Raw genomic sequence first — 57,671 nt, 5'->3', positions numbered from 1 at the left:
GAGCCGGACGCGGTGAAGCGGCCAAGGTAGTTGAAGAGGATCTGCGGCTGCGGAAGCTTCTCCAGGGCGGGTGCGGTGTCGGGGTTGAGGTGGCGCAGGAGACCGTATCCGAGGCCGTGGTCCGGTACGGCGCGCAGCTGCTCCTTGACGCGCTTGAGCGCCGTGCCCGCGGCGGGTCCGCCGGAGAGCGCCTCGTCGATGTCGAGCGGGCCGGGGTCGACGGCGGCCGGGTGGAAGGTGGTGAACCAGCCGACCGTGGCCGACAGATCGACGCCCTCGGCGATGTCCTCCTCCCGTCCGTGCCCCTCCAGGCCGACCAGCAGCGACCGCCCGGTCAGGGAGCCGCGCCGCTCCCGCCAAGCCGCCGCGGCGAGCGCGAGGGCGGTGAGCAGGACGTCGGGGGCGGCGGCGTGATAGGCGGCGGGGACGGCTGTGAGCAGGGCCGCGGTGACATCGTCCGGGAGGACAAGGGTGTCCTCGCGCAGGCTCGCCGCACTGCCGAGGTGGCGCTCCAGGAAGGGACGCGCCCCTTCCAACTCGCCGGTCCACCGGGCAAGTTCGCGCAAGCGGTGGGGCTTGCCGGCCTCCTCGCCGAGGAGCCTGCTCCAGGTGCGGAAGGAGGTGCCGCTGCGGGGGAGGCCACGCCCCGACTGCCACGCCTGTGCCAGGTCGGAGGTGATGATCCGCCAGGACACCCCGTCGACGACCAGGTGGTGCGCGACGAGGAGCAGCCGGCCGGAGTCGGTGAACCAGACGGCTTGGAGCATGCGCCCGGCCGCCGGGTCGAGCCGGGCCACGGCGGCGGCCAGCTGATCGTCCAACGCCGCGTCCCGCACCTGGCTCAGCAGGTCGCCCGCACGCACCGTTCCTTCGGCGGGCACCTCCAACCGGCCCGTCAGTCGAGCACGGAGCATGTCGTGGCGGTCCACCACCGCTTGGATCGCGGCGACGGCGGTGTCGTACGTGAGGCCCGGCGGGGTCACCAGCAGAACCGCCTGGGCGAGGCCGTGGTAGGAACCGTCGGGGCCGGCCGTCCAGCGCATGATCGGGGTCAGCTCCGCCGCTCCGGTCGGCTCGTCGACGAGAGCGGTGTCGGACGTTTCGGCGGAGGCGGCCGCCAGGCCGGCCGGGGTGGGCGTCTGGAAGACGTTCCGGGGGCTGAGGGCGATACCGGCCTTGCGGGCCAGGGTCACCAGGCGGATGGAGACGATGCTGTCGCCGCCGAGCTCGAAGAAGTTGTCGTCGACGCCGACGCGCCCGAGCCCGAGGACGGAGGCGAACAACTCGCAGAGCAGTCGCTCGCGTTCACCCGCGGGCTCCCGTGTCGGTGCTCCGGAGGTCGTGGTCTCGGGCGCGGGCAGGGCGCCCCGGTCGACCTTGCCGGAGGGCAGCAGCGGGAATGCGCCCAGGGGGGTGAGGGTGCGCGGCACCATGTGTTCGGGCAGCCGTTCCCGGAGCCAGTCGTGCAGGTCGCCGAGGGCGTCGGCGGCGAGGTAGTACCCGGCGAGCTGCTTGACGCCCGGGGCGTCCTCCCGGATCACCACGACGCCGCGCCGCACGCCCGGATGCTGTTCGAGGATCGCCTCGATCTCCTCCAGTTCGACCCGCATGCCGCGGATCTTCACCTGGTTGTCGGCCCGGCCGAGGAACTCAAGGGTGCCGTCGCGCTGCCACCGCACCAGGTCGCCGGTGCGGTAGAGCCGCTCGCCGGGCGGGCCGAACGGGTCGGCCACCCAGTGGTCGGCGGTGCGGCGGGGGTCGTTCACATAGCCGCGGCCGAGATAGATGCCGCCGGCGTACAACTCCCCCGGCACGCCGACCGGCACCGGCTGCAGCCGGTCGTCGAGAACGTAGAGCCGGGTGTTGCCGTTGGGCCGCCCGATGGAGACGGCGCTGCGGATCGCGCCGGTGCGGTAGACGACGTGGCTGACCCCGATGGTGGCCTCGGCCGGCCCGTACCCGTGGTACATCACCGCGGGGCTCGCGGCGCGGAAGCGGGCGAACAGCTCGGGGGTGAGCACCTCGCCACCGCACCACACGTGCTTGAGGGAGCGGGCCCGCCGGGCGAAGCCGTCCAGTTCCAGCAGCAGGTCGAGCATCGACGAGACGAGGTAGGTGAAGGTGACCCGGTGCCGTTCGACCGTGTCGAGGAGATAGTCGACGTCGCGTTCGCCGCCCGGCTCGGCGATCACCACCCTGCCGCCGTGCACCAGCGGCAGGAAGATCTCGTTGATGGAGATGTCGAAGCCGAGGGGCGCCTTGAACAGGGCCGCGTCCTCGGTGCCGAAGCGGAGCAACTCGCGCTGCCACAGCAGCCGGTGGGCGATGGCCCGGTGACGGATCATGGCGCCCTTGGGGACGCCGGTGGATCCGGAGGTGTAGATGACGTACGCGAGGCCCTCGGGGTCGACGGGGACGGCGGGGTTGTCCGGCTCCTGGGGACCGTCCAAGCGCACCTCCACGAACGGTGGCGCGTCGTCCCCAAGGACCGATCCGTCACCGGGCCTGCCCAGCACCACCGTCAACGCAGCGCTCCGGCACACCTCGGCGACCCGGAGCGCCGGCCAGGACGGCTCCAGCGGCACGAAGGCCCCGCCCGCCTTCAGCACGGCGAGCAGTCCTACGACCATCTCCACCGAGCGCTCCAGATGGATGCCGACGCGGCGCTCCGGCCCGACGCCCAGTGAAGTCAGCTCCCGGGCCAGGGCGTTGGCGCGGGCGTTCAGCTCGGCGTACGTCAGTCGCGTACCGCCCTCGATGCCGTACTCCACGGCGGTCAGGTCAGGGGTCTTCGCCACCTGTTCCTCGACCAATGCGGTCAGGGTGGTGGCGGGCATTGGGTGGGCGGTGTCGTTCCACTCCCCCAGCAGCCGGGCCCGCTCACGCGGGATGAGGACGTCGGCCAGGCCGACCGGCAGATCGGGCCGCCGGGCCAGGTCGCCGACCAGTCGCACGAACCGCTCGACCATGTCCCGGGCGGATTCGGGGTCGTACAGGTCGCGGCTGTGAACGAGCGCGCCGGTGATGCCGCCGCCCTCCGGCCGTTCGAAGACGTGGAAGGCCAGGTCGGTCTTCGCCGTGTAGAAGTCGACGCGCAGCTCACTGAGCGTCAGGCCCGCGAAGTCCCGTGTCTCGTCAGGGGCTTGCTGGTGGGCGAGCATCACCTGGAACAGCGGGTGCCGGCCCATCGAGCGGGTCGGCGCGAGCGCGTCCACGAGCCGCTCGAACGGCAGGTCCTGGTGGGCGTACGCGTCCACGTCGGTCTCGCGGACCCGGGCGAGCAGGGTACGGAACGTGGGGTCGCCGGAAACGTCGGTGCGCAGCACCAGGGTGTTGACGAAGAGGCCCACGAGGTCGTCGAGGGCCGCGTCGCCCCGTCCGGCGACCGGGGTGCCGAGGGGGATGTCGTCCCCGGCGCCGAGGCGGCCGAGCAGGACCGCGAGGGCGGCCTGGAGCGCCATGAAGACGGTGCCGCCCGCTTCCGCGGCCAGGTCCCGGAGCCTGCCGTACACCTCCGCGTCGAGGGAGAAGTCGACGGCACCGGCCCGGTATCCGGCGACGGCCGGGCGAGGTCGGTCGACGGGCAGCTGGAGTTCCTCCGGCACGCCCTCCAACTGCCGTGTCCAGAAGTCCAGTTCGGCGCCTGCCACCCCACCCTCTTCGAGCGACTGCCGTTGCCACAGCGTGTAGTCGGCGTACTGCACGGCGAGCGGGGGCCATGTGGGCCAGTCGCCCCGCACCCTGGCCGTGTAGGCCGTCTCCAGGTCCCGCAGCAGCGGCTCCGCGGACCAGCCGTCGGTGGCGATGTGGTGGACGAGGAGGAGCAGGACGTGCTCGTCGGGGGCGAGACGGTACAGCGTTGTGCGTACGGGGATCTCGGCATCCAGCGCGAACGAGTACGCGGCGGCTTCCCGCAGCAGCCCGTCGAGTTCTCCGGCGCCGGCCGGCACGATCTCGAAGGGCACAGCCGCCTCCGCCAGGACCTGTTGGAAGGGCGTGCCGTCGTCGTCCGGGTAGACCGTGCGCAGCGCCTCGTGCCGGGCCACGAGGTCATGGAGGGCGGCTCGCAGCGCGTCCGGGTCGAGCCCGCCGGTGAGACGTAGGGCGGTGTGGATGTTGTACGTCGGACTCGGCCCCTCCAGCCGGTACAGGAACCACAGCCTGGCCTGCGCGGAGGACAACGGCACCGCGTCCGGACGCCGGGTCGGCCGCAGCGCGGGGCGCCGCTCGGTGGCCGGTTCCTCCAGGAGCGGGGCGATCGCGGCCACGGTCGGTGTGTCGAAGACCGCCCGCAGCGGGACGACGGCCCCGAGCTCGGCCCGGATGCGGGCGATCAGGCGGGTGGCCAGGACGGAATGGCCGCCGAGGGCGAAGAACTCGTCGTGGATGCCGACGGAGGGCAGCCCGAGCAGGTCGGCGAACAGGGCGCACAGGGCCGCCTCCGCCTCGGAGCGGTGGGCGGTGGCGGTGGTGAGGTCGGAGAGGTCGGGGGCGGGCAGGGCCGAACGGTCGAGTTTGCCGTTGGGGGTCAGCGGCAGCTCGCCGAGGACCACGACGGCGGCGGGCAGGAGATGCTCCGGGAGCGTCGCCTTGAGGTCCTGCCTGATCTGCAACGGTTCCAGGGCTCCAGCACCGGGGTGGGGCACGGCGTACGCCACCAACCTCGGCTCGCCCTGCTGGTCCTGACGTACCGTCACCGCTGCCTGGGACACTCCGGGCAGGGCTGCCACGGCGGCCTCGGTCTCGCCCGGCTCGACGCGGAAGCCGCGGATCTTGACCTGGTCGTCGGACCGGCCGAGGAACTCCAGTGCCCCGTGCGCGCTCCAGCGCACCAGGTCGCCGCTGCGGTAGAGGCGGGCGCCGGGCGGGCCGTACGGGTCGGCGACGAAGCGGTCGGCGGTCAGGCCGGGGCGGCGGAGGTAGCCGCGGGCGAGCTGGGTGCCGCCCAGGTAGAGCTCGCCGGGGACGCCCGGCGGCACCGGGCGCAGGGACGCGTCCAGCACGAGGGTGCGGGTGTTCCACACCGGGCGGCCGATCGGTACGGAACCGGCGGCGGACGTGGTCCCCTCGGCACACGGCCAGGCGGTGACGTCCACGGCGGCCTCGGTGGGGCCGTACAGGTTGCGCAGCTCGGTTCCGGGCAGTGACTCGGCGCAGCGCTCGGCGAGTTCGGTGGGCAGGGCCTCGCCGCTGCACACGATCCGGCGCAGGACGCCGCGCGCCTGCTCGGCGGCGGGGTCGTGGAGGAAGACGCGCAGCATCGAGGGCACGAAGTGCGCGGTCGTGACCCGCCGGTCGCGGATCAGTTCGGCGAGGTAGCCGGGGTCACGGTGGCCGCCGGGCCGGGCGAGGACGAGCACCGCCCCGGTGATCAGCGGCCAGAAGAACTCCCAGACGGAGACGTCGAAGCTGGCCGGTGTTTTCTGCAACACACGGTCGTCGGCGTCGAGTTCGTACGTCTCCTGCATCCACAGCAGCCGGTTGACGATCCCGGCGTGCGGAATCACGGCCCCCTTGGGACGGCCCGTGGAACCGGAGGTGTAGATGACGTACGCGGGGTGCTCGGGGCGGAGGGGCTGCAGCCGGTCGGCGTCGGTGAGTTCGGCGGCATCGAAGGCGGTGGCCTCAGCGGCGGTGGTCTCCGTGTCGAGCAGGAGCAGCGGCACCCCGGGCGGCAGTACCCGGGCGGTGTCCGTGGCGGTCAGCACCAGCGTCGGCGCGGCGTCCTCCACCATGAACTGCAGCCGCTCGGCCGGGTAGCCGGTGTCCAGCGGGACGTATGCGGCGCCCGCCTTGAGCACCGCCAGCAGCGCCACCACCAGGTCGGTCCCGCGGTCCAGGGCCACGCCCACCAGATGCTCGGGGCCCACGCCGTGCGAGATCAGCAGCCGGGCGAGTCGGTTGGCTCGGGCGTGCAGGTCGGCGTAGTCCAGGGCGTGCGAGCCGTCGTCGGCGATGAGGGCGGGCGCGTCGGGGGTGCCTGCGGCCTGCCGGGCGAGGAGGTCGGTGAGGTGGGTGACGGGGACGGGGTGGTCGGTGGCGTTCCAGTCCTCCAGGACCCGGCGTTCCTCGGCCTCGGCCATCAACGGCAGCCGAGGGAGGGCGAGTTCGGGGTCGGCGAGGGCTGCGGCGAGGAGTGTCTCCAGGTGCCGGAGGAGCCGGTCGACGGTGTCCGGGGTGAAGAGGCCGCCGCGGTACGTCGCCTCGATCCGCAGGCGCCCACCGGTGAGGAAGGCCTCCAGGGAGAGGTCGAACTGCGTGGTGTCGTTGTGGACGGTCTCCCATTCGGCGGTCACGCCCGGGAGTCGCGGTCCTTCGAGTCCCTGGGTGAGGAAGAGCAGCATGACGTCGAAGTAGACGGAGCGGCCCGGCTGCCGCTCCGGCTTCAGCCGCTCCACCAGTTTGTCGAAGGGCATGTCCTGGTGGGCGTATCCGTCCGTGCACACCTGCTTGACGCGCTCGACGAGTTCGGCGAAGCCGGGGTCGCCGTCGAGGTCGGCGCGCAGGGCGAGGGTGTTGCCGAAGTTGCCGATCAGCTCTTCGAGGCCGGGGAGGTCTCGGCTCATCACGGCCGAGCCGATCGGGATGTCCGTGGCGCCGGTGGTGCGGTGGAGCAGGGCGGCCAGACCCGCGAACAGCACCATGAAGGGCGTCGCGCCCGCGCCCCGCGCGAAGGCGGTGAGCCGGTCGGTGACGTCGGGGGCGAAGGTGTGGAAGCGGCGGTCGCCGTGCGGGGTGGGGCGGGCGGTGCGCGGGGCGTCTGTGGGCAGGGCGAGGGGACGGGGTGCGGGGACCAGGGTGGAGCGCCAGTGGTCGAGATGCTCGGCGAGTCGCTCGTCGGTCCAGGTGGTGCGCTGCCAGAGCGCGAAATCGCCGTACTGGAGGGGAAGTTGTTCGAGGCCGGAAGACGACGACGTCCCGTCGGTCGCCGCACGGTAAAGGGCACTCAGGTCACGAGAGAGCGCGTTGAACGTACCGCCGTCCCAAGCGATGTGATGAACCGTCAGAACAAGGGTGTGGTCCTGCGCGGCGCGCTCGATCAGCAGGGTGCGCAGGGGATGGTCGTGGGCGAGGTCGAAGGGGGTCGCCGAGGCGGTCCTGGCCAGTTCCGTCGTACGGCGGTCCCGCTCGTCCTCCGGCAGGTCGCGCAGGTCGGCGGTGGCGAACTCGACCTCCGCCTCGGCGTCGACGATCTGCTCCGGGGTGCCGTCCTCGGCAGCCGGGTAACGGGTGCGCAGTACCTCGTGCCGGTCGATCAGCCCCTGCAAGGCCGTGCGCAGAGCCGCCGGGTCGAGCGGGCCGCGCAGACGGATGGCGAGGCAGACGTTGTAGGCGGGGCTGGCCGGGTCGAGTTGCTGGAGCAGCCACATGCGGGACTGGGCGTACGACAGCGGCAGCCGGGGCGTGTCCGCGGGCCGGCGCGGGATCCGTTCGGAGCGGGCGGCCGCGTCGGCCAGACCGGCGCTCTCCAGCCTGCGGCGGAGCAGTTCGCGCTTGCGCGCCGCGAGGTCGGCGGTGGGGGTCTGCGTCACTGGTCTCCGCCTTTCGGGAGCGGTTCGCCCTTCAGCAGCAGGTGGAGGGAGGTGGTCCAGAGCTCGGCCAGCCGTTGGATCTCGGTCTCCGTGAAGAGCCGTTCCGGCCACTGCCAGCACACCGACAGTTCCGTCCCGGTGATCACCGCGTCGATGACGAGGGCGTACGGGGCGGGCATGTCGGGGTCGGCGCCGCTGCCCATGGCGCCGGTCTCCGGTGCGCTCGTGAACACTGCGGACTCGCGCCGCTCCCCCATGCCCATCCGGCCCAGGTAGTTGAACTGGATCTGTGGTTCGGGGAGTGGGGAGAGCTGCCCGGCCGTCTCCGGGTTGAGGTGGCGGAGCAGTCCGTAGCCGATCCCCTTGTCGGGCAGGGCGGCCAGCTGGTCGCGGATCCGCCGTACCTGGTCCGCAGCGGGGCGGGCGCCGGGATCCAGCCGGACCGGGAAGACGCTGGTGAACCAGCCGAGGGTGCTGGAGAGGTCGGCGCCGGGGAGGAGGTGCTCCTCGCGGCCGTGGCCCTCCAGGGCGATCAGGACCGAGGGCCCGGGACCAGGACCGGGAGTGGGAACGGGAGCGGAGGCGCCTCGCCAGGAGGGCACGGTGAGTGCCAGCGCGGTCAGCAGCACTTCCTGGGCGGAAGCGGTGGTGAGGGGTGCGGTGATGTCCGGGCCCAGCGTGGTCCAGTGCCTGCGGATCGTCGACCTGGTGTCCACGGCGGGGTCCAGCGGTCCGGCACCCAGGGGTGGTTCCTGCAGGTCCAACATCCCCTTCCAGAGGGCGAGTTCGGATGATCGCTCCTGGGCCAGGCCCCGCAGCGTCTGCGCCCACTCGCGGAAGGACGTGCCTCGCGGCGACAGCTCCCCGCCCTCCCACGCGGCGGCCAGGTCGGCGACCAGCACGCCCCAGGACGCCGCGTCGGTCACCAGGTGGTGCAGCACGACCAGGAGCCGCCCCTCGCGCCCGCTGCCGCCGTCGAACCACAGGAACCGCGCCATCGCCCCGGTCGCCGGGTCGAGCTCGGCCACCAGCTCGTCGAACGCCTCCGGCACCAGCGTGCCGATCGCCGTGTGGTCCAGCCGCTCGGCGTCGATACGCCGTACGCAGTCGGCGGCGCTGGCCGAGCCCACGGGTGCGGCCTCGAAGCGCCAGGACCCGTCCGCGGCCCGGGCGAAGGTGGAGCGCAGCAGGTCGTGCCGGTCCAGTACGGCCTGGACGGTGCGGTGCAGCCCGTCGAGGTCCATGGCGGCCGGGGTCCGCAGGAAGCGTGCCTGGCTGAGGGCGCGGAAAGGGCCGTCCTGCTCGGTGAGCCAGGTCAGTATCGGGGTGAGCGGTATGTCGCCGGTTCCCGCGTCCGGTTCGGTCACGCGGGGTGCGGCACCGCCCGCGAGGTCTGCCGCGTCGACCCGTTCGGCGAGTTCCGCGATCGTGGGCCGCTCGAACACATCGCGCGGCGAGATCGCGAGCCCGGCCGCCCGCGCCTGGCTGACCAGCCGCATCGACACGATGCTGTCGCCGCCGAGCGCGAAGAAGCTGTCGTGCACGCCGATCGTGTCCAGCCCGAGCACCTCGGCGAACAGCGTCGCGAGCCGCTCCTCGACCGGGTTCCGGGGCGGCTGCGTGGCCGGCCCGGCGGACCGGGACGGCGCCGGAAGGGCCGCGGTGTCCAGCTTGCCGTTCAGGGTGAGCGGGAAGCCGTCCACCGGGACGAACGCCGAGGGCACCATGTAGTCGGGCAGTACGGCGGACACGGCGCGGCGCAGCGGCTCTGCCGTCTCCGCCGTCTCTTCGATCTCCTCGGTCTCCTCGGTCTCCTCGGTCTCTTCGGTCTCTTCGGTCCTCGGCGCGGAGAGGATGACGTACGCGACGAGGCGCCGTACGCCTGGCGTGTCCTCGCGGACGACGACCGCCGCCCGCTCGACCTGCTCCTGCTCCAGCAGCACCGCCTCGATCTCGCCGGGTTCGATCCGGTAACCCCTGATCTTGACCTGGTCGTCGACCCGGCCCAGGCATTCCACCAGGCCGTCCTCGGTCCAGCGGGCGATGTCGCCGGTGCGGTACATGCGTGCGCCGGGATCGCCGGAGAACGGGTCGGCGATGAAACGGGCCGCTGTCGCGGCAGGTTGGCCGAGGTAGCCGCGGGCCAGGCCGGCGCCGGCCACGTACAGCTCGCCCTCCACGCCGACGGGGACGGGGTTGAGGTGGCCGTCCAGGATGTACAGGGTGCCGCCTGCGACGGGGCGGCCGATCACGGGACGCTCACTGAGCGCGACGTCGCAGTCCGCGGAGTCGACGGTGCATTCGGTGGGGCCGTAGAGGTTGTGCGCGGCCAGCCCGTCCGTCTCCCGCAGGGTGCGCCACAGGTCCGGCGGCACGGCCTCGCCACCGACGCCCAGCACCTTCAACTCGGCCTGCCAGTCGCCACCTTGGGCGACCAGTTCGCCGAGCAGGGACGGGGACAGTTCGATGAACTCGATGCCGTTGCGGGCGAGGAAGTCGCGCAGGGCGGCAGGGTCGCGGCGGATGTCCTCCGGGACCATGTGCAGCTCGTGTCCGGCGAACATCCACAGCATGGGTTGCCAAGAGGCGTCGAAGGCGATGGGCCAGGCGTGGCCTATGCGGAGAGGGCTGCCGCCGGCTGCTGTGGAGGCCGGGTTGTGCAGGGCCTTGTTGTGGGCGGTGTAGAGGTTGACGATGGCTCGCTGTGGGATGACCACGGCCTTGGGGCGGCCGGTGGAGCCGGAGGTGTAGATGACGTAGGCGGGGTGTTCGGGGAGGAGGGGGGTTGGGCGGTCGGGGTCGGTGAGGTTGGAGGCGGGTGCCTGAGCGAGGCGCTGATGAGTGTCGGGGTCGTCCAGGAATACGAAGCAGTGGGGTGGCAACGCCGGTTGGCGACCAACGGTTGTGTGTGGCTGGTCGCGCCCACGCGGCGGAGCCGCATATGTCACAGCCCCGCGCCCCTTTAGGGGCTTTGCAGTTGCCGTCGTGACAAGAGCCACCGGACGCGCATCCGCCAACATCCCCGTGATCCGTTCCTCTGGCCATGCCGGATCCAACGGCAGATAGGCCGCGCCCGCCTTCTGGATCGCCAGCAGAGCGGTCATGACGTCCGGGGTCGGCGGTAGCGCGAACGCGACGATCCGTTCCGGTCCGGCGCCCAACTCGACCAGATGTCGGGCCAGTTGGTTCGCGGCAGTGTTCAACTCCGCGAACGTCAGAGTCCGGCCGTCTCCGACCACCGCCACCGCGTCCGGCGTACGAGCCACCTGCGCCTCGAACACCTCGGGCATCGTGCCGTACGGCACCGGAAGCCGCTCCCCCACCCCGCCCGTCAGCAGCGCCGTCCGCTCCTCGGGCGCGAGGACGTCCAGCGCGGCGAGGGGGGCGTCCGGGGCGGCCAGAACCGAATGGACTAGGCGCTCGAAGCGGTCGGCGAGCTGCTCCACCGTCGTGCGGTCGTAGCAGTCGGGGCGGAACTCGAAGACGATCCCGAGCTGTTGCTCGGCCAGTACGGCCAGGGTCAGCGGGTAGTGGGTGGCGCCCGAGCCCTTGACCTCGACGATCCGCAGGCCGGCGCTCGCCTCGGCCTCGGCGACCGCCGACTCGTCGATCGGGTAGTTCTCGAAGACGAGCAGGGTGTCGAAGAGGTCGCCCGCGCCGGCTGTGCGCTGGATCTCGGTGAGGCCCAGGTGCTGATGGTCCATCAGCCGGGACTGCTCGTCCTGCACTCGGCGGAGGAAGGCACCCGCGGCCTCGCCGGGCGGTACGGTCACCCGGACCGGCACCGTGTTGATGAACAGGCCGATCATGGACTCCACACCGGCCAGTTCGGCGGGCCGGCCGGCCACCGTTGCCCCGAAGACCACGTCGCCCCGGCCCGTCAGCCGCGCCAGCAGCAGGGCCCACAGCCCCTGAACGACCGTGTTGACGGTGATGCCCCGACGGCGCGCGAACTCCTGTACCCGGCCGGTCAGTTCCTCGGTCAGCCGCAGGGTGTGCAGCTCCGGGGGCACCGGGACCAGACCGGCGGCCGAGGGTGCCAGCACGGTCGGCGTCGCCCCGGCCAGTGCCTCGCGCCAGGCGTGGGCGGAGGCCTCGCGGTCACGGGAGGCGAGCCAGGCGAGGAAGTCGCGGTACGGCCGTACGGCGGGCAGCGGGGCCGTGGAACCGGGGGCGAGCTGGGCGGCGTACAGCTGGAGCAGTTCGCGGACCAGGAGGGGGATGGACCAACCGTCCAGCAGGAGGTGGTGGTTGGTAAGGATCAGCAGCCATCGGTCGGCCGCTCGGCGGACGAGCGTCAGGCGCAGCAGGGGCGGGTCGGTCAGGTCGAAGCGGGCGGTCGCGTCCTCGGCGATCAGGCGGGCCAGGTCGCCTTCCCCGGTGACTTCCGCCTCGGCCCAGTTCACCGGCACCTGCTTGAGGACCACCTGCACCGGTTCGTCCAGGTCCTCGTGGAGGAAGGCGCTGCGCAGGTTGGCGTGCCGGGCGAAGAGTTCCTCGGCGGAGGTGCGCAGCAGGGCGGGGCGCAGCGGGCCCTCGATCTCCACCAGGGACTGCATGGTGTAGACGTCCTGGGCGCCCTCGTCGAACAGGGCGTGGAACAGCAGTCCCTGCTGCAGCGGGGAGAGCGGCAGCACGTCCTCGACCAGGGAACCGTCGTCCCCGGGTGCCTTGCTCATCGAGTCCTCCACCTCGCCTTGACGTTGTCGAGCTGCGACTGGCTGAGTGACACCAGCGGGGCGCCGGTCGGGGTGAACTCCTCGGGCGCGGGGCCGGTTTCGTCGGGCAGGGCCTGGGCGAGCCCGGCCGGTGTGCGATGGGTGAACACATCGCGCGGGGACAGGGTGAGTCCGGCTCTGCGGGCCCGGTCGGCCAGCCGGACCGAGACGATGCTGTCGCCGCCGTGCTCGAAGAAGTCGTCGTGGACGCCGACCCGTTCGAGACCGAGCACCTCCGCGAACAGGCCGCACAGCACCTTCTCCGGTTCGGTGCGGGGGGCTTCGAAGGTGCTCGTGCCGGTGAAGTCGGGGGCGGGCAGGGCGCGTCGGTCGAGTTTGCCGCTGGGGGTGAGGGGCAGCGCGTCGAGGACGACGACTGCGGACGGTACGAGGTGGGCGGGGAGGCGTTCGGCGAGGGTTCGGCGCAGGGTTACGGGGTCGAGGGTGGGTGATGGCGACGCCGACCGCGCCTCCTGCTGCCCGCCAGCCGCTTCCCTTGCTTCCGCCGCTCCCGTCGCTTCCCTTGCTTCCCTTGCTTCCCTTGCTTCCCTTGCTTCCCTTGCTTCCCTTGCTTCCGCCACGACATACGCCACCAACCTCCGCGGCCCCGCCCCGTCCTCCCGCACCACGACCGCCGCCCGCCCCACCCCCGGCAACGCACGCGCCGCCGCCTGGATCTCCCCCGGCTCGACACGGAAGCCCCTGATCTTGACCTGGTCGTCGGCCCGGCCGAGGAACTCCACCGTGCCGTCGGCCCGGAGTCTGGCGAGGTCGCCGGTGCGGTAGAGACGGCTGCCCGGTGGGCCGAAGGGGTCGGCGACGAAGCGTTCGGCGGTACGGCCCGGCTGGTTGAGGTAGCCGCGGGCCAGCCCTGCCCCGGCCACGTACAGCTCGCCGACCGCGCCGACGGGGGACGGACGCAGGAACGGGTCGAGGACGTGGACCCGCGTGTTCGCGATCGGCCGTCCGAGCGGGACCGGGCCGTCGCCGCCGTCGTGGACGTGAACGAGGCTGTCGCCGGCCGCCTCGGAGCAGCCGTAGAGATTGACCAGGCGCGCCTGCGGCCAGCGCCGGGTGATCGCCTCGGCCAGTTCGCCGGAGAGGGGTTCGCCGCTGGAGATCCAGGTGCGGACGGAGGAGAAGGCGTCCGGCGGGGCGGATTCGACGAGGGTGGTGTAGAGGCTGGGGACGGCGGTGAGGAGCGTGGCCCGGTGGCGATCGGCCAGAGCGGCCAGTGCCGTGGGGTCGCCGGTCGCCTCGTCGTCGGCGAGCGCCACCGCCTCGCCCGCGACCAGGGCGCCGAGCAGTTCGGTGAGTCCGTCGATGAAGCTCAGCGGGCTCTTGGAGACACGGACGCCGCCCGGACCGGTTCCCAGCTCCCGGCCCCAGGCGAGGCGGTTGGCCAGGGCCCGCTGGGTTCCGATCACACCCTTGGGGCGGCCGGTGGAGCCCGAGGTGAAGATGACGTACGCGGGGTGCTCGGGCGACAGCGGCGGTCGCTGCCCCTGCCCCTGCCGTACGGCGGCCTCCGCGTCCGGCGGGCATGTCAACGCCCCGTTGATGCCGAGCGGTTGGGCCGTCGACTCATCGCAGATCACGAGCCGGGGCTCAGCATCGTCGAGCATGAGCGTGATGCGGTCGGCCGGGTAGCCGGGGTCGATCGGCATACAGGCGGCTCCGGCCTTCAGTACCGCGAGGAGCGCGGTGACCAGGTCGGGGCTGCGGGGCAGGGCGACGGCGACGACGGACTCCGGCCCCGCGCCACGCTCGGTCAGGGCCGACGCCAACCGGCCGGCTCGGGCGTCGAGTTCGGCGAAGGTCAGGGTGGTGTCGCCGTGGAGGACGGCGGGGGTGTCGGGGGTGCGGGACGCCTGGGCCTCGAAGAGGGCGCGGACTGTGGAGTGCGGGAGGGGACGCTCGTTCAAGGTGCTCGGCTCGCCCTCCGCCGGGGGCAGGCCGAGCCTCGCGACAGGGGTTGCCGGGCGCTCGATGAAGTCCCGGAGCAGCACGTCGAGTTGGGAGGCGACGCGGTTCACCGCCGCGCCATCCAGCACCGTCGGCCGGTAGCCGAAGGTCAGCGTCAGGCGCGGGCCCGGCAGCGCGGTGAGGTTCAGCGGATAGTGGGTGGCGTCGTGGACCGAGACCCCCGTCATACGGAGGCCCTCGGGGTCGAGGGCACGGGCGATGCCGTCGTCGTCGATGGGATAGCTCTCGAAGACCAGCAGGGTGTCGAACAGGACCGTGTGCCCAGCGGCGCGCTGGATGTCGGCGAGGCCGAGGTGGCGGTGGTCGAGCAGTGCGGACTGCTCGGACTGGAGTCGGACGAGCAGGTCCGCGAGCGGCTCCTCGGGACGCAACCGCGCCCGCACCGGCAGGGTGTTGATGAAGAGGCCGACCATGGACTCGATGCCGGGGACGTCGGCGTCGCGGCCGGAGACCGTGGCGCCGAGGACGACGTCGGTGCGGCCGGTCAGTCTGCCGAGCAGAACGGCCCACAGCCCCTGGAGCACGGTGCTGACGGTGAGGCCGTGGGCCCGTGCGGTGGCGGTGAGGGCCTCGGTGTCCTGCTCGGAGAGTTCCCGAACCAAACGCTCGGGCTCCTCGGCGGGGACGTCCCGGGCATCCGGCGCCATCAGTGACGGTTCGTCAAGTCCCGCCAGTGCGGATTGCCATGACCGTTCGGCTGCCGCGCGGTCCTGACGGGCCAGCCAGGCCAGGTAGTCGCGGTAGGGCCGCACACGGGGCAGGGCGTCGAGGTCGCCGTCCGAGGCGTACAGCTGGAAGAGTTCGCGTACCAGGACCGGGGCGGACCAGCCGTCCCAGAGCAGGTGGTGCGAGGAGATCACCAGGCGGTGGCTCAGCGCGTCGAAGGTGACCAGCCGGCAGCGCAGCAGTGGTGGCCGGGCCAGGTCGAACCGCTCGGTGCGGTCCTCCGCCAGAAGTCGTTCGAAGGCCGGTTCGCGTTCGGGGGCGGGCAGGGACGACAGGTCGGTGACCTGCCACGGGGTCCTGACCTCGCTCCTGATCACCTGGACCGGCCGCCCTGAACGCTGGGTACGGAACGCGGCCCGCAGGTTGGCGTGCCGGGCGAGCAGCTTCCCGACCGCCCCGCTCATCCGCTCCGCGTCCAGCGGCCCTTCGAGGCGGAGGGTCATCTGGCCGGTGTAGACGTCGTGGCCCTGTTCGTCGTACAGCGCGTGGAAGACCATCCCCTCCTGCATGGGTGACAGGGGGAGGACGTCCGCCACGGCCGGGCGGCCGGCCATCAGCCCTCGGCCTTGCGCATGGCCTCGGCCAGGCTGCGCGGGCGCATGTCCGTCCAGTTCCGCTCGATGTACTCCAGACAGGCGGCCCGGTCGGCGGGGCCGTGCACCGAGGACCAGCCGCCGGGTACGGGCGCGAAGTCAGGCCACAGGGAGTGCTGGCCCTCGTCGTTGACCAGGACGCGGAAGACGCCGCTGTCGTCGTCGAAGGGGTTGGCCATGGCTCAGTTCCTCTCCTGCTCGCCGTCCTGGGGTGGCGCGTGGTAGGTGAAGGTGCCGGACACCTGGTCGGCCGCGTCGGGCACGGGCTCGGCGGGATCGGCGCCGAGCGCGACGATCCGGTTGGCCTTGTCGACGTGGACGACCCGCGGCCGATGGGCTGCGCGCTCGGTCTCGTCGAGCGCGGCGAAGGACATGATGATCACCAGGTGACCGGGGTGGACGAGATGGGCGGCGGCGCCGTTGATCCCGATGACCCCGCTGCCGCGTTCGCCGGTGATGGCGTAGGTGGTGAGTCGGGCGCCGTTGTCGATGTCGACGATCTGGACCGCTTCGCCCTCGACGATGTCGGCGGCCTCCATGAGGTCCTGATCGATCGTCAGCGATCCCACGTAGTGCAGATCTGCCTGGGTGACGGTGGCTCGGTGGATCTTGCCGTTCAGCAAGGTGCGGTGCACCATGACCCCCTGAGGAGATTACTTAGGTGAGGCTAACCTAAATCACTGGCGCCGGGTGCGGGAAGACGGGTGGAAGGAGGTAGGGAAGTACGCGCGGATGGACGGTCGCCGAAGAACTCCAGGAGCACCCGGTTCACTTCGTCCGGGCGCTCCAAGTAGCCGTAGTGGCCGCAGCCCTTGATCTCCTGGTAGACGGCGCCGGGGATGGCGTCGGCGACCTCGCGCCCCAGGTGCGGCGGGAGGACGACGTCGTCCGCGAAGCCGATGACCAGGCAGGGCGCGTCGATGGCCCGGTAGGCGTCCAGTCGGCCCTCCGGGACGTCCAGGTCCAACTGGGCCCGCGTTCCGGGCCCTTGGGGCTGCGGTGAGAACTCGAAGAGCTCCAGCCAGTCCCGGATCTGCTGGTCGTCGTCAAGGGTGGCCGGGGACAGGTTCTGCAGGGCGCGGATCCAGGTGGTGTAGGCGGTCGGGAGCTCCAATCCGCTGTCGTACAGGGCGCGTTCGGCCCTCGTCATCGCCGCGCGCAGGACGTCGTTGCGGCCACGGGTGGCCATCAGGACGCCCTGTTGGACGAGCCCGGGCCGGGCCAGCATCAGCTCCTGGACGACGTACGCCCCCAGGGAGACGCCGACGAACCGGCACGGCGCGAGTCCGAGGTGTTCGGCCAGGCCCGCCGTATCGGCCACCAGGTCGTCGATGGTGAAGCCTTCCGGGCTCTCGTCCGTCGGGGGGATGCCCCGGTTGTGGAAGGTGACGGCGCGGTATCCGGCGTCGACCAGCGCCGGCACCTGGTGGAGGTGCCAGGCCCGGCCTCCGGCGCTCTGGCCCATCACCAGGACAACCGGCTCGCCCTCGCCGGTGTCCTCGTAGTGGAGCCGGATTCCGTTGATCCGCGCGCTCGGCATGGTGCACCGCCCTGTCGTCCGAGTCGTCCGAGGCTGTGTCAGTCGGCTGCCGGGGAGGTCTCGGCGGGCGCGGCCCTGTCGTCCCCTTCCCCATCCCCGTCGGCGTCCGCGGGCCGGCTGAGCGTGGCCTTCCGCAGCCCCGGCATGGCCAGGGCCAGGGCGCCCACGCCCGCCAGACAGACCAGTCCGCCGACCACCACGGCCCCGCTGGACGACCCGATCGCCCTGGCCACCAGGCCCGCCTCGACGTTGCCGACGGAGGGCCCGGCGGTGGCCTGGGCCAGCCACAGGCTGCCGACCCGGCCCTGGAGCCGGTCCGGTGTGTAGTGCTGGAGCAGGGCCCGGCGCAGGATCTCCGAGGCGGTGTCGCCGAGGCCGGCCAGGGCCAGGAAGGTCAGCGCCAGCCACAGGTTGGGGCTCAGGCCGAAGCAGGTGATCGCCACGCCCCACACCGCGACCGCGCCGATCAGTGCCCGGCCGGTGTGGTGCACCCGGCCGGTCCAGCCGCTGGTCAGCGCGCCGAAGAAGGAGCCGACCGCGGGGGCGGTGTAGAGGAGTCCGACGGTGGACGGGCCGCCGCCGAAGTGTTCGGTGCCGAGTTCGGGGAAGAGGGCGTAGGGCATCGCGAAGACCACCGCGCACACGTCGATCAGCAGCAGTCCGGCCACGACCTGGTTGCCGCGCAGGAAGCGCAGCCCCTCCCCCATCGCCTTCAGAGGATGCTGTGCCTCGGCGTTCCCCTCGGGAGGGAGCTTCGGCAGTGGGGCGAGCAGGGCGAGTCCGACGACGTATATGGCCGCGTCGATCGCGAAGCACATCGCGACACCCGGCCCGGCCGCGATCACGCCCGCGAGCGACGGCCCGACCATGCCGCCCAGTTGGGCGGTCAGGGTGGTCAGCGCGCCCGCCGCGGCCAGCTGTCCGGGCGCCACCAGGGCCGGAGTCGCGGCCATCAGGGCCGGACCGCCCAACCCTGCGGTGAAGCCCGCCAGCACGGCCGCCACGAAGACGAACCACACCTGCGGGTCGGGCAGCGCCGCGTTCACGGCGAGCCCCGCGATCACCACCGCGGTCACGGCCCGGGTGACCAGCATGACCTTGCGCCGGTCGACCCGGTCGGCGAGCAGACCGCCCGTGACCAGACCGACCAGCAACGACAGGCCCAACACCAGGTTCATCAGGCCGACTTGGACCGACGAGCCGGTGAGGTGGTAGATCTGCAGGCTGGCCGCCACCGAGGTGAGGTGGGTGCCCACCATGGAGATCGCCTGGGTGGCGAACATCAGCCTGAAGTTTCTGCTGGAGCGCAACGGCGCTACGTCGACGACCATTTCTCCCAGTCGCACGCGCGCCCCTAACCCTGTGCCGGGATGACGTAGGGGGCGACGCTGCGCAGTTTCTCGCAGGTCTCCTCCAGCTCCCGGGCGGGGGTCGACCCGGCGAGGATGCCGGCGCCGGCCCGCAGCCAGGTGCGGCCGCCCTCCTCGAAGATGCTGCGCAGCACGAGGGCCGCGTCGAGCGATCCGTCGCCGCCGGCCCGCAGGACGGCGCCGCTGTAGATGCCGCGCGGTTCCTTCTCCAGCCGGGCGATGCAGTCGTACGCAGGTGTCTTGGGGATGCCGGAGGCGGTCACCGCGGGGAACACCGCGCGCAGGGCGTCCCAGGCGGTGGCGGAGTCGGCCAGCAGGCCGTGCACGCTGGAGCCGAGGTGCTGCACGCTGCCGCGCCGGCGGACGCTGAGCAGGTCGCGCACCGAGACCGTGCCCGGACGGCAGACGGTGGCCATCTCCTCCTCGGCGAGTTTGACCGACAGCACGTGTTCGGAGATCTCCTTGGGATCGGCGAGGAGTTCGGCGCGCAGCCGCTCGTCCTCCTGGTCGCCGAAGCCACGGGCGCGGGTGCCGGCGAGCGGCTGGGTGACGACCTCGCCGTCGGCGCTGACCTCGGCGACGGTCTCGGGACTGAATCCGGCGACCCGGCGCCCGCCGAGGTTCAACAGGAAGGAGCGGGCGGGGGTGTTGTGCGAGCGGCCGTGGACGTAGGTGGCGACGAAGTCGACCGGGAAGGGCACGTCGACGGACCGGGAGAGGATGACCTTCTGGAGGTCCGAGGTCCGTATCTCCTCGATGGCCTGGGCGACCATGTCCGGGTAACGGCCCTCGGCGTCCGATACGTCGATGGGGCGGGGTACGGCGGTGGGGTGCGCGTCGGCGCGGTCGAGTAACCCGGTCAGCGCGTCCAGCGTCTCCTGGTCGGCACTGCGGATCAGGGCGCCTTTCTGACTGAGCCTCACTTCGCTGTGCGGGACGACCAGATGGAGCAGGTCGTCGTCGCCCGCCCGGTCGGGGCGGCCGGCGTGCAGATGGGAGAACTCGAAGGCCATCCAGCCGTAGGCGTTCCAGCCCGCTATGGCCATCCGGTCGAGTTCCGCGTGGACTTGGCGCAGTGGATGCGGCCCCAGCGAAGTCGTGGTCTCCTCGCTGAGCCAGCGGCGGCGGATCTCGGAGCGGCCGACCAGGATCTCGCCGAGCGCCCCTCCGGCGAACCAGACGTCGCCGTTCTGTTCGTAGATCACGTACTGGTCGAACAAGCCCGACTCCGCCAGTCCTGCCGCCAACTGGACGGGGTCTCCCGGCAGTTCCGTCTCCGCGCTCCGATAACGCAGCAAGGACCTACCTCCCTGGACTTAGGTTAACCTAACCTAATTCACTAAGACCCTAGCCTCCGCAGCGCGGTGACGTCCAGATCACACCGCCAGGCTTGACCGCGCCGATTCATTAGGCAAGCCTTTCCTAAACAGCAGGCGGGAGTTGAGGATGCTCGACGGTTGGGTGCCCTGGCCGGACCCGTTGGCCGAGAAGTACCGCGCAGAGGGCTACTGGGAAGGGCGGCCGCTCGACCGGCTGCTGAGAGACAGCGCCGAACGGACACCGAGCCGGACCGCGCTCGTCGACGCCGAAGGAAACCGCTGGACGTACGCCGAACTCGATCTCCGCGCCGACCGCATGGCGGCGGGACTGCGCCGGCTCGGCATCGGCGAGGGCGACCGTGTGGTGGTCCAACTGCCCAATACCGACGCCTTCGTGGTGCTCTTCTTCGCGCTGCTGAGGGCGGGCGCGATACCCGTGCTCACGCTGCCCGCGCACCGCGAGAGCGAGATCGTGCATGTCGCCGAGGTGTCCGGGGCGACGGCGTACGCGATCCCGGACCTGCACGACGGCTTCGACCACCGGGCGCTCGCCCGCGCCGCGCGCAAGGCGGTGCCCGGCATCGAGCACGTCCTGGTGGCGGGCGACGCCGCGGAGTTCACCGCGCTCGCCGACCTCGACGCCGACCCGGTCCCGCTGCCCGTGCCCGACCCCGGCGACGTGGCCGTACTGCTGCTGTCCGGCGGCACGACCGGCAAGCCGAAGCTCATCCCGCGCACCCACGACGACTACACCTACAACGTCCGCGCGAGCGCCGAGGTGTGCGGCTTCGACGGCGACACCGTCTATCTGGTGGTGCTGCCGACCGCGCACAACTTCGCCCTGGCCTGCCCCGGACTGCTCGGCACACTGATGATGGGCGGCACCGTCGTGCTCTCCCCCACGCCGAGCCCCGAGGACGCGTTCGCGCTGGTCGAGCGGGAGCACGTCACCGCCACCGCCGTGGTCCCGCCGATCGCGCTGCTGTGGCTGGACGCGGTCGAGTGGGAGGAGGCCGACCTCTCCTCGCTGAGCCTGCTCCAGGTCGGCGGCTCCAAGCTGGGCGCCGAGCCCGCCGCCCGGGTCGAGCCGGCCCTCGGCTGCACGCTCCAGCAGGTGTTCGGCATGGCCGAGGGCCTGCTCAACTACACCCGGCTCGACGATCCGCCCGAGCTGGTGATCGGCACCCAGGGCCGCCCGATGTCCCCCGCCGACGAAGTGCGCGTGGTCGACGAGGACGACCATGACGTACCGCCCGGCGAGAGCGGCGAGTTGCTCACCCGCGGCCCCTACACCCTGCGCGGCTACTACCGCGCCGCCGACCACAACGCCCGCGCCTTCACCACCGACGGCTACTACCGCACCGGCGACCTGGTCCGGATCCTGCCCTCCGGGCATCTGGTCGTCGAGGGCCGGGCCAAGGACCAGATCAACCGGGGCGGCGACAAGATCTCCGCCGAGGAACTGGAGAACCACATCCTCGCCCATCCGGCCGTGCACGACGCGGCGGTGGTCGGCATGCCCGACGAGACGATGGGCGAGCGCACCTGCGCCTACCTCGTCCCGCGCGGACAGGCCCCGGGCCAGCGGGAGTTGGCCGCATTTCTCACCGAGCGTGGGGTCGCCGCGTATAAGCTCCCCGACCGGGTGGAGGTCATCGAGGCCTTTCCCCGGACCTCGGTAGGCAAGATCGACAAGAAGACGCTCGGCCGACTGATCGCCGATCGCCTGCGCGCGGAGGGCATTGGTGGCAACTGAGGCCGTTACGGCCCCTCCCGTACCGACCGACAAGCGCTCCCCCAAGCGCCGGAACTCCACCCGCACGCTCGCCCTGGCCTGCGCCCTGCTCCTGCTGGTCGTCGCCGCCACGCTCAGCCTCGCGATCGGCTCGCGCGCCCTGTCGCCGGGCGTCGTACTGGACGCGCTGCTCCACGACGACGGGTCGACCGCGGCCTCGGTGATCTGGGACGTGCGTGTCCCGCGCACTCTGGCGGGCATCGCGGCCGGTGCCGCGCTCGGCGTCGCGGGCGCGCTCATCCAGGCGCTCACCCGAAATCCGCTGGCCGATCCGGGGCTGCTCGGCATCAACGCGGGCGCTGCCACCGGAGTGGTGCTGTCCATCACGGTTCTCGGCATCACGAGCCTGTGGGCGTCGGTGTGGTTCGCCATGGTCGGTGCGGTGGTGGCCGGTCTGCTGGTGTACTCGCTGGCCTCGGGCGGTCGCGGCGGCGCCACCCCGGAGCGGCTCGCCCTCGGCGGTGCGGTGATCGCCGCCGTGTTCACCGGCATCAGCCAGACGCTGATGCTGCTCGACGCCCAGGCGCTGGACCAGCTGCGGTTCTGGAGCGTGGGGTCGCTCGCCCGGGCCGACGACGAGACGCTGACGACGATCACGCCGTTCGTCGTGGTGGGCCTGGCCCTCGCCCTCGCGCTGGTCCGGCCGCTGAACGCGCTCGCGCTGGGGGACGACGGCGCCCGGGCGCTGGGCGCGCATGTGGACCGGACGCGCTTCCTGGGCCTCGCGGCCATGACGGTGCTGTGCGGCGCGGCGACGTCGGCGGTCGGGCCGCTCGTCTTCGTCGGCCTCGCCGTACCGCACATCGCCCGCATGATCGTCGGAGCCGACCAGCGCTGGACTCTGCCGCTCTCCCTGCTCCTCGCACCCGCCCTGCTGCTGTTCGCTGACGTCCTCGGCCGGGTCGTCGTACGCCCCGACGAGCTGGACGCGGGCGTGGTCACCGCGGTGGTCGGCGCCCCGGTGTTCATCGCCCTCGTCCGCTACCGCAGGGCGGTGACCGGATGACGGCCCAGGCACCGGCCCGTACCGGTGCGCGCGGCCGTTCGCATGTCGTACGGAGCCGCTCGCACCGTTTCTCCCTGCGGGTGGACGTGCGCGCGGTGACGGTCTGCGTGCTGGTGCTCGCCGCCACCGCCGGAGTCGGCGTCCTCGCGCTGGGCACCGGCGAGTACTCGATCTCCCCGGCGGACGTGGTCCGCACCCTGCTGGGCAACGGCAGCCCGCGCACCGACTTCGTGATCAACGACCTCCGGCTGCCCCGCCTGCTGACCGGCATCCTGGTCGGCGCGGCGCTCGGCCTGAGCGGCGCGCTCTTCCAGAGCCTCACGCGCAATCCGCTGGGCAGCCCCGACATCGTGGGCTTCACCTACGGCTCGGCCACGGGGGGCCTGCTGGTCGTCCTGCTCGTCGGCGGCACCGGCGGGCAGATCGCCGTGGGCGCGGTGGGCGGAGGGCTCGCCACCGCCTTCCTCGTGTATGTGCTGGCGTGGCGACAGGGCGTTCACGGCTACCGGCTGGTGCTGGTCGGCATCGGGGTGAGCGCGCTGCTCCAGGGGGTGAACGCCTACCTCCTGGCCAAGGCCCGGTTCACCCAGGCCGCGCAAGCGATGGTGTGGCTCAACGGCAGTCTCAACGGCCGGAGTTGGGCCGACGTCCGCCCGGCCGCTCTCGGTCTGCTGATCGTGCTGCCCCTGGTGGCGCTCATCGCGAGCAGGCTGAAGATCATGGAGATGGGAGACGACGTGGCGGGCGGCCTCGGGGTGCCCGTCCAGCGCTCCCGGCTGGTGCTGCTGGTGCTGGCCACGGCGGCCTGTGCGGTTGCCACCGCGGCGGCCGGCCCCATCCCGTTCGTGGCCCTCATCGCCCCGCAGCTGGCCCGCCGGCTCACCCGGGCCCCCGGCCCGGGCCTCCTGGCGGCCACCTGCACCGGCGCCCTCCTCGTGGTGACGGCGGACTTCGCGTCCCAGCGCATCCATGAGACGGCCCAGCTGCCGGTCGGTGTGGTTACCGCGGTCGTCGGCGGGGTGTATCTGGGGCTGCTGCTGCGTCGGCAGCGCCGGGCGGGGCGGATCTGAGCGCCTCAGTGTCTGTGCACGTCAGCGCCTGTACTCCTCGGCGCCCCTAGCGCCCCTGCCCTCAGTGCCCGTGCTGCTCGGCCCCGTCCTCGTGCGTGGGCGCCTCCGAGGTGGGCGCCGCCGACGCACCGGTCCGGACGGTGAACGCCGCGGTGTGCACCTCGCCCTCGTGCTTGAAGTCGAGGAACAGCCGGTAGGCGCCGTTGCTCGGCGCCGTGGCCGTGAACGAGATCTGCGGGCCGGGCTTGGTCGTACCGTCGCCGGGTTCCCCGCCCGGGTGGACGTGGAGGTACGCGAGGTCGCCGGAGCGCAGGGCGACCAGGTGGCCGTAGGCGCCGAGGTAGGGCTGGAGGTTGGTCACCGGGCGGCCGTCGCGCGAGACCTTCAGCTTCAGTTCGCTCGCCTTGCCCGGACGCAGGGCGCCGTCCAGCCGGACCTCGTAGCCGTTGATCTTCGCCGTGGTGTTGGGCGCGGGCAGCTGCTGCGGCCGGTAGGAGCCCGAGGCCGCCAGGTCCGCGCCGAGGGTGAGGTTCTCGGCGCCCTTCTTCGCCGGGGTGAAGTCGGCGAAGACGCGGTAGCCGCCGGCACGGGGCAGTTCGACGGGGATGGTCCAGGTGCCGTCGGCGGCGCGGGTGGGGTGCAGATGGCGGTAGGTGCCCAGATCGCGTGAGGCCACGATGAGGTGCAGTTCCTTCTCGTGGTCGCGCTCGTAGGCGGTGACGGCGCGACCGGCGCTGTCGCGGATGACGAAGCGCAGGTCGGAGCGGGTCCCGGCGGTGACGCTCGGGGTCCGCAGGTCGAGGGTGTAGCCGCCCTCGGACATCTGCAGCCCGCCGACCGGCTGCGTCTCGTGCCCGCCGCCTCCCTCCGCGGCCGGTGACGACTCGCTGTGGCTGTCGTGGGCGGCGGGCGCGGGCTCGTCGACAACGGGGTCGAGGCCCTGGCCCATGCCGTAGGCGGTGCCGAAGGTCGCGGCCAGTGCGGCGGCGAACGCGGTGATCCTCAGTCCGGCATTCATGGCGGTCTCCTGCGGGTCGGATGCCTCGGTGGGGTCCTTCGATGCACTTCACCATACCCCCAGGGGGTATCAAGTCAACCCGGTTCGACACTTGCCTTGCCTACCCCCTGGGGGTATACATGGAACACCGAACAAGGATACCCCCACCCCGTACCCAAGGAGGAACCCGTGTCCACCACCACCTACGCCGTCTCCGGTATGAGCTGCGCCCACTGCAAGGCCACGCTCACCAAGGTCATCGGCGAGCTGGACGGCGTCACCGAGGTCGGCGTCGATCTCGCGACCGGCCGGGTCACCGTCAGCAGCACCACCGAGCCCGACGACGCCCTGATCGCCGAGGTCGTCGACGAGGCCGGCTACGAGCTCACCGGCCGCGCGGCCTGACTCGCACCCCCGACCGCCGGGGCCCGGCCGCACCGGACTCCACCCGCACCCCGCCACAGGAGCAGCGATGACCACCACCGCGTCCCACCCCGCCACCGAGACAGAGCTCGTCATCGGCGGCATGACCTGCGCCTCGTGCGCGGCGCGCATCGAGAAGAAGCTGAACCGCCTGGACGGGGTGACCGCCACGGTCAACTACGCCACCGAGAAGGCGAAGGTCAGCTACGTCGGCGAGGTCTCCGTCCGGGACCTGATCGCCACCGTCGAGGCGACGGGGTACACCGCGCAGGAGCCCGCGCCACCCGCGCCCGACGCGACCGGGAGCGGCGACGAGCGCGGTGTACCCCATCGCCTCGACCACGATGAACTACGGCCGCTGCGGGAGCGGTTGGTCACCGCCGTGACGCTGGCCGTGCCCGTCATCGCGATGGCCATGATCCCGGCCCTGCAGTTCGAGTACTGGCAGTGGCTGTCCCTGACCCTGGCGGCGCCCGTCGTGACGTATGCCGCGTGGCCCTTCCACAAGGCGGCGTTCACCAATCTGCGGCACGGCGCGGCCACCATGGACACCCTGATCTCGGTCGGTACGTCGGCCGCGTTCCTGTGGTCCCTGTGGGCGCTGTTCCTCGGCACCGCGGGCGAGCCGGGCATGACGCACCCCTTCGAGCTGACCATCGCCCGCAGCGACGGCGCCGGCAACATATACCTGGAGGCGGCGGCCGGGGTCACCGCCTTCATCCTGGCCGGCCGCTACTTCGAGGCCCGCTCCAAGCGCAAGGCGGGCGCGGCGCTCAAGGCGCTGCTGGAGCTGGGCGCCAAGGACGTCACCGTCCTGCGCACCGACGGCACCGAACAGACCGTCCCTGTCACGGAGTTGAAGGTCGGCGACCGATTCCTCGTGCGTCCCGGCGAGAAGATCGCCACCGACGGCACGGTCGTCGAGGGCTCGTCGGCCGTGGACGCCTCGATGCTCACCGGCGAGTCCGTGCCGGTCGAGGTCGCCGAGGGCGACCCGGTCACCGGTGCCACGATCAACGCGGGCGGCCGTCTCGTCGTCGAGGCCACCCGGGTGGGCGCCGACACCCAACTCGCCCGGATGGCCAAGCTGGTGGAGGACGCGCAGAACGGCAAGGCAGCGGCACAGCGGCTCGCGGACCGGATCTCCGCCGTCTTCGTGCCGATCGTCATCGCCCTCGCGCTCGCCACCCTCGGCTTCTGGCTCGGCAACGGCGCCGGACCGGCCGCCGCCTTCACCGCTGCGGTCGCCGTCCTGATCATCGCCTGCCCCTGCGCCCTGGGCCTGGCCACGCCGACCGCGCTGATGGTGGGCACCGGGCGGGGCGCCCAGCTCGGCATCCTGATCAAGGGGCCGGAGGTCCTGGAGTCCACGCGCAAGGTCGACACGATCGTCCTCGACAAGACGGGCACCGTGACCACCGGCCGGATGACCCTGCTGGCGGTACACACCGCCGACAACACCGACGAGGCCGAAGTCCTGCGACTCGCCGGCGCGTTGGAGCACGCCTCCGAGCATCCGATCGCCCGCGCCGTGGCCGAGGGCGCGCTGGAGAAGCTGGGATCGCTGCCGACGCCGGAGGACTTCGCGAACGTGCCCGGGCTCGGAGTGCAGGGCATCATCGAGGGCCACGCGGTGCTGGTGGGCCGGGAGCGGCTCCTCGCAGAGTGGGCCATGGAGCTGCCGGAAGACCTGCGGCGCGCCAAGTCCGAGGCCGAGGAGTCCGGTCGTACCGCCATCGCGGTCGCCTGGGACGGAGAGGTACGGGCGGTGCTGGAGGTCGCCGACGCGGTGAAGGAGACCAGTCCCGAGGCGATCCGGCGACTGCGCGCCCTCGGCCTCACCCCGATCCTGCTGACCGGCGACAACCAGACCGTCGCCCACGCCGTCGCCCGCGAGGTCGGTATCGCGCCCGAGGACGTCATCGCCGAGGTGCTGCCACAGGACAAGGCCGACGTCGTCAAGCGGCTGCAGGGCGAGGGCCGTTCGGTCGCGATGGTCGGCGACGGGGTCAACGACGCGGCGGCCCTGGCGCAGGCCGACCTGGGGCTGGCGATGGGCACCGGCACGGACGCCGCGATCGAGGCCGGCGACCTCACCCTGGTCCGTGGCGATCTGCGCGCCGCCGCCGACGCGATCCGGCTCTCCCGCAGGACGCTCGGCACCATCCGGTCCAACCTGTTCTGGGCCTTCGCCTACAACGTCGCCGCTCTGCCGATCGCCGCGGCCGGGCTGCTCAACCCGATGATCGCCGGGGCGGCCATGGCCTTCTCCTCTGTGTTCGTGGTGGCCAACTCGCTGCGGCTGCGGTCGTTCCGGGCCGCGAACTGATCCTTGGCGAAAGCCAGGAGGCGCCGCCGGAAGCCAGGTGACCGCCGAAAGCCAAGAGGGCACCGAAAGCCAGAAGGGCGCCGCTCATGCGGCGCCCTTCTGCCCGTGACGACGTGTCAGCCGAAGGCCTTCACGGCCTGGTAGTACGTCCAGGCCGTGCTGTTGCAGGCGGACTTCGTCGCACCGCCGTAGCCCGCGCACACACGCTTGAGGTCCTCGTAGAAGGCGCTGTCGATGCGCGCCTTGTTGGCGTCGAACGCGCCCAGGGCCTTGTAGTTGCGGTAGCCGAAGTCGTGCCGGGCGCAGGACTTGGAGAAGGGGAAGCCGAAGGGGTTGTCCGGGGACGAGGAGCAGTAGTCGGTGGACCAGTCGAACCCGTAGGCGGACCAGGCGGACTGGTTGCCGCGGGCGGCGGCCCAGGCGTTGTAGCTGGACGCGCTGGTCTGGGTCCAACTGGCCAGGACCTGGGGCTTGTCGGCGGGGGCGGCGTCGGCGGTCGAGGCGGTGGCGAAGACGGTCACGAGGGAGAGGGCTGAGGCGGCGAGACCGGTGGTGAGTGTGCGGCGCATTCCACACCTCCATGAGGCTGCGGCCCGCCCGTCGGGCCGCAGGTTCATGACAAGATGATTGACACTCCAACGGTCCCTTTACACCGCATGCCGCCTAATGGCCCGTTAACTCATGGACATGCAAGGAGATCCGGGGATGAATTCGACGTCATCCTCCCCTGCGTACGTCCACCGCGGTGACCGCCAGCGCCAACGGCCCCGGGGCGAGGAACGCCAGCGGCACCAGCATCCACGCGCACAGGGCGGCGGTGGCCACCGCGAGCAGCACGAGGCCGCTGCCGCCCACGTCCCGCACGGAGTCCCGGGCGGCCTCGCGCACCGCCGTACGCCAGTCGGTGAGCGACTCACGGCGGGCGCAGGCCCGGAGGCCAACCACCATGGCACAGGCGCCGATCGCGGCGGCGACCACGGCGAACAGCGGCGCACCCGGCAGCCCCGCCCGCGCGAGGGCCAGATCGGCGGCCAGCAGCAGCACTCCCGCCACCGCGAGGGCGCCCGCCGCCAGGTCGCCGGTGCGCAGCCGACGCCGTAGCAGCGCGAAGTACCGCCCGGCGGTGGCGGGTTGGTCCTCCCGGGTACCCCGCAGCACCGCGCAGGCCGTAGACAGCGCGGCCGGGGCGGTCAGCAGCGGCAGACTGGCCACGGCCGTGGCGAGGCCGACGCTCAGGACGTCGGCGAAGAGGGTCATCCGCGGGCCGAACACCTCGCCCGCCTCACGTGCCGGCACCTCGCTCACCCCTTGATTCCGGAGCTGGCCATGCCCTCCACCAGCAGCCGCTGGAAGGCGAGGAAGAACAGCACGATCGGCAGCAGCGCGATCACGGACATCGCGAACATGGGGCCGAACGCCGAGGTGCTGGAGGCGTCCACGAACGACCGCAGGGCGAGCGTGAGCGTGAACTTGTCCGGGTCGAAGAGGTAGATGAGCTGGGTGAAGAAGTCGTTCCACGTCCAGATGAAGGTGAAGATCGCCGTGGTGATCAGGGCGGGGCGGGTGAGCGGCAGCACGACCTGGAAGAAGCTGCGGAAGGGGCCGCAGCCGTCGATGCGGGCCGCCTCCTCCAGCTCGCGCGGCAGTCCACGCATGAACTGCACGATGAGGAAGACGAAGAACGCCTCGGTGGCGAGGAACTTCGGCAGGATCAGCGGCCAGTAGGTGTTCACCAGGCCGAGCTGGTTGAAGATGATGTACTGCGGGATCAGCACCGCGTGGTGCGGCAGCATGATCGTGGCGATCATGAACGCGAACAGCGGTCCGCGGAACCGGAACCTCAGGCGCGCGAACGCGTAGGCGGCCAGCGAGCAGCTGATGACGTTGCCGAGGACCGCGCCGCCCGCGATCAGCAGTGAGTTGGCGAGCAGCCGCCAGATGGACACGTCGTTGATGCCGTCCAGGGCCGTGGAGTAGTTCGACCACTCCAGGTGGCTGGGCAGCAGGTCGAGGCTCGCGATGACCTCGTCGGCGGGCTTCAGCGAGGTGGCCAGCAGCCAGGCCAACGGGTACAGCATGACGAGCAGAGCGGCCAGGCAGCCGAGGTGCAGGGCGATCCGGCCCCAGGCAACGGGCTTGCGGACGACCGGAGTTGTGGTTGTTGTCATCGGTCCCCCTCGGAGGCGTAGAAGACCCAGGAGCGCGAGGTGCGGAACAGCACCGCGGTGACGGCGCCGATGACGATCAGCAGCACCCAGGCCATGGCGGAGGCGTAGCCCATGTGGGAGGCGACGAAGCCGCGGTCGTAGAGGTAGAGGGTGTAGACGAGGGTCGAGTCGGCGGGGCCGCCCTTGCCGGCACTGAGCGCGAAGGCGGGCGTGAAGACCTGGAAGGCCTGGATGGTCTGCAGGACCAGGTTGAAGAACAGGACCGGGGACAGCATGGGCACGGTGACGGACAGGAACTGCCGCCATTTCCCGGCCCCGTCGACGGCCGCCGCCTCGTACAGCTCGCTCGGGATCTGCTGGAGTCCCGCGAGGAAGATGACCATCGGCGCCCCGAACTGCCACACCGTCAGCAGTGCCACGGCGAGCAGCGCCCAGCCGGGCTTGTTGACCCAGCCGCCGGTGCCGAACAGGTGGTCCACCGTGCCGCCGTCGTTGAAGACCGCGCGCCAGACGAGGGCGATGGACATCGACGCACCCAGCAGTGAAGGGGCGTAGAAGGCCGACCGGTAGAAGCCCTTGCCGCGTTTCATGGACTTCAGGGCGAGCGCGACGACGAGGGCGAGCGCCAGTTGCAGCGGCACGGCGATGACGACGTACGTCAGCGTGGTCACGACCGATCGCCAGTAGCGCGGGTCCTCGGTGAACATCTGGACGTAGTTGCGCAGGCCCACCCAGCGCGGCGGGTTGAACAGGTCGTAGTCGGTGAAGGACAGGTACAGCGACACGGCCATCGGCAGCAGGGTCAGGACGATCGCGCCGAGCACCCATGGGGACAGGAACACCCAGGCGGGGCCCTGGCGTTCGCGCTTGGGGCGGCGCTTCGAGGGCCTGGCCGGCCCGGTGGCGGGGGCGGTGGGCGCGGGTATGTCGGTGGTGGTCATGACCTCAGCTCCGCCTTCGCCTCGGTGACGTAGTTCTCGGCCGCCTCGCGGGGCGACATGCGCTCGTAAGACACCTGGTCGTAGTCGCGCTGGAAGGTGGCCTGCAGGGCGTTGTCGCCGGAGGGCGGGGCCTGCGGCGGGTCCTTGAGGGAGCCTTCGAGGGACGACTGGTAGGTGGCGATCGTCCTGTCGAAGTCCTTGAGCTGAGGCTCGATCTCCTCGCGTACGGACTCGTTGACGGGGATGCCGCGGGTCGCGCCGAGGATCTTCGCCGCCTGTTCGTCGTTGATGAGGAAGTCGACGAGCTGGGCCGCCTCCTTCGCGTGACCGGTGTTGGCGCCGACGCCGAGGAACATCGACGGCTTGAAGTACTGGCCGGGCGTGCCGTCCTCGCCGGACGGCATCGGCGCGAGCGCGACGCCGCCGGGGATCAGGGCGAGGTAACCGCTGGCCGGGGCGTCCCAGTTGGAGTCGGCGACGGCCTCGCCGCGCCCGAGCGGGGTGTTCTCGACGGAGCCGTCGAGCTGCGTGGTCTGCTCGGCGGGTGAGACGACGCCCTCGCGCCGGAGCTTGTCGGTGAAGGTCCACCAGCGGGTCAGGTCGTCGGCGGTGAAGCCGAGGCCGCCGTCCTTCCTGTAGAGGGACTTGCCCTGGCCGCGCAGCCAGACCTCGAAGCAGTCCTCGCTCTGGCCGGGGTCGGTGGCGCCGGGCTTGCCGGTCTTCTCGGCCAGGGCGCGCATGGTGTCGGCCCACTCGCTCCAGGTCCAGTTCCGGCCCGGCAGCGGAACGTCGGACTCCTTCCACACCTTGACGTCGTAGGCGACGGTCTCGGTGCCGCGGCCCTGGGGAATCGCGTACTGCGTGCCGTCGAGCCGGCCGGTGGCGAGGAGCCCGGGGTCGATCTCGCTCGTGCGCAGTACGGCCTTCTGCCGGGCGAGGTCGAGCAGGACGCCGCCGGAGGCGTACTGGTCGATCTGCCGGTAGTCGAGCTGCATCACGTCGGGGGCGTCGCCGCCCGCGGCCTGGGTGGCGAGCTTCTGTTTGTAGGCCTCGTAGGCCGAGAACGACGTCTGCACCTGGATGTCCGGGTGCTGTTTCTCGAACAGGGCGACGGCCTGCTCGGTGCGCTCCGCGCGGTCGGGGTTGCCCCACCACGTGTAGCGCAGCACGACCTTGCCGCCGCCGACCGATTCCCCGGATCCCCCGCAACCGGCCGCCATCGCGCAGAGCACGAGTGCGACGGCCGAAGCGCAGAACCCCTTTGTCCTGTGTCCGGGCATGCCGAGGTCACCTCTCCTCTCCTCGGAACTTCTGTTGGCCCCCCTCGGCCCTCTTGGCCCTCTTGGCCCCCCGGCCTGCTACTCGCCGCCGTAAGGCAGCGTCGTCCCCGGCAGGTTGTACTCGTCCCGGCGGCCGCACATCCCGAACCCGCCGAGCCGGGTGGGCGCGGTCTCGTGCGCGGTCGCGTCGGCGAGATACGCCGGTTCGCCCGCCTCCAGCGCGTCGAGCTGGGCGCCGGTGCGCTCGGCGGTGGCCAGCGCGCCCGCCCGCCACAGCTCCCGCCAGTTCGGCACCTTGGCGCGCACGAGCCGGGCGGCGGCGCGCTGGAACTCGACGTACGGTCCGTTGTCCCCGGCGACGAGCGCCTCACGCAGGGCGAGGTAGCCCTCGACGGCGAGGTCCCGGCGGCGGCGGGCGGCAGCCGCGGTCTCCGGGCCGGTGCCGGCCGGCAGGGTGGCCGCGGCGGCGTACCGGTCCGGATCGGCCAGCACCTCGGACGGGAAGGTGAACACGGCGTCGCCGGCCTCCGGCAGTCCGCTGTTCTGCATCAGCACGGTGATGCGCAGATCACCGCCCTGGACCATACGGTGCACGGTCCCGGGCGTGAACCAGGCGACGGAGCCCGGCTCCAGCGGGATGTCCCGGTAGCCGTCGGGGCTCAGCGTCTGCACCGCGCCCCGGCCGCCGGTGACGACGTACGCCTCCGTGCACACCAGGTGCAGATGCGGGCTGCCGCCGCACACGCCGTCGGTTGCCTCCCAGTCGTAGGCGCTGAGGTGGGACAGGCCGACGGCGCCGGGCAGTGGATGCGGAAGGTGGGGCTTCACGGGCTTCACCACGACAGCCCCTCCAGGTGCGCGGCCACCCGCTCCCGGTCCCAGGCCCCGTCGGCGAAGACCACCCGGTAGCGATACGCGAAGGACTCGCCCGGCGGCAGCTCGAACTCCTCGAAGAACGCCCAGGAGAACGCGACCGTCGGGATCGGTTCCGCGCGCACGAACCAGTGCGACTCGTGGATCGCGGCCTGCTCGTCGAGGTTCTCGGGCGCGTGCGCGAAGACGAGCGTGGAGTGCCCGTCGACGTCGTCGTGCTCGGTGGTGAAGGCGAGCCACGGGCCCTGCGTGCCCATCAGCTTGCCCGCGTCCGCGCCTGCTCCTCCGTCGATGTCGGGGCCGAAGGCGGTGCCTGAGGTGAAGTCCCGGGGACCGCGCCACTGGAGTCCGGTGTACCCGGCCATCTCGCGGCCGGCGGTGGTGGGCGAGCCGAAGGCCAGCGGCTCGCCACGGAGGTTGGTCAGCCGGATCGACCAGTCCAGGGCCCAGGCGCCGGCTTCCTCGTCCACCGAGTGGACGGTCAGCCCGCGCACTTCGCGCGCCCACTCCTGGCCGCCGTTCTCGACCCAGGTGAGTTCCTCGGTGAAGGCGAGCCGGTCGTCCTCGACCGTGAACTCGCCGAAACCGTCGTGCCGCATCGAGCCGACGCGCTCGGGCAGCGGGAGGTAACCCTCGCCGTGCACATAGCAGTTGCCGCCCCAGAAGTTCTGGCCGGACAGATGGCTCGCGGTCATCTGCAGGCCCTTGTGCCAGCGGTGGTCGCTGGGCCGGTAGCCGGTCACGGTGTGCCCGGCGAGGGTGCGCACGGGGTGGGCGTAGGGCTTGCGGGACTCGAAGGCCTCGGGGTCGGGTCGGTAGACGTAGCGAAGGATCTCGGTGCCGTTCGCCGCCGTCACCGCGATGTGGTCGCCGTGCGCGTGGGTGACGCGGATGCTCATGCGCGCTCCTTGGGGGCCCAGTGGGGGTGGTCGCCGTGCATGGCCGGGTAGAAGGGGTCGCCCGGCCGGATCTCGCCCGCGTGCACCGGGCTTCCCGTGAAGGCCGCCTTGTAGAGGGCGGCGGCGAAGTCGAGGGTGGCCCGGGCGTCGGGGCCGCTGCCGGGCGGTCGGACACCGTTGTCGTAGGCGTCGAGCAGGGCGCCGAGCTGGGCCGTGTGCGAGCTGGGCAGATCCGCCGCGGGGGTGCGCCAGGCCGTGGCGCGCTCGGACGGGACGTGCGGGGCCGGGGTGTAGACCCAGTCGTCGTTGCGGTGGCCGTACAGGTGGGTGAGCTCGACCGTCGCGTCGGCGCAGTCGACGCGGATACGGCTGACCTCGTGCGGGGACAGCACGCTGTTGACGACGGTGGCGAGGGCGCCGTTCGCGAAGCGCACGAGGGCCGTCGAGACGTCCTCGCTCTCGGTGTCGTGCACCAGGCGTGCGGCCATGGCCCGGATCTCCGCCCACGGGCCGAGCAGATGCAGCAGCAGGTCGAACTGGTGGATGCCGTGCCCCATGGTCGGCCCGCCGCCCTCGGTGGCCCACCGTCCGCGCCACGGCACCGCGTAGTACGCGGCGTCCCGGTGCCAGGTCGTCTGGCAGTGCGCGACCAGCGGGGCGCCCAGCTCCCCGCCGGCGATCAGCTCACGGGCGTGCACCGCTCCGGAGCCGTACCGGTGCTGGAAGACGACCGACGCGTATGCCCCCGACGCCTCCTCGGCCGCCGCGATGTCGTCGTACTCGGCGAGCGACAGACACAGCGGCTTCTCGCACAGCACCCAGGCACCCGCCTTGAGCGCGGCGACCGTCTGCTCCCGGTGCAGCGACGGCGGCGTGCCGATCAGGACCAGGTCGGGGCGTACGGCGTCCAGCATGTCGTCCGTCGAGGTGTACCCGGCGACGTCCGCTCCGGCGAGCTGCCGGAAGGCGTCCAGCCGTGCCTGGTCCACATCGACGGCGGCCACCAGCTCCACCCGGTCAGCGTGATGTCTCAGCGCGGGGAGATGGCTGCCACTGACGATGGCACCGGTGCCGATCACGGCGACGCGGCGGCGGACGGTACTTGGGGACATGCAGTTCTCCTCGGACGGCCGATGGACAGCCCGCTTCAGAAAGCGCTTGCACTACGAAGGCGACCCTAGGCAGGGACGGAATGTAAGGACAACCCCTCTGCGGCGACATGAACAAAGCGAGACCTGACCTGTCCGGTTCGGGAGAACGTGGCCCCTTCAGGGCCGCTTCTCCAGGAACCGCCGCAGTCGGGTGAGCGGCCAGGTGTTGATCACGTCGTCCTTGGTGAGCCAGCCGCGCTGGGCCGTGCCCACTCCGTAGCGCAGGTTGGCCAGATGGATGACGGCGTGGGCGTCGCTGTCGACGGCGAACCTCACGCCGTGCCGCCTGGCCCGCAGGATGTCCTCGTCGCGCAGGTCGAGCCGGTCGGGATGGGAGTTGATCTCCAGGGCCGTACCGGTGCGCGCGCAGGCGGCGAAGACCTCGTCGAGGTCGACGTCGATGGCGGGGCGCTTGCCGAGGAGGCGAGTGGTGGGGTGGCCGATGATGTGGACGTGCGGGTTCTCGCAGGCCCGGACGATCCGCCGGGTCAGCGCCGCGCGCCCCTGGTTGAAGTGCGAGTGGACCGAGGCCACGCACAGGTCGAACCCGGCGAGGAACTCCGGCGGCCAGTCCACGTCGCCGTCGGGGCCGATGTTCAGCTCCGCGCCGTGCAGCACCCGCATGCCTCCCCGCTTGCCCCGCTTGCCGTACGCGCCGTCCAGCTCGCGGACGTGTGCGCGCTGGGCCAGGATCCGCTCGTCGGTCATGCGCTGCATGGCCATGTCGGGCCCGTGGTCGGTGACGGCGTAGTAGGCGTAACCGCGCTCGGCGGCAGCGGCGACCATCTCCTCCAGCGGGGCGAGCCCGTCGGTGAGGTCGGTGTGGGTGTGCAGGTCGCCCCGGATGTCCTTCTCCTGGACCAGGTCGGGCAGTTCGCCGCGCAGCCCGGCCTCGATCTCGCCCCGGTCCTCACGCAGGGTGGGCGGGATCCAGGGCAGGCCGAGGCGGGCGTACACGTCCTCCTCGGTCCTGGAGACGATCTTCTTCCCGGTCTCGGTGTCGAAGAGCCCGTACTCCGAGAGCTTGAGCTTCTTGTGGACGGCCATCTCGCGGGTGCGGATGTTGTGCGCCTTGGATCCGGTGAAGTACTGCATCGCCGCGCCCCAGGAGTCCGGCGGTACGACCCGCAGGTCGACCTGGAGGCCCTTGGTGGTGCGGATCGACGTCTTCTTCTCGCCGTGCGCGATGACCTCCGAGACGTACGGCAGCTCGGTGAAGGCCCGCATGATCGGCTGCGGCCGCTTCGCCGCGACGAGGATGTCGACGTCGCCGATCGTCTCGCGGACGCGGCGCAGGGAGCCCGCATAAGCACAGCGCTCGCAGCCGGTGACCTGGGACAACTCGGCGACGATGTCCTCGGCGAGGCTCATGGCGACGTCGATCAGGACGCGGTCGCCGGAGGACTGCAGCAGGCTGATGCCGTGCAGGATGTTCTCCTCGGTCTTCGGCCCGAAGCCCTTGAGGTCGCGCAGCCGCTCCTCGTGGATGGCGTCGGCGAGTTCCTCGGTGGTGGAGATGCCCAGCTCCTGGTAGATGACCAGGGCCTTCTTCGGGCCGAGCGTGGGGATGGCCGTCAGCTGCCGGACCCCGGCGGGGATCTTCGCGCGCAGTTCCTCGACGGCGGAGATGCTGCCGTTGGCGAAGTACTCGACGACCTTCTCGGCGATCGACTTGCCGACGTTGGGGATCTCCTTGAGGCCCTTGACGTCCAGCTTGGACACGTCAGCGTGGTGGCCGCCGATCGCCCGGGCGGCCTTCTCGTAGACGCGTGACTTGAACGCGTCTCCTCCGGTGATCGAGATCAGGTCCGCGTACTCCTGGAGCAGCGCGGCGACCTCGTCGTTGGGGCGGGTCACGTCTCCAGGGTAGGCAAGGCGGGGCCGGGCGGCGCGGGCCGACGCCACCCGGGCGCCCGGGACTGGCCCGGAACACTCCCCCGGAGGAATGGTCGGCAGGCCCTACTGGCCCAGGGGCGTGGGAGGCGTGGCCGTGGTGTCGAACCGGGGCGAGGTCGGGAGGGGCGGGTGTGCGGGCGTGGCCCGTTCCCTGGTCAGGGCGCCTGCGATCCTGCGGGCGAGGAGGGGGTCGGCCGGCAGGCTGTGGGCGGCGAACCAGCGGGCGGCGGAGGGGTCGGGGGACGGTTCGACGAACTCGGCGCCCGCGTAGTCGTCGAGCGGCGGGTCGTAGACGTATCCCGCGACCACGCCGTGGTTCACCAGGCGTTCGAGGAGGGCGTCGCGGTCGTGGACGAGGAGCGGCACCCGGAACAGGGACGGCGGGCCGTCGCCCGCCCGGTCGCGCAGGGCCGGGGTGGCCCAGGTGGTGCCCGAGAGCAGCGCGACACCGGCCCGGCGGCGGGCGAGGTTCCCGTCCAGCCGGGCCATCCGCAGCTCCAACTGCCCCCGGACCAGGGCCCCGTGGCGGGAGCGGAAGCCGTGCAGGTCGACCCGTACCCAGGGTTCGTACGCGGTCAGGCTCGGTGCCTGACGGGCGCTGCCGGCGAGGCGGGGCGCGTGCAGGGCCATGCGGAACTCGTCGCGTTCCAGCAGCTTCAGGCGCTGCATGGTGCGCCACACCGGACGCACCAGGTGGAGCTTGCGTACGGCCGACCGCGCCAGCGGGCGCAGCGTGGTGGTCAGGTCGTCGCGCAGGCGCCGCGGCGAAAGCAGGTCGTCGCGCAGCAGCTCCAGTTCCCGTCGGGTGGGCGCGTCCTCGACGGCGAGGAACCCACCGGCCATACCCGCCACGTGCTTGGACAGACTGAACGCGGCCGCCGTTCCGAAGGTCCCGATCGGCTGCCCGTCCACGTGCGCGCCGATGGCGTGGGCCGCGTCCTCGATCAGGGGGATCCCCAACTGGTCGCAGCGGCGCCGCAGTTCGACGACGCGGTCGGGCAGGCCGTACAGGTTCGTGGTCAGGACGGCGTCCACGTTCCGCCAGGTGGACTCCGGTACGGCGGCCGGGTCGATGTTTCCGTCCCACCGGGACACGGGGGCCTGGACGGGGCGCAGTCCGGCGGCGAGGACGACGAAGAGGATCACGTCGTCGTTCACCGGGGACATCAGCACCCGTCCGCCGGGCCGGCACCAGCGCCGCAGCGCCAGGTAGAGGGCCAGTCGGGCCGAGGGCGTGTAGACGCATTCGCGTCCGATGCGCCGTGTCATCATCGCGGCGAGCCGCGATCCGTACGGCATGGTCACCTCTTCCGTGGAAGGGTACGAAGAAGGTCGCCCGGGGCGGGCGATGGTGTGCGCTCGCGCGCGTCGATCCAGGCCGCCCTGCGGGGTGTTGGAGACCACGAGGGGCCGTGCGGACGACGCCGTCGCGTGACGTATGACGTGTGACAGGAGTGGATCCCGCTCAGCGAGCGCGGGCTCCCACCCCCGGTGAGTGGGCCGGGCCCGAGGTGCGCAGCGTGCCGACCGTCTTCAGCAGCCGGTCGGCGGGCTCGCGCAGTCCGGGATGGGCCAGGACCGTGTTTCTCAGGCCCCGCACCGGTCTGCGCCACATCCGGTGGGCCGCCGCCACCGGGTGCGGGCGGGCCGCGAACCCTTCGGCGACCCGCAGTTCACGGGTCTTGAGCCAGTCCTTGTACTCCTTCGCGCCGCGCCCCATGTCCATGAGCGTCACACCGTCCCGGCCCGCGGCGTCGGCCAGCCTCAGGTGCATCATCAGTCCGGGCGAGTAGTAGCCGAACTCGGGGTCGTAGGCGGTGAACCAGGCCGCGAACACGGTGCGCGACCTGGGCCCGAAGTGCGCGGCGACCGGCCGGTCACCGGCGTACACCACGGACAGGATGCCGGTGAAGTGCTCCTCGCGGACCTGGAAGAGGTGGTCCACCAGGTCGACGATCCACGGCTTGGCGAACCGGTCCATCCGCCCCGTCCTGCGGTACTGGGCGGACTTCCACCGCATGAGCGTGCGCAGCACGCGCGGGTCGCGCTCGTCGTAGACGAACCGCACCTCCCCCGCGTCCCGGCCCAGCCGCCGCTCCTTCTTCAGCGTCGTCTTGGCGAGACCCGGGTAGGTGGCGCGCAGCCACTCCGGATAGTCGCCCTCGCCGGGCTTCAGGTCGAGCACGGGCGAGGCGAACGTCCCCGTGACGTACGGGCCGAACGGCTGCTGCTCCTGAACGAGGTGATCGAACTCGAAGACGGACATGCCGCAGGCCCGCAGCAGTCGACGGGTGTCCCAGCTGACCCCCGGCCGGTGCACCAGCGCCTGGCAGTCGGAGAGGCCTAAACCGATGGCGCGGCCGACGCCGGCCGCGTTGCGCTCGTACGGGAAGAAGCCGACGGCCTCCCCGTTCTCGTGCAGCACCGCGACCCGGGCCCCACCGCGGTACCTGCCCACGCCGACCGTGAACTCCGGTGCCAGAAAGGGGTTGGCGTAGTCGGGCGACTCGTCCATCGCCCGGTGCCACGCCCGGCGCAGCGACTCGTTCAGCTCCTCGGGTCTGTGAATCGTGATGGCGCTCGTGGATCGCATGGCGATCGCTCCCCCCAGAGTCCCCCCAAGACGCACTGTTGGCGCCTCGTCACATTTACGCCCATGTCGAACTATGTGACGAGGCTCAAACGTCGCGAAACAGTACGCACGCTGTCAAGGCGCAGGTGCGAACCTTTAGCTGTGCTTGGTCAGGCCCCGACCAACAGACAACAGATGGAACTTGGTGAGGCCTCCGTTGAAGCCGAAGTTGTCGTCGGAGACGAGGACGAGCGAGCGCGATCCGTCGGGCAGGGCCGGCCCCCAGGTGATCCCCTCGACGTTGTCGGCGTCCGTGCCGGAGGTGGTGAAGTCGTACAGCAGCCTCTTCCGCATCGGCCGCTCGGCGCCGGACAGCGCGTCCTCGCCTCTGACGTCCGTCGCGCCACGGGTGGTGGTCCAATACAGGCGGATCGCGAAGCCGACACCGGAGGCGAAGGACCGCTCCACGGTGATGAAGTCGGTGTCGTTGATCGCGAGGATCTCGGAGACGCCCCGGTCCGCCGAGTAGGTGTTGACGGGGGCGGGCAGCGGGGCGGTGGGCGCGTCCGAGATCGGGTCGACCTCGTAGACGTGCTCGGCGAGCGTCCGGCCCGTCCCGCGGTCCGTCACCAGCAGTCGGGACGGACTCTTGGCGGTCAGGCTCGCGGCGGGGCCGTCCTGGACGAGGGCGTTCTCGGTGACGGTGACGGCCCTTGTGCCGTCCGGGGTGAGCGTGAGGCCCTCCAGCGCCTGGTTGTTGCGGACGCCGGAGACGAGCCTGCCGTCGGCCGACCGGACCGGCGCGTACGCCTCGGGCAACGGGAGTTCACGGACGTACGCCCCCGACGTCGACGCCTCGCGGACGAAGGCGGGCCGGCCGGCACTGGACGCGCCCTCGCTGGTCCACAACAGTCTGCGTCCGCCCGGCATCCAGCGGATCGCCTCGGGGTCCACGGCCTTCGGGGCGAACGGCTCACCGGTGACGTCGTCGAGCACGGTGAGGCCCTCGACATCGGGCCGGTCGTGGGCGAACGCGGTGCCGTGGAGTGGCAGTCGGAGGGTGTGGAAGCGGGCCTCGCCGTTCTCGGAGCGGTCGTCGCTGAGAGCGACGTAGGTACGCGTCCGGCGGTCGTAGTCGAGGCCCGACAGGCCGCCGAAGGGCACGCCGGACTCGGTCGTTCCGGCGGGGACGGTGAGGGTGTCCAGGAGCCGGACGCGGAACGGATTGTCGGCGGCGACGGCGCCGGTGGGCAGGACGGTGAGGAGGAGGGTGGCCGCCATGAGGCCGCCGGAGAGCACGCGTGCGGAACGCACGCCGTGTCTGGTGCGCATGATGTTCTCTCTGTGAGGTGAAAGTGGGGGTGGCTGTCTATGAGGTGAAGGTGGGGAACGGCCGTCAGAGGGAGGCGGCGACCTCCGCCGTACGCCCGCGCCGCTTGCGCCGCCACGCGTACGCCGCGAGGGCGACGAGGGTCATCGCGTACGGGATCGTCGACACCAGCTGTGGCGGCACGTCCAGCGTGCCGAGCTGTACGGCCAGTGCCTCCGCCGCGCCGAAGCCGATGGCGGCGAGGAAGACGCCCCAGGGCCTGAGGCCGCCGAGGAACACGGCGGCGAGGGCGATGAAGCCACGTCCGGCCGTCATGTCGCGGACGAAGAAGGACACGTAGCCCATGCTGAGGAAGACCCCGGCGAGCCCGGCGAGGGCGCCGCTGAGGGCGAGGCCGCCGTATTGGACGCGGCGGACCTTGATGCCGACGGACGCGGCGGCGTCGGGCATCTCGCCGACCGCGCGCAGGTGGAAGCCGAAGCGGGTCCGGAAGAACAGCCAGGCCACGAACGGCGCGGCGAGGAAAGCCAGCCAGGTGATCAGGTTCTGGCCGCTGAGCACGTCGCCCACGACGGGGATGTACTCGATGCCGGGCAGCGTGACCGTCGGCAAGGTGCCGCTCTTCAGGCCGGTGGTGCCGCCCTTGTCGTCGAGGAGGGTGTAGACGGCGTACGCGGTGCCGCCCGAGGCGAGCAGGTTGAGGCCGATGCCGGCGATGATCGCGTCGGCGCCCAGCTCCAGGCGCAGGGCGGCGAGCAGGACGCCGAGGAGGGCGGCCACCGCGACGCCGCTCACCGCTCCGAGCGCGACCGACCCGCTGTAACCGGCCACGAGCGCGCCCGTGCAGGCGGCGGAGAGCATCTGGCCCTCCAGGGCGATGTTGCTGACCCCGGCGCGTTCGGCGACGAGTCCGCCGAAGGCGGCGAGCAGATAGGGCGTGGCGACGCGCAGCACCGCCGCGAGGAACGCGCTGCTGAGGACGACGTCGAGGACGGAGCTCATCGGATGCCCACCTGCCTGCGCGCGATGCGGCGCTTGAGCAGGTCCGGCAGGGCCTGCGCGGTGACCAGCAGCACGATGACCGCCTGGATGACCACCACGATCTCGGTGCCGACGTCCGTCTGCTGTTCCATGATGTCTCCCCCGGCACGCAGGTAGGAGTAGAAGAGCCCGGCGACCACGACGACGAGCGGGTTGTTCCGGGCCAGCAGCGCCACCACGATCCCCTCGAAGGCGAGGCTCCCGGCGAGCCCCGGCTCCAGGCGCCCGTACACGCCCTGCACGAGGTGGGCCCCGGCGAGCCCGGCGACGGCGCCGCCGATGACGAAGCTCCACTCGATGACGCGGGGTACCCGGATGCCGCCGTACTCGGCGAAGTCAGGGTTCGCGCCGGTCATGCGGATGCGGTAGCCGAGCGGGGTGCGGGTGAGGAGCAGCCACAGGGCGACGGCGGTGAGCAGCATCAGCACGAGGCCGACATTGGCGCGGCCCAGCGGCACGCCGAACCAGTCGCTCAGCGGGGTGAGCGCGGAGTCCTGCGGGATGCGCTCGGAGCGCACGGCGCTGCTGTCGGGGTCCTTCAGCGGGCCGTTGACCAGGTAGTCGTAGACCCGTACGGCGATGGCGTTGAGCATGAGCGTGGCCACGATCTCGTTCGCCCCGAGGCGCGCCTTCATCGAGCCCGGCACGAGTCCCATGCCCGCCCCCGCAGCCGCCGCGGCGACGAGCGGCACCAGCACCGCGGCGACCGGCGGCAACGGCAGGAAGATCGCCACGGTGGCTGCCGCCAACGCCCCCGCGTACAGCTGGCTTTCGGCCCCGAGGCTGATCTGCCGGGCGCGGAACGGGATGGCGACGGACAGCCCGAGCAGGGTGAGCGTGGTGGCGTCCTCCAGCCAGCGTCCGACGCGATAGGAGCGCTCCAGCGGGCCGGTGAGCATCGCCTCGTACGCCGCGATCGGATCCTTGCCGGTGGCCAGCATGACGAGGAAGCCGATGGCGAGGGCGGCCAGGACAGTGGCCAGGGTCATGCCGAGGTCCACGGCGAGGGCGCGGCGGCGGGTCGCGCGGTACTGGTCGCGGTCCTCGGCCTCGACGGCGGTGGCGGTCATACGGCGGTCACCTCGCCGGAGTCGTCGAGCCCTGCGGTGAGGCGCTCCCGGTCGTGCCGCTCAACTCCGAGCATGTAGAGCCCGACCCGCTTCTCGGTCAGACCGGCCGTGTCGTCGAAGCGGGCGACCAGGCGGCCGTCCTTCAGGACGAGCAACCGGTCGGACAGGGCGAGCAGTTCGGTGAGGTCGGCGGAGATCAGCAGGACGGCGGCGCCCGCGTCGCGCGCGGTGATCAGCTGCTCGTACATGAACCGAATGGCGCCGATGTCGACGCCGCGGGTGACCTGGGAGGCGATCAACAGCCGTGGCCCGGCGGACAGTTCGCGGGCGACGACGACCTTCTGGAGGTTGCCGCCGGACAGGGCGCGCACCGGGACGGTCGGGTCGGGGGTGCGGATCGCGTAGTCCTCGATGAGCCGTTCGGCGTGGGCGCGGACCGCCCTGGGGTGCAGGAGGCCGCGGCGGGCGAGGGGCGGGCGGTCGTGGCGGTCGACGACGAGGTTGTCGGCGATGGACTCGTCGAGGGCGGCACCGTTGCGCAACCGGTCCTCGGGGACGTAGCCGATGCCCGCTCTGCGGTGGCCGGCGACGTCGAGCCCCGCTGTGTCGGTGCCGTCGACGGTGACGGTGCCGGAAGTGCGGCGGCGCAACCCGGCGAGGATCTCGGCGAGTTCGCTCTGCCCGTTGCCCTCGATGCCGGCGACGCCGACGATCTCCCCGGCGGCGACGTCGAAGTGGAGGTCGTGCAGGGACTGGCCGGCGGGGCCGTCGTACGCCAACTCCCTTACCCGCAAGGTGACTTCGGACCGGCGGGCGGGTGCCCGGTCCATGTCTAGGGAGAGGTCGCGGCCGACCATCATGGCGGCCAGGGAGCGCTCGGTGGCGTCGGCAGTGGGGACGGTGCCCACCAGGGAACCGGCGCGCATCACGCTCACCCGGTCGCTGATCTCCCGTACCTCGCGCAGCTTGTGCGAGATGAACAGCACCGTCATGCCGCCGTCGCGCAGGCGGCGTATCGCGGCGAACAGGTCCTCGGTCTCCTGCGGGGTGAGCACGGCGGTCGGCTCGTCAAGGATCAGGACCCGGGCGCGGCGGTGGAGGGCCTTGAGGATCTCGGTGCGCTGCCGCATGCCGACGGACACCTCGTCGACGCGCGCCCTCGGGTCGACTGCGAGTCCGGACTCCTCGGCAAGCCGCCAGGTCGCCCTGACGGCCGCCTGCGGGTCGACGAGGCCGCGGCGGCCGGGTTCGACGCCGAGGACGACGTTCTGGGCGACGGTGAAGGACGGCACCAGCATCAGGTTCTGGTGCACCATGCCCACGCCGAGGGCGATCGCCACGGCCGGGTCGCGCAGCACGCGGGGCCGGCCGCCGACCAGGATCTCGCCGGAGGTGGGCTGTTCCAGGCCGTAGAGCAGCTTCATCAGCGTGGACTTGCCCGCGCCGTTCTCGCCGACGATCGCGCGGATCTCGCCCGGCGGGACATCCAGGTCCACCCCGCGTACCGCGCGCACGCCGTTGGCGTACGTCTTGGTGACCGCGCGGGCGGCGACGGCCGGACCGGCCGCGTCCCATGACTCGTTCATCTCAAGGCCGTTCGGGAATCAGAGGGCGCTGGGGACCGTGACGGAGCCGGACTTGACCTTGTCGGCCGCCGCTTCGAGCTCGGTGCGGATCTTCTCGGGGACGAGCTGGGCGAAGTGGTCGTCGTTCACATAGCCGACGGCGTCCTCGGCGAGTCCGACGGTCTCGACGGCGCCGTACTTGAGGGAGTCCTTCTGTTCGGCCTCGGCGGCCTTGTAGAGGGCGTTGCCGACGTTCTTGAGGATGGAGGTGACGACGGTGTTCTTCTGCGCCTGGTCGGTGAGGGTCTGGAACTGGTCGGAGTCGACGCCGAGGGTGTACCGCTTGGCCGCGACCGCCGACTCGAAGGTGCCGAGTCCGGAGAGCCCGGCCACCGGCCACACCAGGGCGGCACCCTGGCCGTACAGCGCGTTGGAGATCTCCTTGCCCTTCGCCGGGTCGCTGAACGCCTTGTCGCCGCCGACGTACTGGACGAGGACGTCCGAGTCCTTTCCGCCGGCCGCCTTGAATCCGGCCCGGAATCCGACCACGAAGTCCTCGATGAGCGGGGTCTTCACGCCGCCCATGACACCGACCTTGTCCAGCGATTCGGTTCCCTTGAGTGCCTTTTCGGCCACGAGCTTCTCGGCGAGGAATCCGGCGAGATATCCGCCCTCGTTCTGCTTGAAAGTGACGGAGTGGACGTTCTCGCACTTGTTGGAACAGGTGCCGTTCTCTCCGCTGTAGTCGACCGGGGCGTCGAAGATCCAGAACTTCTTGTCCGGATACTGCGGGGCGAGTTCGCCTATGTAGTCGGTGACCTCGAAGGTGCCGGCGGCGAGGATGTCGTAGTCGTCGGCCGCGGCGGCGTCCTCGAATCCGGGCTCCCACTTGGTGCGGTCGGAGCCGATCTCGACCACCTTGAGCTCGTAGCCGAGCTCTTTCTGCGCCCGCTTCAGGCCGGCATAGGCGGAGTCGAAGAAGGACTTGTCGCCGAGCCCGCCGTTGACCACCAATTTGATCCGTGTCTTTCCCGACGACGCGGCATCGTCTTTCTCTCCCCCTCCCCCGCAAGCGGCCAGCGCGAGCATCCCCGCCACCATCACGGCGGCCCTTCTGGTCATTCTCACCGTCGTCCTCCTGATCATTGGGTTCACCGAGTGGCCCGGGTCTGCGATGCGTTGACAGTAGAAAGCGCAAAACGTTTTGGCTACGCCGCGAGGTTTCGGTCCTATTTCGGCCAGGGGAATTTCAGCCGTCGACGATCCGGCGCAGCAGCCGGTCCCACGGTCAGGGGGTGGGCGGTGCCGTGCTGCCGCGGACCTTGAGGGTGACGGGGAGGGTGTGCCGGGAGGCGGGCGGGACCTCGCCCCGGGTGACGTACTGGAGGAGTTGCGCGGTGGCGGTGCGGCCCACGTCGTAGGCGGGCTGGTGGACGGTGGTCAGGGGCGGGTGGGCCAGGGAGGCCGCGCGGATGTCGTCGAAGCCGACCACGGACACGTCCCGCGGCACCGAAAGACCCGCCTCCCGCAGCGCGGTGAGGGCGCCGAAGGCCATCAGGTCGTTGGCCGCGAAGACCGCTGTGCGGTCGAAGCCGCCCTCTTCGAGGAGTCGGGCGACAAGGCGGTGACCGGAGGCCTCCTTGAAGTCGCCCTCGCGTTCCACGACATCGCCCCGGAAGGCCCGGACGAAGCCCTGGGCACGGGCCACGCCGCTGCGGAGGGCGCGCGGACCGGTCAGCATCAGTGCCCGGTGATGCCCGAGTTCCCGCAGGTGGTCGCCGACCAGCCGCCCGCCCGCCTCGTGGTCGGCGCTGGCGATGAGCGCCCCTTCGAGCCCCTCGACCTCCTCGTCGGCGAGCGCGATGGGGAACTTGCCCATCAGGGCCTCCAGTCGCCGTCGCGAGGGCGCGGACCCGGAGGCGTACACCATGCCGTCGATGAACCGGCTGCGGATCATGCCGAGATAGCGGTCCTCGCGGTCCGCGTCGAACTCGGTGTTGCACAGGATCAGGCCGTAGCCGAGGTCGTGGGCGGCGTCCTCGGCGCCCTTGGCCAGTTCGGCGAAGAAGGTGTTGCTGATGTCGGGTATCAGCAGGCCGATCACCGAGGTGGAGCCGGCCTGGAGGCTGCGGGCCAGCGAGGCCGGAACATATCCGAGCCGGTTCACGACACCGCGCACCCTGGCGGCGGTCTCCTCGTTGACCGGCCGGTTGCCGCTCAGGACGTGCGAGACGGTGGTGGGGCTGACCCCGGCCGCCGCGGCCACGTCCTTGATGGACGCGGGTCTGCGCACCGCCGATCTTCCGCCGTAGGGCTCACGGGTCATAGTGCTGCACCGCCCTGCCGTGCGAGGTGTCGAGGATGCGTGCCACCCGTACGTCGGCCTCGGCCAGGAGGGCGGGCTCGTCGACGGTCAGCAGCCGTCCGTCGCGCATCAGGACGTGGCCGTCGACGACGACCGTACGGACGTCGCTCGCACGGGTGCTGTACACCAGCGCGGCCCGGGGGTCGTGGAGGGGGCGGCAGTGGACCCCGGACAGGTCGACGAGGACGATGTCGGCCCGCATGCCGGGCTCCAGCGCGCCGATCCGGTCGTGCAGCCCGAGGGCGCGGGCACCGCCCCGCATCGCCATGCGCAGGGTGTCGGACACGGTCATCCAGGTGGCGTCGCGTACCGCCTGCTTCTGTGTGAGGGCGACCAGCCGCAGCGCCTCCCACACGTCCAGCGTGTTGTGCCCGGCGGCCCCGTCCGTGCCGACCGCGACGGTGACCCCGGCGTCGAGCAGCTCGCGGACCGGGGTCAGCGGGGACAGGGCGTGCTTGAGGTAGACCTTGGGGCAGCAGGCCACCGCGGTCGTGCCGGCGTACTCGGCCAGCAGCGGCAGGTCCTGCTCGACGATGCCGCAGCCGTGCGCGATCAGCGCCCCGGCCGCCAGCACCCCCGTCTCGTGCAGTACCCGGATGGGGGTGATCCCGCGCCGCTCCAGGCCGGCTTGCGTCTGCTCCAGGTTCTCGGCGGCGTGGAGGTGCATACGCAGCCCCAGCCGCCGGGCGTGCTCGGCGAGGGTGCGCAGGTCGTCGTCGCTCACGGTGTACGGGGCGTGGGGCCCGAGCGAGACGGTCACCCGGCCGCCAGCCCCTCCGTGCCATGCCTCGGCGAACTTCACCGTGTCCTCCAGGGCCGCCGCCCCGGCTGCTGAAGTAGGTGGGCGCGAGGTCGGCGCGCAGTCCGCTCTCGGTGACCGCCTCGGCGATCCGCTCGGCGAAGAAGTAGTGGTCGGCGAAGGTGGTGACCCCGGAGCGGATCATCTCAGCGCAGGCCAGCAGTGCGCCGACGCGTACGTCGTCGGGGGTGAGGTTGGATTCCATCGGCCAGACGCGGTCGTTGAACCAGCCCTCGACCGTCACGTCCTCGGCCGCGCCGCGCATCAGCACCATGGGGCTGTGCGTGTGGGCGTTCACCAGGCCGGGGACGGCCAGCAGCCCGCGTGCGTCGACGACGTCCGCGCCCGGCACCGCGGTGTGCTCACCCGTGGGCCGTACGTCCTCGATCGCGCCGTCCACCACCACGATGTCCTGCGCCGGGAGGATCTCGCACTCGCCCGCCGGCGGAACCCGCAGCACATCGCAGCCGCTCACCAGAAGACGGCCGGACGGCACGGACGCTTGGTCGCTCATGCGGCACAAGCTAGGGATCCAAAACGTTTTGCACAACAGCCGACCAGAACGCCCGATACCGGCGGGCGGCGGCCTACGTCAGCGGATCGCGACGACGACGTGACTGTCGCCGTACTGCCAGACGACACCGACATGCCTGAACCCCGCCCGCCGCAACAGCCGTTCGTGCCCGGACACGGACAGCCGCGCCGCGCAGTCGGTCCCGGTGACCGGCTCCCGGCGCCGGCGTTCGGCGAGCAGGTCGGTCAGCTCGGGGTCCCGCGCGACGGCCGTCCACCAGGAGTCCCAGTCCTCCTGCGCCAGAGCGTGCCCGCGTTCGGCGTGCCGGCTGCCGACGCACCCGGTGAGGGCGGCGAGCTCGGTGTCATCGTGCGGGAAGTGGTCGCCGTTGACGAGGACGCCGCCGGGCCGCAGCAGTGCCGCGAGCTGTCGGTAGGTGCGGTGCAGGGCGTCCGGGCTCAGGTAGTGCAGTGCCGTCGTCGACACGGCCGCGTCCAGCGGGCGTTCCAGGTGCAGGGCGTGGGTCCAGCCGTCCTCGCCGATCACCGTGTCGACGTAGCGGGCCGCGTCCGCGTGGTGGGTGCGGGCCAGCTCCAGCAGCAAGGGGTCCCGGTCGACGGCGACGATGTCGGCGTCCGGCAGCCTCCGCACCAGTCGCGCCGCGAGCGATCCGGGACCGCAGCCGAGATCGGCGACCAGCGGTCGCGCCGACCGGCCGGCCACGGCCCGCTCGACGACGTCGGCGATCACCGTGAACCGCTCCTCGCGGTCCACGGCGTACCGCTGCTGCTGGCGCTCCCAGCGCTCCACCCATCGCTCCGCCGTTGCCAGGCTCAGCCCCATCCGGTCGTGCCACCTTGCCGTCTCGCACCTGTCCCACGCTGTCGGCGCCGACCCTACTAGATGGAAACGGTTCCCATTCCCTCCAATGGCGGTACGTCACCCGAGGGTGGCAAGGACGTCCAACAGGCGGTCGATCTCCTCGACGGTGTTGTAGACGTGCAGGCTCACCCGCACCGAGCCGGTCCGCTCCCCCGCGCGGCCCTGGCAGTGCTGGTCGGAGCGGATCATGAAGCCGTGGCTGAACAGGATGAAGCCCAGGTCGGAGGAGTCGATGGCGTGGTGCCGGAACGTGACGATGCTCTGGCGCCGCTGCACGGACGAGTCGGCGGCCAGACTGCTCTGGCAGCCGAGGATCTCGTAGGCGTCGAGGCGGCGCAGGCCGTCGGTGAGTCGGGCCGCCAGGGCGACCGTCCACCGCTCGATCCGGTCGGTACCGACGCTGTCCAGCCAGTCCAGGGCGGTGGCCAGGGAGGCGACGCCGACCGTGTTGGGAGTGCCGGACCAACCGCCCGGCGTGAACTCCCGTCCGCGTGCCTGGCGGGCCCAGACTGCGCCCGTGCCGGGCAGGGCCATGGCCTTGTGCCCGGAGAAGACGACGAAGTCGACGTCCAGATCGGCCACGGACACCGGCAGATGACCGACGCTCTGGGCGGCGTCCAGGCAGATGACCGCGTCCGGGCCGACCGCCCGGCGGATGCGATGGAGGTTCATGTCACCGCCGTACACATGGTGGACGTGGGTGGCGGCGACGAACCGGGTTCGCTCACCGGCGAGTTCGGCGAGCGCGAGGTGGTCGTAGTCGCCGGACGAACGCTGGTACGGCATCGGGCGGACCCGGATGTGCACGCCCTGCCGGGCCAGTTGCCGCTGCGCCTCCAGCCAGGGCGCGATGTTGGCCTCGTGGTCGGCGACCGGGACGACGATCTCGTCGCCGTCGGCGAGGAACCCGGGCAGCCAGTCACGCGCGATGGTGCGCAGCCCTTCGGTGGTGCCGCTCGTGAAGTGCACGGCCGAGCGCTCCGGGGCGGGGTCGTCGAGGAAGCCCTTCACCCGGTCGCGGGCCTGCTCGACCAGGGTGGTGGTCCGGTTGGCCCAGGGGTAGGTGCCGCGTCCGGCGTTGGCGTTGGTCGTGGTGAGGTAGGTGTGGACGGCGTCGAGCACGGCCTGCGGTTTCTGGGCGGTGGCCGCACTGTCGAGGTACGCCAGTTCCGGGTGTGCGGTGATGATCGGGAACTGGGCGCGCAGGGTGTGCTGCCACTCCCCCAACTCCTCGATGAGGGACGGGCCTTGGGCGGGGCCTTGGGTGTCGGTCCTGGGCATGGTCATGGGCGTCAGTCCCGTACCAGCGGTGCGCCCGCGTCGCGCCAGGCGATGATGCCGCCGGTCAGACTGCGGACGTCCGGGTGGCCCAGCCGGGTCAGCAGGGCGGCGTAGCGGGCGGACTTCTCGCCGACCGGGCAGGCCAGCAGGACCGGGCGGGAGCGGCTGAACGGCAGCCCGCCGTGCAGGAGTTCCTCGAAGAGCTCGTCGACGATGTTGACCGAGCCGTCGATGTGCAGGGCGGCGAAGGCGTACGGGCCGCGCAGGTCGACGACGAGCGGCTCGCCGGTGCCGATCCACGCCTGGGCGTCGGCGACGCCGATGGCCGGGGCCGTGCGTATCTCGGCGTCCGTCAGGTCGGCCGGGGAGTTCCTGCGGCGCGGGCGACCGAAGAGGTCGGGGCGCCGCTGACGGACGTAGCTCAGATAGCTCTCGACGCGGTCGCAGACGATGAAGACCGCCGACTGCCGCTCCGTCAGTTCCGCGTCGACGGGCTGGAGTTGGCGTACGGCTCCGAAGTACGCGGCGCCTCCGGTGGGTCCGGCCAGGATGCCGCAGCGCCGGTTGAGGGTCAGCATTCCCTCGATCGCCTCGTCGGCGCTCACGGAGTCGATGGTGTCGTAGGTGCCGGGGTCGAACAGGCCCACCTCGTGTGCCTCGTCGATGGTGCGGATGCCGGGGACGAAGTCGGACTTGGCGGCGACCAGGCCGACGACCCGTACGGCAGGGTCGTGTTCGCGCAGGGCGCGGGCGACGCCGGTGGAGGAGCCGGCGGTGCCCACGCAGGCGATGAACCAGTCCGGGGCCCGGCCGTCCAGGTCCTTGACGATCTCCGGTCCGGTGCCGGTGAAGTGGGCCTCGGTGTTGCGCGGGTTGAAGTACTGGTCGGTGTGCAGGTAGGTGCTGTCGGGCTCGGAGAGGGTGCTGTGGAAGAGGGTGAGCGGGTCGTCGGTGGCGGTCGGGTCAAGGCACTCGCTCTGGCCGGGGAGTTCCTCGATCTCCGCGCCGAGCAGCAGGAGCAGGTCCTTGATCTCCGGGATGCGCATCCGGTTGGTGACGCTCTTGAAGGTCAGGCCGTGCATGCCCGCGAGGACTGCCAGGGCCTTGGCGGTGTTGCCGCTCGACAGCTCGACGACCTGCCCGCCTTCGCCGGCGGGGGCCGAGGCCGCGGCGGTCAGATGCGGTCGGGCCATGTTCCAGGCGGCGCGGTCCTTCACCGAGCCGAAGGGGTTGAGCAGTTCCAGCTTGGCGTACAGGTCGATGTTCCGCAGGCCGTGCACGGCCGGGTCGATGCGCACCAGCGGTGTGTTGCCGATGGCGTCGGTGATGCTGTCGTACCTCACTGCGCTCCCCCCACGGGTGTGGTCGGCCAGTACTGGTCGTCCAGGCACCAGCGCCATCTGTCGCTCTCCTGCCAGACGGCGACCTTGCGCGCGGCAGGCTGGTGCTGGGCACGGGTGGCGTGGAAGTCCATGCAGTAGCCGGCCGTGTTGGCGAAGGCCAACAGGTCGCCGGGGGCGGGGCGGCGGGGCAGGAAGACCGTGCGGCGGGTGATCAGATCGGACTCCAGGCAACGGCTGCCGAAGAGGTGCACGGCGACGGGTTCGGTCCCGGTGTCACCACCGGCGCCCGACACCTCCCGTGTGAAGGTGCCGCCGCCCGACACCTCCCGTGTGAAGGTGCCGCCGCCCGCCGGGTCCCGTGGCACGACGACGGGGTCCATGAGCACCCCGTGCTCCTCCAGCGCCACGTCGTCGGCCTTCGCCGCCAACCGCACGTGCAGAGGGCCGCCGGCCTCCTGGTCACGCACCTCCAGCACCTTGGTCAGGGTCAGTCCGCACTGGTCGAGCAGCGCCCGGCCGGGTTCGGTGTGCAGGTCGTAGAGGTGCTCCAGGAGCAGCGCGGCCAGTGGGCGGCCGCCGAGGGAGGCGGCCGGGTGGGAGAGCAGTTCGTCGAGGTAGCGGGCGCCGGCGACCGGGCGGTGGGCGGGGTACAGACCGAGGGTGCCGCGCAGGGTGCCGGCCTCGGTGCGCAGTCCGTAGCCGTGGCCGCCGTAGGTCAGGGGCGGGCGGATGCCCAGCACGGCTTCGGTGAGTTCGGTGGTGTACCGCTCCCATTGGCCGCCGTCGGCAAGGTAGTTGACGCCGAACCCGCCGCCGATGTCCACGGCCCGGGGCCTGAGCCCCCGGCTGCGGCACTCCTCCAGCACCCGCAGGCAGCCCTCCAACGCCACGGCCTTCTCGGTCGGGCTCGTCGTGTCGAGGTGGTACGCGACGCCGACCAGGTCGAGCACATCGGCGTGTCGCTCGACGGCCTCCAGCAGCGGGGCCGCCTCCCGTACGGCGGTGCCGAATCGGCTGCGCCTGGTCAGCACCCGTACGCCGGACGCCTCGAACCCCGACAGGCGGAGCAGGACTCGGGCCCGAGGCAGGGCGTGTTTGCGTACCAGCGTGGCGAGTTGCTCCAGTTCGCCGCGCGTGTCAAGGCTGACGGTGACCGATGTGCGCGCCGCCAGCCACAGGAACTCGGGGTTCTTCGGCCCGGTCGCCGTGATCCGGTCGGGGGTGAGGCCCGCGCCCAGGGCGTGCTGCAACTCCCCCAGCGACGCGACGTCCACCCCCGCGTCCGTGGCGGCGAGCCTGCGCAGCAGGGCGCTGGACCGGTTGGCCTTGTGGGCGAGGAACACCTGGCCGGAGAGGTGGTGGCTGCCGTACACCGCGCGGAACTGCCGGAGATTGTCGGCGAGTTGGTCGGGGACGACGAGGTTCAGCGGCGAGCCGAGCGCGTCGGTGAGCGTGTGCAGCAGTTCCGGGGAGTTCAGCAAAGAACGCAGCCGCGACTCCAGCCGCGGTTCGAGATACAGGGGCTGCCCGCCCATGCCCGGCCCTCCCCAGCGCTTCGGGCCCGACACTCCGGGCTGACGACCACTCCCCGCGGTTTGCCGTATAGCTCCTTTCCCTGCTCCCCGTGGTTTACGCCCCGTACCTGCACGGCTGGGCGGTACGTCAGCAGGTGGGCCGAAAATCACCGGTGCCGACTGCCCGACCACGCGCAGGGCCCGGAACGGCCCATTCCGTGGTAGGGACACTCCAGTTGACACGATCGACGGGAGGAGCGCCGTGTTCCGCAAGCGGTTGGCGTTGGTGGTCGTGGCCGGAATGCTGGGGCCGGCCGGCTGCACTTCCGAGGAGGGCACGGGCGTGGCGGAGCCGACGGACGCGGTGGTCACCGCCTCGACCACCGCATCTCCGACGGTGGCACCGTCGTCATCCCCGTCGGCATCCCCCTCACCGACGCCCTCGGCGTCCCCCAGTCCGACACCCGTCCCCGTCACCGGACCGAATCAGGTGCTGGTGACCATGGTCGTCACCGGCGGCTTCGCCGGTGTGCACAAAGAGGTGACCGTGCGGGGCGACCGCACCGTGCACGCCGGCGGCAAGGGCGAACGCTCCGTCCACCGCGCCGACGCGGCCGACTTCACCGAGGTGCGCACGCTGCTCGGCGACCCTGCGCTGGACGACGTCTCCGACTTCACCAAGAACATGCAGGCGGCGGACCTGTTCCAGTACACGCTCCGCTTCGACGGCCGTACGGTCATCACGGACCGCTCCGTCGAGGAGCCGGCCCTCGACCGGCTCATCGACGCCCTGAGCGAATGGTTGCCGGAGCGGTGATCCTGCCGCCCGCGCTCAGCCGGCCAGCCCGGCGATGTTGACCATCCAGGTGATGCCGAAGCGGTCCGTACACATGCCGAAGACGTCGCCCCACATCTGCTTCTCCAGCGGCACGGTCACCGAGGCGCCTTCGGACAGCTTCTCCCAGTAGCCGCGCAGCTCGGCCTCGTCGTCGCCACTCAGGCTCACGGACATGTTGTTGCCCGGCCGGTGGTCGTCCGTCGGGGTGTCGGCGGCCATGAGGGTGAAGTCGCCGGGCGTCTCCAGCATGCCGTGCATGATCTTGTCGGCCAGGGGCGTGTCCTTCTGGCCGAACTCGGCGTAGGTGTTGAGGTTCAGGGTGCCGCCGAAGACGTCCTTGTAGAACTCCAACGCCTGCCGGGCGTCACCGGCGAAGGTGATGTAGGGGTTGAGACGCGAGGCCATGAATCCTCCAGGAGTAGGGCTGGAAGCCGACTGGAAGGAACGTAGCGCGGGCCACTGACAACGGCCCGCGCACACGGCCACTTGGCGCACAGCGCCGCTACAGGGTGCGCTCCAGACGGTCCGCCACCAGCTTCACGAACCGCGCCGGGTCCTTGGGCTGGCCGCCCTCGGCGAGCACCGCCAGCGTGTGGAGCAGCTCGGCGGACTCGACGAGCCCGGAGTGGTCCTCGCGCTCCTTGTACGCCTGGTTCAGGCCCTTCACCAGCAGGTGGTCGGGGTTGAGCTCCAGGATCCGCTTGGTGCGCGGCACCTCCTGGCCCATCGCCCGGTACATCTGCTCCAGGGCCGGAGTCAGATCGTGCGCGTCCGAGACCACGCAGGCCGGGGAGACGGTGAGCCGCGTCGACAGGCGCACCTCCTTGATGTCCTCGTCCAGCCGCTCCCCCATCCAGCCGAGCAGTCCGGCGTACTCCTCGGCCTGCTTCGCCCGCTCCCCGTCGGCCTTCTCGTCGCCCTCGGCGTCGAGGTCGATCTGGCCCTTGGCGACGGACCGCAGCTTCTTGCCCTGGTACTCGCCCACGGTGTCGACCCAGACCTCGTCGACGCCGTCGGTGAGCAGCAGGACCTCGATGCCCTTGTCCCGGAACGCCTCCATGTGCGGGGAGTTCTCGATGCTCTGCCGGGACTCGCCGGTGAGGTAGTAGATGTCGTCCTGGCCGTCCTTCATCCGCTCCACGTACTGGGCGAGCGTGGTCGGCTCGTCGTCGGCGTGCGTCGTCGCGAACGAGGCGACGGCGAGGATGGCCTCGCTGTTCTCGGGGTCGGTGACCAGGCCCTCCTTGAGGGCGGTGCCGAACTCCCGCCAGAACGTGGCGTAGCGGTCGGCGTCCTTGGTCATGAAGTCCTTGACCGTGGACAGCACCTTCTTCGTCAGCCGGCGCTGCATCATCTTGATGTGCCGGTCCTGCTGGAGGATCTCGCGGGAGACGTTGAGCGAGAGGTCGGCCGCGTCGACGACGCCCTTGACGAAGCGCAGGTACGGCGGCAGCAGCGCCTCGCAGTCGTCCATGATGAAGACGCGCTTCACATAGAGCTGGACACCGCGCTTGTAGTCCCGCGTGAACAGGTCGTGCGGCGCGTGCGAGGGGACGAAGAGCAGCGCCTGGTACTCGAAGGTGCCCTCCGCCTGCAGCCGGATCGTCTCCAGCGGCTCGCGCCAGTCGTGGCTGATGTGCTTGTACAGCTCGTGGTACTCGTCGTCGGACACCTCGTCGCGCGAACGCGCCCACAGGGCCTTCATCGAGTTCAGCGTCTCGGGCTCGGGCGCGCTGTCGCCGTCCCCGTCGCCCGCCTCCGGGACCATCCGGATCGGCCAGGTGATGAAGTCCGAGTACCGCTTGACGATCTCCCGGATCGTCCACGGGGAGGTGTAGTCGTGGAGCTGGTTCTCGGGGTCGGCGGGCTTGAGGTGAAGCGTGACGGACGTGCCCTGCGGCGCCTCGTCGACGGTCTCCAGCGTGTACGTGGCCTCGCCGCGCGAGGTCCATCGGGTGCCCTGGGCCTCGCCGGCCCGCCTGGTCAGCAGCGTCATCTCGTCGGCCGCCATGAAGCCGGAGTAGAAGCCGACGCCGAACTGGCCGATGAGGCCCTCGGCCCCGGCCTCGTCCTGGGCCTCCCGCAGCTCCTTCAGGAACGTGGCCGTCCCCGAGTTGGCGATGGTGCCGATGAGCTTGCCGACCTCGTCGTACGACATCCCGATGCCGTTGTCCCGCACCGTGAGGGTACGGGCCTCCTTGTCGACGTCGATCTCGATGTGCAGGTCGGACACCTCGGCGTCGAGCGCGTCGTCCCGCAGCTTCTCCAGGCGCAGCTTGTCGAGCGCGTCGGAGGCGTTGGAGACGAGCTCGCGCAGGAAGACATCCTTGTTCGAGTAGACCGAGTGAATCATCAGCTGGAGCAGCTGACGGGCCTCTACCTGGAACTCAAACGTCTCGGTCGGCATGGTTCGCGACTACCTCACAGCTCAATCACCGGAACAGGGTCGCTGTCACTGTAGGACACAAGGCCGGTGCGGAGTGCGGCGGTACGGAAGAAAGGCCAGGTCGGCGAAGGCGGGCGGGTCAGGCGAGGTGGGCGAAGACGACCAGGTTCGCGGTGTAGTCCCTGACCTTGCGGTCGTAGTCGCCGGCACAGGTGATGAGCCGGACCCGGGCCCGGGGGGTGTCACCGTACACACGCTTGCTTGGGAAGCTGTCCTTGTCGAACGTCTCCACGCTGTCGACCAGGAAGGACGCCTTGCGCCCGTCCGCTCTCAGCACCTGGAAGCGGTCGCCCTTCTCCAGCTCGCTCAGGCTCGCGAACACCGCGGGGGACGTCGTCGTGTCGACGTGCCCCGCGATGATCGACGTGCCCGCCTCACCGGGAGACGCCCCTTTGGCATGCCAGCCGACAAGGTTGGTGTCGCCGGCGGGCGGGGGCTGAAGCTGGCCCGCGCTGCCGATGGCGAGGTCGGTGAAGGGCGCGTCGACCGAGATCTTGGGGATCAGCAGGCGGACCGGCCGGGACCTGGGCAGATGCTTGCCCTCGGTGCGGTGGGTGCGCGCGGGCGGGCCGGCCGACCGGCCCTCCGGTGGTGCGGACGACTCGACGACCGGTGCGCGACGGGCTTCGGGCGTCTCGTCCGGGCTGCCGGGCAGGGTCACCACCAGGACCATGGCGGCCACCGCGCTCCAGAACAGGGCCACGGCGGTGCGCCTTCTCCGCCGAGAGGGCACGGAAACGGTGTCAGGCGGGGCGGCCTGGTCGGCTTCGGGGGACGGGGGACGGCCGGCGGCCATCGGGCACCACCTCACTCGGGCAAGGCTTAGGGCTGGACAGGGGCGGGGGCCAGCGGGGCCGCCGCGGCGCGCGGCGCACGCGCGGCGGCCACGGCGGTTATGTCATCGGGCATGGTCAGGCCACGGTTCCGGAGGCCTTCTTGCGCCGCAGTGCGTACACGCCGGTGCCGGCTACCGCGAGCACGGCCAGCCCACCAGCGGTGACACCCGCGTTGTCGGCGAGGCCGCCGCCACCGGTGTGCATCCCACCGTGCGGCTTGTCGTGGTCGCCGCCCCACGAGTCCTTCTCGTGGTCGTCGTCCTTGTAGCTCTCCGGGTCGAACTTCGAGTCCTTGTCGCCGCCCCAGTCGTCGTCGTTCAGGACCGACGCCAGCGCTCCGCCACCCGTGTGGACTCCGCCCTTGGGCTCCTCGTGCTTGTCGCCCTTGTCGTAGTCCTCCTTGTCGGAGTCCTTGTCGTAGTCGTCCTTGCCGGAGTCCTTGTCGTGCTCGTCCTTGCTGCCCTTGTCGTAGTCCTCCTTGTCGGAGTCCTTGTCGTGCTCGTCCTTGCTGTAGTCGTCGTCACCGTTGGCCAGAGCCCTCGCCAGCGCTCCGCCACCCGTGTGGACTCCGCCCTTGGGCTCCTCGTCCTTGTCGCCCTTGTCGTAGTCCTCCTTGTCGGAGTCCTTGTCGTAGTCGTCCTTGCCGGAGTCCTTGTCGTAGTC

The 57,671-nt window shown here is 71.4% G+C and carries 39 protein-coding genes and 2 pseudogenes (1 of these 41 running past the window's edge); 6 read left to right on the top strand and 35 right to left on the bottom strand.

What is annotated here, in order from left to right:
• The 8 genes in view from ACIA8X_RS44490 to ACIA8X_RS44455 are tightly spaced (at most 38 nt apart) and all read right to left on the bottom strand, a layout consistent with a single transcriptional unit that may run on beyond the window.
• Positions 1-7,532, bottom strand: partial view of an amino acid adenylation domain-containing protein gene (locus ACIA8X_RS44490; RefSeq protein WP_399460667.1) — the 5' portion only. The gene continues 367 nt to the left of window position 1, outside the view; 7,532 of the gene's 7,899 nt are visible here — the first part of the coding sequence; it begins with the start codon at positions 7,530-7,532; its stop codon lies beyond the left edge, outside the window.
• Entirely contained in the window at positions 7,529-12,211 is a 4,683-nt protein-coding gene (locus ACIA8X_RS44485) for an amino acid adenylation domain-containing protein (protein ID WP_399460666.1), read from the bottom strand. Before ACIA8X_RS44485 ends, ACIA8X_RS44490 begins: the two co-directional genes overlap by 4 nt.
• Positions 12,208-15,516: an amino acid adenylation domain-containing protein gene (locus ACIA8X_RS44480; RefSeq protein WP_393460630.1), complete on the bottom strand. Its 3,309-nt coding sequence runs from the start codon at positions 15,514-15,516 to the stop codon at positions 12,208-12,210. The genes ACIA8X_RS44485 and ACIA8X_RS44480 overlap by 4 nt, the downstream gene beginning before the upstream one ends.
• The gene (locus tag ACIA8X_RS44475; protein ID WP_393460633.1) at positions 15,516-15,734 is read right to left on the bottom strand and encodes an MbtH family protein; all 219 of its coding nucleotides are present in this window, start codon (positions 15,732-15,734) and stop codon (positions 15,516-15,518) included. The genes ACIA8X_RS44480 and ACIA8X_RS44475 overlap by 1 nt, the downstream gene beginning before the upstream one ends.
• Before the next feature lie 3 nt (positions 15,735-15,737).
• A complete protein-coding gene (gene panD / locus ACIA8X_RS44470) occupies positions 15,738-16,193 on the bottom strand; it encodes an aspartate 1-decarboxylase (RefSeq protein WP_393460636.1) in 456 nt (151 codons plus the stop codon).
• A gap of 29 nt (positions 16,194-16,222) precedes the next feature.
• Positions 16,223-17,095, bottom strand: a complete 873-nt coding sequence (locus ACIA8X_RS44465) for an alpha/beta fold hydrolase (RefSeq protein ID WP_399460665.1) — start codon at positions 17,093-17,095, stop codon at positions 16,223-16,225.
• A gap of 38 nt (positions 17,096-17,133) precedes the next feature.
• The gene (entS, locus tag ACIA8X_RS44460) at positions 17,134-18,441 is read right to left on the bottom strand and encodes an enterobactin transporter EntS (protein ID WP_399460664.1); all 1,308 of its coding nucleotides are present in this window, start codon (positions 18,439-18,441) and stop codon (positions 17,134-17,136) included.
• 8 nt (positions 18,442-18,449) lie between these two features.
• Positions 18,450-19,763 (bottom strand): salicylate synthase, encoded by a 1,314-nt coding sequence (locus ACIA8X_RS44455; protein WP_399460663.1) that lies wholly within the window; start codon positions 19,761-19,763, stop codon positions 18,450-18,452.
• A 148-nt stretch (positions 19,764-19,911) separates the two neighbouring features.
• On the opposite strand from ACIA8X_RS44455, the gene ACIA8X_RS44450 reads away from it, so the two are divergent.
• The 3 genes from ACIA8X_RS44450 to ACIA8X_RS44440 are packed head-to-tail and all read left to right on the top strand — an operon-like array spanning position 19,912 to position 23,655.
• Positions 19,912-21,540: a (2,3-dihydroxybenzoyl)adenylate synthase gene (locus ACIA8X_RS44450; protein WP_399460662.1), complete on the top strand. Its 1,629-nt coding sequence runs from the start codon at positions 19,912-19,914 to the stop codon at positions 21,538-21,540.
• The gene (locus ACIA8X_RS44445; RefSeq protein WP_399460661.1) at positions 21,530-22,585 is read left to right on the top strand and encodes a FecCD family ABC transporter permease; all 1,056 of its coding nucleotides are present in this window, start codon (positions 21,530-21,532) and stop codon (positions 22,583-22,585) included. The genes ACIA8X_RS44450 and ACIA8X_RS44445 overlap by 11 nt, the downstream gene beginning before the upstream one ends.
• Positions 22,582-23,655: a FecCD family ABC transporter permease gene (locus ACIA8X_RS44440; RefSeq protein WP_399460660.1), complete on the top strand. Its 1,074-nt coding sequence runs from the start codon at positions 22,582-22,584 to the stop codon at positions 23,653-23,655. Before ACIA8X_RS44445 ends, ACIA8X_RS44440 begins: the two co-directional genes overlap by 4 nt.
• Positions 23,656-23,716: 61 nt before the next feature.
• Here ACIA8X_RS44440 and ACIA8X_RS44435 read toward each other — a convergent pair whose 3' ends face one another.
• Positions 23,717-24,673: a hypothetical protein gene (locus tag ACIA8X_RS44435; RefSeq protein ID WP_399460659.1), complete on the bottom strand. Its 957-nt coding sequence runs from the start codon at positions 24,671-24,673 to the stop codon at positions 23,717-23,719.
• Positions 24,674-24,841: 168 nt separating this feature from the next.
• Here ACIA8X_RS44435 and ACIA8X_RS44430 point away from each other — a divergent pair, with 168 nt between their 5' ends.
• Positions 24,842-25,057, top strand: a complete 216-nt coding sequence (locus ACIA8X_RS44430) for a heavy-metal-associated domain-containing protein (protein WP_399460658.1) — start codon at positions 24,842-24,844, stop codon at positions 25,055-25,057.
• Positions 25,058-25,124: 67 nt separating this feature from the next.
• A complete protein-coding gene (locus ACIA8X_RS44425; RefSeq protein ID WP_399460657.1) occupies positions 25,125-27,404 on the top strand; it encodes a heavy metal translocating P-type ATPase in 2,280 nt (759 codons plus the stop codon).
• A gap of 116 nt (positions 27,405-27,520) precedes the next feature.
• On the opposite strand, the gene ACIA8X_RS44420 is transcribed toward ACIA8X_RS44425, so the two are convergent.
• The 22 genes and pseudogenes from ACIA8X_RS44420 to ACIA8X_RS44315 all read right to left on the bottom strand — a co-directional run bounded on the left by ACIA8X_RS44420 (position 27,521) and on the right by ACIA8X_RS44315 (position 52,909).
• Positions 27,521-27,973 (bottom strand): phospholipase, encoded by a 453-nt coding sequence (locus tag ACIA8X_RS44420; protein WP_399460656.1) that lies wholly within the window; start codon positions 27,971-27,973, stop codon positions 27,521-27,523.
• Between the two features lie 148 nt (positions 27,974-28,121).
• Positions 28,122-28,661, bottom strand: coding sequence for a hypothetical protein (locus tag ACIA8X_RS44415; protein ID WP_399460671.1), 540 nt, complete (start codon positions 28,659-28,661; stop codon positions 28,122-28,124).
• Positions 28,662-28,705: 44 nt separating this feature from the next.
• The gene (locus ACIA8X_RS44410) at positions 28,706-29,572 is read right to left on the bottom strand and encodes a carbohydrate ABC transporter permease (RefSeq protein ID WP_393460672.1); all 867 of its coding nucleotides are present in this window, start codon (positions 29,570-29,572) and stop codon (positions 28,706-28,708) included.
• On the bottom strand, positions 29,569-30,513 hold the full coding sequence (locus ACIA8X_RS44405) for a carbohydrate ABC transporter permease (RefSeq protein WP_399460655.1): 945 nt from the start codon (positions 30,511-30,513) through the stop codon (positions 29,569-29,571). Before ACIA8X_RS44405 ends, ACIA8X_RS44410 begins: the two co-directional genes overlap by 4 nt.
• On the bottom strand, positions 30,510-31,793 hold the full coding sequence (locus tag ACIA8X_RS44400; RefSeq protein WP_399460654.1) for an ABC transporter substrate-binding protein: 1,284 nt from the start codon (positions 31,791-31,793) through the stop codon (positions 30,510-30,512). The genes ACIA8X_RS44405 and ACIA8X_RS44400 overlap by 4 nt, the downstream gene beginning before the upstream one ends.
• Positions 31,794-31,871: 78 nt before the next feature.
• Positions 31,872-32,633 carry a cupin gene (locus tag ACIA8X_RS44395; protein WP_399460653.1) on the bottom strand — a complete coding sequence of 254 codons (762 nt, stop codon included), beginning with the start codon at positions 32,631-32,633 and terminating at the stop codon, positions 31,872-31,874.
• Positions 32,627-33,565 (bottom strand): PmoA family protein, encoded by a 939-nt coding sequence (locus tag ACIA8X_RS44390; RefSeq protein WP_399460652.1) that lies wholly within the window; start codon positions 33,563-33,565, stop codon positions 32,627-32,629. The genes ACIA8X_RS44395 and ACIA8X_RS44390 overlap by 7 nt, the downstream gene beginning before the upstream one ends.
• Positions 33,562-34,677 carry a Gfo/Idh/MocA family protein gene (locus ACIA8X_RS44385; RefSeq protein WP_399460651.1) on the bottom strand — a complete coding sequence of 372 codons (1,116 nt, stop codon included), beginning with the start codon at positions 34,675-34,677 and terminating at the stop codon, positions 33,562-33,564. The genes ACIA8X_RS44390 and ACIA8X_RS44385 overlap by 4 nt, the downstream gene beginning before the upstream one ends.
• A 156-nt stretch (positions 34,678-34,833) precedes the next feature.
• The gene (gene polX, locus ACIA8X_RS44380) at positions 34,834-36,573 is read right to left on the bottom strand and encodes a DNA polymerase/3'-5' exonuclease PolX (protein ID WP_399460650.1); all 1,740 of its coding nucleotides are present in this window, start codon (positions 36,571-36,573) and stop codon (positions 34,834-34,836) included.
• A gap of 102 nt (positions 36,574-36,675) precedes the next feature.
• Positions 36,676-37,911, bottom strand: coding sequence for a DegT/DnrJ/EryC1/StrS family aminotransferase (locus ACIA8X_RS44375; RefSeq protein WP_399460649.1), 1,236 nt, complete (start codon positions 37,909-37,911; stop codon positions 36,676-36,678).
• A 166-nt stretch (positions 37,912-38,077) separates the two neighbouring features.
• On the bottom strand, positions 38,078-39,205 hold the full coding sequence (locus ACIA8X_RS44370; RefSeq protein ID WP_399460648.1) for a GNAT family N-acetyltransferase: 1,128 nt from the start codon (positions 39,203-39,205) through the stop codon (positions 38,078-38,080).
• 135 nt (positions 39,206-39,340) lie between these two features.
• Positions 39,341-40,516, bottom strand: coding sequence for an esterase-like activity of phytase family protein (locus tag ACIA8X_RS44365; protein ID WP_399460647.1), 1,176 nt, complete (start codon positions 40,514-40,516; stop codon positions 39,341-39,343).
• 64 nt (positions 40,517-40,580) lie between these two features.
• Entirely contained in the window at positions 40,581-41,516 is a 936-nt protein-coding gene (locus ACIA8X_RS44360) for an ABC transporter permease (RefSeq protein WP_399460646.1), read from the bottom strand.
• A complete protein-coding gene (locus ACIA8X_RS44355; RefSeq protein ID WP_399460645.1) occupies positions 41,513-42,625 on the bottom strand; it encodes an ABC transporter permease in 1,113 nt (370 codons plus the stop codon). Before ACIA8X_RS44355 ends, ACIA8X_RS44360 begins: the two co-directional genes overlap by 4 nt.
• Positions 42,622-44,211, bottom strand: a complete 1,590-nt coding sequence (locus tag ACIA8X_RS44350) for an ABC transporter ATP-binding protein (protein ID WP_399460644.1) — start codon at positions 44,209-44,211, stop codon at positions 42,622-42,624. The genes ACIA8X_RS44355 and ACIA8X_RS44350 overlap by 4 nt, the downstream gene beginning before the upstream one ends.
• Positions 44,212-44,229: 18 nt before the next feature.
• Positions 44,230-45,312 (bottom strand): BMP family protein, encoded by a 1,083-nt coding sequence (locus ACIA8X_RS44345; RefSeq protein ID WP_399460643.1) that lies wholly within the window; start codon positions 45,310-45,312, stop codon positions 44,230-44,232.
• 166 nt (positions 45,313-45,478) lie between these two features.
• Positions 45,479-46,516 (bottom strand): LacI family DNA-binding transcriptional regulator, encoded by a 1,038-nt coding sequence (locus ACIA8X_RS44340; RefSeq protein ID WP_399460642.1) that lies wholly within the window; start codon positions 46,514-46,516, stop codon positions 45,479-45,481.
• A pseudogene (locus tag ACIA8X_RS44335) lies at positions 46,506-47,868 on the bottom strand (amidohydrolase). Before ACIA8X_RS44335 ends, ACIA8X_RS44340 begins: the two are co-directional and overlap by 11 nt.
• A gap of 78 nt (positions 47,869-47,946) precedes the next feature.
• Positions 47,947-48,711, bottom strand: a complete 765-nt coding sequence (locus ACIA8X_RS44330) for a class I SAM-dependent methyltransferase (protein ID WP_393460720.1) — start codon at positions 48,709-48,711, stop codon at positions 47,947-47,949.
• 96 nt (positions 48,712-48,807) lie between these two features.
• Positions 48,808-50,037, bottom strand: a complete 1,230-nt coding sequence (locus tag ACIA8X_RS44325) for an aminotransferase class V-fold PLP-dependent enzyme (RefSeq protein ID WP_399460641.1) — start codon at positions 50,035-50,037, stop codon at positions 48,808-48,810.
• Positions 50,038-50,042: 5 nt separating this feature from the next.
• Entirely contained in the window at positions 50,043-51,374 is a 1,332-nt protein-coding gene (locus tag ACIA8X_RS44320; RefSeq protein WP_399460640.1) for a pyridoxal-phosphate dependent enzyme, read from the bottom strand.
• Positions 51,371-52,909: a Y4yA family PLP-dependent enzyme gene (locus ACIA8X_RS44315; RefSeq protein WP_399460639.1), complete on the bottom strand. Its 1,539-nt coding sequence runs from the start codon at positions 52,907-52,909 to the stop codon at positions 51,371-51,373. Before ACIA8X_RS44315 ends, ACIA8X_RS44320 begins: the two co-directional genes overlap by 4 nt.
• 241 nt (positions 52,910-53,150) lie before the next feature.
• On the opposite strand from ACIA8X_RS44315, the gene ACIA8X_RS44310 reads away from it, so the two are divergent.
• Entirely contained in the window at positions 53,151-53,705 is a 555-nt protein-coding gene (locus tag ACIA8X_RS44310; RefSeq protein WP_399460638.1) for a hypothetical protein, read from the top strand.
• Positions 53,706-53,720: 15 nt separating this feature from the next.
• Here the strand turns inward: ACIA8X_RS44310 and ACIA8X_RS44305 are convergent, their stop codons facing one another.
• The 4 genes and pseudogenes from ACIA8X_RS44305 to ACIA8X_RS44290 all read right to left on the bottom strand — a co-directional run.
• Positions 53,721-54,131 carry a VOC family protein gene (locus tag ACIA8X_RS44305; protein ID WP_399460637.1) on the bottom strand — a complete coding sequence of 137 codons (411 nt, stop codon included), beginning with the start codon at positions 54,129-54,131 and terminating at the stop codon, positions 53,721-53,723.
• A gap of 97 nt (positions 54,132-54,228) precedes the next feature.
• Positions 54,229-56,133: a molecular chaperone HtpG gene (htpG, locus tag ACIA8X_RS44300; protein WP_399460636.1), complete on the bottom strand. Its 1,905-nt coding sequence runs from the start codon at positions 56,131-56,133 to the stop codon at positions 54,229-54,231.
• Positions 56,134-56,251: 118 nt separating this feature from the next.
• Positions 56,252-56,875, bottom strand: a complete 624-nt coding sequence (locus ACIA8X_RS44295) for a class F sortase (RefSeq protein ID WP_393460741.1) — start codon at positions 56,873-56,875, stop codon at positions 56,252-56,254.
• A 208-nt stretch (positions 56,876-57,083) separates the two neighbouring features.
• A pseudogene (locus tag ACIA8X_RS44290) lies at positions 57,084-57,671 on the bottom strand (DNA primase); the annotation flags it as partial.

The organism is Streptomyces sp. NPDC051738 (assembly GCF_044453205.1).
In the GTDB taxonomy this organism is placed as follows: domain Bacteria; phylum Actinomycetota; class Actinomycetes; order Streptomycetales; family Streptomycetaceae; genus Streptomyces.
The sequence above is the reverse complement of the archived record's forward strand: the minus strand, read 5'-3'. Positions and strand labels throughout refer to the sequence as shown.

What these genes read in the sequence shown, in the direction of transcription:
- htpG (WP_399460636.1), bottom strand. Translation starts at nt 56,133, where the DNA reads ATGCCGACCGAGACGTTTGAGTTCCAGGTAGAGGCCCGTCAGCTGCTC.
- ACIA8X_RS44480 (WP_393460630.1), bottom strand. Translation starts at nt 15,516, where the DNA reads ATGGCCGGCCGCCCGGCCGTGGCGGACGTCCTCCCCCTGTCACCCATG.
- ACIA8X_RS44415 (WP_399460671.1), bottom strand. Translation starts at nt 28,661, where the DNA reads ATGACCCTCTTCGCCGACGTCCTGAGCGTCGGCCTCGCCACGGCCGTG.
- ACIA8X_RS44340 (WP_399460642.1), bottom strand. Translation starts at nt 46,516, where the DNA reads ATGACCCGTGAGCCCTACGGCGGAAGATCGGCGGTGCGCAGACCCGCG.
- ACIA8X_RS44345 (WP_399460643.1), bottom strand. Translation starts at nt 45,312, where the DNA reads ATGACCAGAAGGGCCGCCGTGATGGTGGCGGGGATGCTCGCGCTGGCC.
- ACIA8X_RS44370 (WP_399460648.1), bottom strand. Translation starts at nt 39,205, where the DNA reads ATGCGATCCACGAGCGCCATCACGATTCACAGACCCGAGGAGCTGAAC.
- ACIA8X_RS44365 (WP_399460647.1), bottom strand. Translation starts at nt 40,516, where the DNA reads ATGCGCACCAGACACGGCGTGCGTTCCGCACGCGTGCTCTCCGGCGGC.
- ACIA8X_RS44410 (WP_393460672.1), bottom strand. Translation starts at nt 29,572, where the DNA reads ATGACAACAACCACAACTCCGGTCGTCCGCAAGCCCGTTGCCTGGGGC.
- ACIA8X_RS44440 (WP_399460660.1), top strand. Translation starts at nt 22,582, where the DNA reads ATGACGGCCCAGGCACCGGCCCGTACCGGTGCGCGCGGCCGTTCGCAT.
- ACIA8X_RS44390 (WP_399460652.1), bottom strand. Translation starts at nt 33,565, where the DNA reads ATGAGCATCCGCGTCACCCACGCGCACGGCGACCACATCGCGGTGACG.
- ACIA8X_RS44330 (WP_393460720.1), bottom strand. Translation starts at nt 48,711, where the DNA reads ATGGGGCTGAGCCTGGCAACGGCGGAGCGATGGGTGGAGCGCTGGGAG.
- ACIA8X_RS44475 (WP_393460633.1), bottom strand. Translation starts at nt 15,734, where the DNA reads ATGGCCAACCCCTTCGACGACGACAGCGGCGTCTTCCGCGTCCTGGTC.
- ACIA8X_RS44315 (WP_399460639.1), bottom strand. Translation starts at nt 52,909, where the DNA reads ATGGGCGGGCAGCCCCTGTATCTCGAACCGCGGCTGGAGTCGCGGCTG.
- ACIA8X_RS44385 (WP_399460651.1), bottom strand. Translation starts at nt 34,677, where the DNA reads ATGTCCCCAAGTACCGTCCGCCGCCGCGTCGCCGTGATCGGCACCGGT.
- ACIA8X_RS44360 (WP_399460646.1), bottom strand. Translation starts at nt 41,516, where the DNA reads ATGAGCTCCGTCCTCGACGTCGTCCTCAGCAGCGCGTTCCTCGCGGCG.
- ACIA8X_RS44325 (WP_399460641.1), bottom strand. Translation starts at nt 50,037, where the DNA reads ATGACCATGCCCAGGACCGACACCCAAGGCCCCGCCCAAGGCCCGTCC.
- ACIA8X_RS44485 (WP_399460666.1), bottom strand. Translation starts at nt 12,211, where the DNA reads ATGAGCAAGGCACCCGGGGACGACGGTTCCCTGGTCGAGGACGTGCTG.
- ACIA8X_RS44355 (WP_399460645.1), bottom strand. Translation starts at nt 42,625, where the DNA reads ATGACCGCCACCGCCGTCGAGGCCGAGGACCGCGACCAGTACCGCGCG.
- ACIA8X_RS44350 (WP_399460644.1), bottom strand. Translation starts at nt 44,211, where the DNA reads ATGAACGAGTCATGGGACGCGGCCGGTCCGGCCGTCGCCGCCCGCGCG.
- ACIA8X_RS44405 (WP_399460655.1), bottom strand. Translation starts at nt 30,513, where the DNA reads ATGACCACCACCGACATACCCGCGCCCACCGCCCCCGCCACCGGGCCG.
- ACIA8X_RS44435 (WP_399460659.1), bottom strand. Translation starts at nt 24,673, where the DNA reads ATGAATGCCGGACTGAGGATCACCGCGTTCGCCGCCGCACTGGCCGCG.
- ACIA8X_RS44450 (WP_399460662.1), top strand. Translation starts at nt 19,912, where the DNA reads ATGCTCGACGGTTGGGTGCCCTGGCCGGACCCGTTGGCCGAGAAGTAC.
- ACIA8X_RS44425 (WP_399460657.1), top strand. Translation starts at nt 25,125, where the DNA reads ATGACCACCACCGCGTCCCACCCCGCCACCGAGACAGAGCTCGTCATC.
- ACIA8X_RS44465 (WP_399460665.1), bottom strand. Translation starts at nt 17,095, where the DNA reads ATGCCGAGCGCGCGGATCAACGGAATCCGGCTCCACTACGAGGACACC.
- ACIA8X_RS44400 (WP_399460654.1), bottom strand. Translation starts at nt 31,793, where the DNA reads ATGCCCGGACACAGGACAAAGGGGTTCTGCGCTTCGGCCGTCGCACTC.
- ACIA8X_RS44305 (WP_399460637.1), bottom strand. Translation starts at nt 54,131, where the DNA reads ATGGCCTCGCGTCTCAACCCCTACATCACCTTCGCCGGTGACGCCCGG.
- ACIA8X_RS44420 (WP_399460656.1), bottom strand. Translation starts at nt 27,973, where the DNA reads ATGCGCCGCACACTCACCACCGGTCTCGCCGCCTCAGCCCTCTCCCTC.
- panD (WP_393460636.1), bottom strand. Translation starts at nt 16,193, where the DNA reads ATGGTGCACCGCACCTTGCTGAACGGCAAGATCCACCGAGCCACCGTC.
- ACIA8X_RS44375 (WP_399460649.1), bottom strand. Translation starts at nt 37,911, where the DNA reads ATGCCGTACGGATCGCGGCTCGCCGCGATGATGACACGGCGCATCGGA.